Raw genomic sequence first — 57,671 nt, 5'->3', positions numbered from 1 at the left:
CAGCAAAAGTGTGAAACGGTTTTGCGTTCGGAAATGCGGCAAACAAATAGATAGGCGGTTCCAGCGATCTGTTAAGACGGCAACCGCTCTGACTTGAAATAACAGATGGCGGCGACGAGACGGGTTTTCGCGCCGCCTTTCTCTTCCATTCCGGAGAGCGCCGTCATGGCCGCAGACACGACAATGGGGCCGATGGTCCCGGCAGATGACCGCATAGACCCGAAGAAGGCCATCGGCTTTCTGGCCATGGTGTTCGGCATGTTCATGGCGATCCTGGACATCCAGATCGTCTCGGCGTCGCTAGCGGAAATCCAGGCGGGCCTGAGCGCCAGTTCCGATGAAATCTCATGGGTCCAGACGTCCTACCTGATCGCGGAAGTCATCATGATTCCGCTGTCGGGCTTCCTGGGACGCCTGTTGTCGACGCGCGTGCTCTTCACCATCTCCGCGGCGGGCTTCACGCTGGCCAGCATGCTCTGCGCGACGGCGACGAACATCGAGCAGATGATCGTCTACCGCGCCATTCAGGGTTTTATCGGCGGCGGCATGATCCCGAGCGTGTTCGCGGCCGCTTTCACCATCTTCCCGCCCTCCAAGCGCTCGATCGTTTCGCCTATGATCGGCCTGGTCGCGACGCTTGCGCCCACCATCGGCCCGACGGTCGGCGGTTATCTCAGCCACGCCTTTTCCTGGCACTGGCTGTTTCTGGTCAATGTCGGTCCCGGCATTCTCGTCACCATCGCTGCATGGAACCTCATCGACTTTGACGAAGGCGACAGCTCGCTTTTGAGCAAGTTCGACTGGTGGGGTCTTGTCGGCATGGCCGCGTTCCTCGGTTCCATGGAATATGTGCTGGAAGAAGGCCCGCGCAACGACTGGCTGCAGGACGATGCGATCTTCTTCCTTTCAATCGTCATGACGGTCGGTGGCATCGTCTTCTTCTACCGGGCATTTACGGCGGAACAGCCCATCGTGGATTTGCGTGCCTTCAAGAACGTCAATTTCGCATTCGGCTCGCTATTCTCCTTCGTGATGGGCGTCGGACTTTATGGCCTCACCTATCTCTATCCGCTCTATCTGAGCAGTGTCCGGGGCTATGATGCCCTCATGATCGGCGAGGCGCTGTTCGTCAGTGGTCTCGCCATGTTCTTCACCGCACCGGTTGCGGGATTCCTGTCCAACAGGATGGACCCGCGCCTGATGATGATGATCGGTTTTCTCGGCTTTGCGGCCGGCACCTGGATGGTAACCGGCCTCACCGCCGATTGGGATTTCTACGAATTGCTGTTGCCGCAGATCCTGCGCGGCTGTTCGCTCATGCTTTGCATGGTGCCGATCAACAATCTGGCGCTTGGTACGCTTCCGCCATCGCTGCTTAAGAATGCATCGGGCCTCTTCAATCTGACGCGCAATCTGGGCGGCGCGGTCGGTCTTGCCGTCATCAATACGATCCTGACCCGGCGCGGCGACATGCACTATGAGCGGCTGGCCGAACATGTTCGCTGGGGCAATGCCGAAGCGGAGAAGATGCTCGCCAATCTGACCGCCAAGTATAATGCCGCCGGCATGGACGGCGCGACCATCGCCATTTCCAAGCTTTCCGGCATGGTGCGCCAGCAGGCCACGCTCCTCTCCTTCATCGACGTGTTTTTCATCCTCACGATGATGTTCTGCTCGCTTGCCGTCTGCGCCATCATGCTGCGCAAACCCAAGCAGGTCGGCGGTGGCGGTGGAGGGCATTAGCTCTCCGCCTCCCAATTTCATACGAAACCTATTAGGGTTCGATCATCTTTCAGAAATTTTCGTTTATCGCAGATATTCGACCGTGATGCCGCGCGAAGACAAACCCTTGTCGCGCAGGGAAAAGCCTCTCGCAAAATTATGACAACGACGAATTTGCTGTCACATTTCCTGTCATAAAAATGCAGCTCCCGCGAATGGATGAATTGCTAAGTCCCTGAAAACGTGTTTCACTTTCCACCGATGACAGTTTGTGACAAGACACAAACTGTCATCCAACCGTCATGTAGGGCGGGTATCGGGAATGCGCGAGCACCGGAATCGACCGGGGGCGTTCGCCGGACCTTAAACAGGGGAGTCAAACAATGCTTAGCTACACAGCGCGTCTGCTGTCGCTTTCGACGGCAATCGCCGTTGCCGGGGTTTCCATCGCCGCTGCAGAACCGTCAGCCGAACTGATTGCCGCTGCCAAGGCAGAAGGCGAACTGACCACCATCGCACTTCCGCACGACTGGTGCGGCTATGGCGAAATCATCAAGAGCTTCAAGGACAAGTATGGCCTCAAGGTCAACGAACTGAACCCTGACGCCGGCTCGGGTGATGAAGTCGAAGCCATCAAGGCCAACAAGGACAACAAGGGCCCTCAGGCTCCCGACGTCATCGACGTGGGCTTTGCCTTCGGCGCTTCGGCAAAGAAGGACGGCCTGATCCAGCCTTACAAGGTCGCGACGTGGGACGAAATCCCGGATAGCGCCAAGGACCCTGAAGGCCACTGGTACGGCGACTATTACGGCGTCCTCGCCTTCGAAGTGAACAAGGACATCGTCAAGGACATCCCACAGGATTGGGAAGACCTCCTCAAGAGCGACTACGCCAATTCCGTTGCGCTTGCGGGCGACCCGCGCGTTTCGGCACAGGCCATTCTCGGCGTTCACGCAGCCGGTATCGCCCGTGGCGGCGAGCCGGGCGAAGCAGCCGGCAAGAAAGGCCTCGAATTCTACAAGGAACTGAATGCCAACGGCAATTTCGTTCCGGTCATCGGCAAGGCCGCTTCGCTGGCGCAGGGCTCTACCCCGATCGTCATCCGCTGGGACTATAACGCTCTTGCCGATCGCGACACGCTCAAGGGCAATCCCGAAATCGAAACCGTCATTCCGAAGACGGGCGTCATTGCGGGTGTCTATGTCCAGGCGATCAGCGCCTACGCACCGCATCCGAACGCTGCGAAGCTGTGGATGGAACACATCTACTCCGATGAAGGCCAGCTCGGCTACCTGAAGGGCTACTGCCACCCGATCCGCTTCAACGCGATGGCGAAGGCTGGCAAGATCCCGCAGGAACTGCTCGACAAGCTGCCGCCGGCAGCAGCCTATGAAAAGGCAATCTTCCCGACATTGGAACAGATCGAGGCCGCACAGACCACGATCACCAAGGAATGGGACAGCGTCGTGGGCGCAAACGTCCAGTAAGCGCTCTGTCGCATCGAACACATGTCGCGTCGGCCCCAAACGGTCGGCGCGATATCAAACTGGCTTTCATTCGGCTTGCCGGTCCTGTTTGCCAAGCAGCGCAGTGCTCTTTGGCAAACAGGATGCGCAGACAGCAAAAATGCAAATTCCGCCAGGGCGAATGACGGCCCCGCTGATTGCAAGACATAAACAAGAAGTCGGAATGGTTCTGTCAGTTCCGTTCTGCCGGGAACCGGTCCAAAGAAAGAACGCATGAGTTCAATAGCCGAAACATCAGCCCCCAGCGGAGTGCGCAAGCGCCGGCTCCCGTTGTCCTGGCTTGGCGTGACACCGTTTTTCCTCTTCGCCATCCTCTTCCTGATCTGGCCAACGATGTATCTCATCATCGGCGCCTTTCAGGACCCGGCGGGAAACTTCACGCTCCAGAACATCCATGATCTGTTTCAGCCGCAGATCATGAGCGCCTACTGGATATCGATCAAGGTCAGCCTGGCCTCTGCCATCGGCGGCGCGATCATCGGCTTCTTTCTGGCCTGGGCAGTCGTTCTCGGCAACCTGCCATCGTGGCTGCGCCCGACTGTACTGACCTTTTCGGGCGTTGCCTCGAACTTCGCAGGCGTGCCGCTTGCCTTTGCCTTTCTCGCCACCTTGGGTCGAACCGGCTTCGTGACGATCCTCCTCAGGGAATGGTTCGGCTTCAACCTCTATGCGACAGGTTTCAACCTGCTCTCGTTCTTCGGCCTGACGCTGACCTATCTGTTCTTCCAGATACCGCTGATGGTGCTGATCCTGACGCCTGCGCTCGACGGGCTGAAAAAGGAATGGCGCGAGGCATCTTCCATTCTGGGTGCGACCACCGCGCAATACTGGCGCATGGTGGCCTTCCCGATCCTGTGGCCGAGCCTGCTCGGCACGACGCTTCTGCTGTTCGCCAATGCCTTCGGCGCCATCGCCACCGCCTACGCCTTGACGGGTTCCTCGCTCAACATCGTACCGATCCTGCTCTTTGCCCAGATCCGCGGCGATGTTCTGCATAACCAGAACCTCGGCTACGCACTGGCGCTCGGCATGATCGTCATTACGGGTATTTCGAACCTCATCTATATCTGGCTGCGCATTCGCGCCGAGAGGTGGCAGCGATGAAAAAGAAAGGCATCAACGCCCAAAAGATCGGTGCCTGGATCGCCTTCCTGATTGGCGCGATCTACTTCCTCGTGCCGCTGATCGGCACATTCGAATTCTCGCTGCGCATGCGACGCGGCGAATATTCCTTCGATGCCTATCGCGTCGTGTTCTCCGATCCGAATTTCCAGGCGACCTTCGGCTATTCGATCCTGCTCGGCCTGCTGACCATCGTTTTCGGTGTGCTTCTGGTGGTGCCGACCGCCTATTGGGTGCGGCTGCGCCTGCCGCAACTGCGCCCGGTGATGGAATTCATCACGCTGTTGCCGCTGGTCATTCCGGCCATCGTCATCGTGTTCGGATATTTGCGCATCTACAACTCGTCGTCATGGCTGCCGTTCACGGCGTCGACACGGGCAACCGACGTCCTGCTGATGTTCGGTTATATGACGCTTTCGCTGCCCTATATGTATCGTGCCGTCGATACGGCAATGCGCACCATCGACGTCAATACGCTGACGGAAGCCGCCCAAAGCCTTGGCGCTGGCTGGGGCCGCATCATGTTCAAGGTCATATTCCCGAATGTGATCTCCGGCGTGATGAGCGGCGCATTCATCACCTTCGCCATCGTCATCGGCGAATTCACGCTGGCCTCGCTTCTGAACCGCCCGGCCTTCGGCCCCTATCTGCAGTTGGTCGGCGCAAACCGCGCCTACGAACCGTCGGCGCTGGCGATCATTTCGTTTGGCATAACGTGGCTTAGCATCATCATGCTGCAGCTCGTGTCGCGCCTCAATAAATTCAAGACAACCGCCGGGTAAGATTCATGGCTTTTCTCAATATCAAGCACCTGAAAAAGAGCTTCGGCGCCAATACCGTCGTCCACGATTTCAACCTCGCCGTCGAGAAGGGCGAATTCGTTTCCTTCCTCGGCCCATCGGGCTGCGGCAAGACCACCGTTCTGCGCATGATCGCCGGTTTCGAGATGCCCGACAGCGGCGCCATCGAAATCAACGGCAAGGATGTGGTGGACCTCAAGCCCAACCAGCGCAATATCGGCATGGTGTTTCAGGCCTATGCGCTGTTTCCCAATATGACGGTCGCGCAGAACGTATCGTTCGGCCTGCGCGTCGCGGGAAAGCCAAAGGCGGAAATCGACGCCACGGTGAAGGAAATGCTCGGCCTCATCCGCCTCGACCATCTGGCAGACCGTTATCCCTATCAGATGTCCGGCGGCCAGCAGCAGCGCGTCGCGCTTGCCCGCGCGCTCGCCACCAAGCCGCAGGTTCTCCTGCTCGACGAGCCGCTATCCGCACTTGATGCGAAAATCCGTATCAGCTTGCGCGAGGAAATCCGCGCCATCCAGCAGAAGCTTGGCATCACAACCGTCTTCGTCACCCATGATCAGGAAGAAGCGCTGTCGATTTCCGACCGAATCGTGGTCATGCATGAGGGCCGCGCCGACCAGATCGGCTCGCCTTTCGACATCTATAACCGCCCTGCCTCGCGCTTTGTGGCGTCGTTCGTCGGCACGCTCAACATGCTGGAAGCCTCGGTCAGCGAACCGGGGCAGAACAGCATAGAGCTCGACGGACGCACCATCACCGTGCAGGAAAAGCTCGACCATCATCCGAAGGGCAAGCAGCTGACGCTTGCGCTACGCCCGGAAGCCGTCAGCCTCGAGGCGCGCAAGAGCCACGATACCTCGCTGGATGCGACCATTGAGGACGTACATTTCCTCGGCTCCGTCATCCGCACACGCGTGGCGCTTGGCAAGAACCGCCTGTCTTTCGACACGTTCAACGATCCGACTCATCCGCCGCCGCAGCGCGGCGACAAGGTGACCGTGCATTTCGCCTCACGCGATCTTCTGGTCCTGGCGGATTAGAATCTCTTGCTGCCCTTTTCGAATGAAAATGAAATGGAACATCAACATTCAGCTAGCGCTAAGCTCAATGAATGTAAGTATCTATATCTTGATAAAGCGGAAACAGGCCCTGACCACAGTCTTCTTATCCATGTCGTAGAAGCCAAAGCACAATCCACACCGATTGCTACCGGGTTGCCCGAGATTGATAGCGGCGATATTCCGGTTTTCCCAATCTCTGTCGATGAAACCTGCAACGCTTTCAAAATAACATTTGAGGGATATATTCTTTATTCTGTAACGGATGAAACACACGCTCTTGTCGAGGAGACTGAAGATTACTCCTCCTTGCTACGCACATACAAATCATCCCGGTTTCTCGAATTTGTGGACAAGAAAACTTGGGATTTCGAAGATGGTCCAAGCATCAAACATTATGCGATTGTTTGCTTGAACCATGTTATCGATGTGGCTTGCAAATCGGAACCGATAATAGAAATTGGACCCTGATACTCTATGGAGAATGCAAGACTGATAGTAGACTATATCTCAGAATCTCAAAAAGCCGCCCGAGGGCGGCTTTGTTGTTGATGACGCGCGTGATGGGCTGATGAGATTTCGGTTCATGACGTGCCGAAAATGGTGGCTTTCGAGAACCGGAGCGCAGCGTACATTAAGTACGTGAGCACCGGATCGCAGAAAGACGCCATTTGCAGGCGGGTCAGGGACCGAAAGATCTCAGCCCCAGGGACCGTGGAAATCCCCGTCCTTGTCGATGCGCTTGAAGCCGTGCGAACCGAAGAAATCGCGCTGGCCCTGAATGAGATTGGCGGTGCCGAGCGCCTGCGTGAAGCTGTCGAAATAGCTGAGCGCCGAGCCAAGTGCTGGCAAAGGCAGTCCGGCGAGCGCTGCCTTGGCAACGATCTGGCGAAGACCCTTGGAAGCCTTGCTCATGCGCTCGACAAAGGCGGGAGCAAGCAAGAGGTTGCGGCTTTCGCTATCTTCGAAAGCATGAGCAATATCATCCAGAAGCTGCGAACGAATGATGCAGCCTGCGCGCCAGATGCGGGCGGTTTCGGCAAGAGGAATGTTCCAGCCGTGCTCCTGCGAGGCGGCTTCCATCACCGCGAATCCTTGTGCGTAAGCGGCGATCTTGCCCGCCAGCAGCCCCTGCTCCAGATCGGCCAGGAATTTCGCCTGATCGGCAATATCGAGGCTGCGCTGGCCCGGATTGTAGGCTTTTGCGGCAAGCGCACGCGCCGCCTTCAGCGACGACAGGGAGCGCGCCGCGACCGCTGCTTCGATTGCCGTTGCCGGAACGCCCAGCATCTGAGCCTCGATCGCCGCCCAGCGTCCCGTGCCCTTCTGACCGGCTTCATCGAGGATCATGTCGACCATCGCCTTGCCGGTTTCCGGATCGGTTGCCTTCAGTACCTTGGCGGTGATTTCGATCAGATAGGAGTTGAGCGGGCCTTGATTCCACTTCTCAAACACGTCGCCGATGGCCGGGGCCGAAAGCCCGAGGCCGTCGCGCAGGATGCCGTAAATTTCGGCGATCATCTGCATGTCGGCATATTCAATGCCGTTATGGATCGTCTTGACGAAATGACCGGCGCCATCCGGCCCGACCAGTGCACAGCAAGGCTCGTCCTTGTATTTGGCGGCAGCGGCAAGCAGGATCGGCGCGATGCGCTCATAGGCTTCCTCGGTGCCGCCAACCATCATCGACGGACCGTGGCGCGCGCCTTCCGCACCGCCGGAAACGCCCATGCCGACAAAGGTCGGATCGTTGGGACCAAGGGCCTTCAGGCGGCGCACCGTATCGCGATAATCGGAATTGCCGGCGTCGATCATGATGTCGCCCTTCTCAAGATAGGCCTTGAGGCGGGTGGTCTCAGCATCGACGGGCGCGCCTGCCTTGATGAGGAAGATGATCGGGCGCGGCTTGCGGATATTGGCCGCCAGATCCTCGAAAGTGGGGCAAGGGATGATCTTGTCGCGCAGCGGGCCAGCCTTCTCGATGAAGGCTTTCAGCACAGGCTCATCACGGTCGTAGACGGCTACCGTGTAGCCTTTCTCGGCTATGTTCAGCGCCAGGTTGGAGCCCATGACGCCAAGGCCGACCATTCCGATATCTGCTTTTTCCATTTTGTGCCCTTTAGAAATGCAACCGACCGGCCGTCGTCCAGACACATGCAGAACATCGAACGCCGACAAGCCGAACCGATAAGAATAGGCTGCAGCCGGATTTCGGCAGCAGCGCATGTCAATCTGTATCCTATTGTGGGATGATCTAGGGCATATGACGCAAAGTTGATAGACCTTCCGTCACGAAAATCACCGGTTTTGCCCGTGCAATCGCCTTGTTAAATCGGTTAGCCCACGCCAAAAGCCCGTCTTTTGCGATTTTCACACCCGTTCCAGCTTGCGGTGCGGCAGCGGCGGCAATTCGATGGCGATCGCGTCATTCGCCTTCACCGTGCCACCTGCAAGAACGATGGTCATGATGCCGGACTTGCGGACCAGTTCGCCATCGGGCGTGCGGTCCAGCACAGCACCAAGAAGCCCGGTCTGGAAATTCTCTATCTGAGCGCAAGGGTTGCGCAGCCCCGTCGTTTCCAGAACAACCTCGTCGCCGACCCTGATCAAAGCGCCTTGCGGCAAACCCAGAAGATCGACACCGCGCGTGGTGATGTTCTCGCCAAGATCGGCGGGCGCGACATCAAACCCCTTTTCGGCAAGCTCGTCAAAAAGCTCGGCATGGATGAGATGCACCTGCCGCAGATTGGGTTGCGTGGGGTCTGCCCGCACCCGTGAACGGTGCTTGACCGTTACGCCCTGATGCGCATCGCCTTCGACGCCGAGCCCTGTGACGATGCGGATTTCCGGCACGAGCTGTTTGGAGAAACGATGCTTCCCATCCCGCGCCACAGCCACGACAAATCCGCTCATCAAACCCACCTCCCGATCTTTATGAAAGACATCCTGACAGGACAAAGAAACTTCGTTAGCCGCATTACATGAGCTATATAGCACCTGTATGAAGCTGCGGGGCAAGCACGTGAATCAGGACAGGCAGGCAAAGAAGGACTTTCGCTGGGGCATATGGGGCACGGGCACGATAGCCGCCGCCTTTGCCGAAGATATTCAGGCGAGCACCGGGATGCGCGTCACCGCCGTCTGCTCGCGGGCGGCGGAGACCGCGGAAACATTCCGCCGGCGCATCGGCGCTGACAAAGCGTTCAGCGATTCAGGCGAGTTTCTGGTCCATCCGGATATCGATGCCGTCTATATCGCGTCCCCCAGCGCCATGCATGTGCTGCAGGCCATGCAGGCAATCGCGGCAGGCAGACCATGCCTGATCGAAAAGCCTCTATCGCTGGATGCCGCTGGCGCAAGGCAGGTCGAAGCGGCTGCAAAGACAAGGAACGTCTTCGCCATGGAGGCGATGTGGAGCCGTTTTCTGCCCGCGATCCGGGCGGCCAAGCAGCATATCGACAGCGGTCGCATCGGCGCTGTGACGCGCATCGAAGCCGATCTTTCCTATATCCGTGCCTATGACCCGCAAAGCCGCTTTTTCAACCCGGAGCTTGGCGGCGGCGCGGCGTTCGATCTCGGCGTCTATCCGGTTTCGCTGGCATTGTATTTCCTGGGCTTGCCGGATCATGTCGATGGTCGCTGGCAGCGCGCCAGAAGCGGTGTCGACATGCGCACGGATTTTCAGCTCGGCTGGCCGCGCGCGACAGCCAGCCTCTCATGCGGCTTCGACCGTGACGGCGAGAACAGCATGCTGATCAAGGGCACCAAGGGCACGATCCTGATCCACGCACCATTTCTGAAAGCCCAGAGGCTGACCTTGTTTTCTGCCTTTGCTGCCCGGTCGTCGCTCGGACCGAATGGCGGCAAGGGTGTTTTCGGCAAGGTCATGAACCGCCTGCCCCTGCCGGGCCGCACAATCGAATCTTACACCTTTTCCGGCAACGGATTGCTCTTTCAGGCCGAAGCGGTCCGCGATGCGGTGCGCGACGGGCAGATATCCAGTGCCATCATGCCACTCGACCATAGTGCAGCCGTTGCCGATATCGTTCGCAAGGTGCTGTCGAAAGGTTAGGTCGGTTTCCGCTCTAACTATTTGTTTTATCGCATTGTCCTGCGCAAAACCGTTTCGCACTTTTGCTGGAAATGCTCTAGAAACTGCTTCTCATCCTGTAAGGCTGTGCATATTCGCCGGCATTGTTCAGGGCAAGCGCGATTTCGGTGATATGCAGCGCCACATCACCGGAGAAGAACGCCTTGTCGCCCGTCTGGATCGCACGGGCCTGATCGGCGATGCCGCGCACGAAATCGATCTGCGAGGGATACATCGGCAGCGACCGCTTGTCGGCCTTCGGATAGGAGAGCTTCGTGCCGACCGTGGGTTTCCATGACAGAAACTTGCCGATGCGCATTTCCAGAATACCGAACAGGCGCGCCAGAAAACGGCGCTTTTCCTCCGTGCGCTCAAGGCGGACAGCCGAGCGATTATCCCAAAGATCGTCCACCACGATCGAGCCCTTGTCGGCAACGATCGTCAGGCTGCGATCCTTCGGCATCGCAAGCCCCGATGTGAGGCGCGCCACCAGTCCCGACTTGAAAACGAGACAGCCGACCGAAAAATCAGGCGCCATGTGCAGATGTTCGGTTCCCGGCCCCTTGTTGGGAAAGGTTATGGCGGAAAACGCCGAAACAGTCTCAACCGGACCGAACAGCGACACCAGCCATGACAGCGCATAGCCTGCATGTTCCAGCGTGCAACCGATCTCGAACTCGTGCAGGCCCGGCCAGGGCGCACCCGATTGCGAGCGCCAGGTTGACCATTTGTCACGAAACACCGGTCCGTCTTCCATTTCTGCATAGACGAGACGCGGCACGCCAATGCCGTTGATCACGCTTGCTACCAGCCGATATGCTTCGCTAAGGCCGTTTGCCGGAGCCGCTGCGAGCGTGAGGCCCGCTTGCCGGGCAAAAGCGACCAGCGCTTCCGCATCGTCATAATTCATCGCCAGCGGCTTTTCGGAATAGACATGCTTTCCAGCCGAAAGCGCTGCATGGGAGATTTCAAAATGGCTTTCGGGCGTGGTTAGGTTGACGACGATCTCTACGTCTGGATCGGTGAGGACTGCCTCGAAACTCTCATAAGCGCTGACCGAATAATGCGCGCAAAACGCTTTCAGCCGTTCAGGCGAGCGATCATAGACCCCGCGCAGCTTCAGTTCGGGATAATTGCGCAGCGTGGTCATGTAATAGTCGGCCACAAATCCGGTCCCGACGATTGCGATATTCATGAAGTGGCTCCGGCTAAAAGCATTTCCAGCAAAAGTGCGAGGCGGTTTTGCGTTGGATAATGCGTGTAAACAATGAGATAGAGCGGTTCTACGATTCTGTTTTAACTGGAACCGCTCTATCGTTTCGGGATGATAATTTTCGCGGTCAGCCTGAGGCCGAAGATCGCAAAGACGAGCGTGAGCCAGACCGGATCCATGCGGCGAAAGAAAAAGCTTTCCAGCATGGCGTTCAACGTTCCAAAGAACACGATCATCAGGAAGAAATCGGCAAGCAGGAGGTTTTCCCGCACCGGGCGGCACCGCACGTAATTGACCAGCGGCATGACGATAATCACGAAGACGGCGCAGATCAGCGCCGGAATCCCCATCGATACCGCGATATCGAGATAACCATTATGCCCGTGCACGATGCCGCGCACATCCCAATCGAGATAGTAGGGGTTCGCCGCCTCTTTCACGAGCGGCGTCCCCCAGAAGCTTTCATAACCAAAGCCGGTCCAAGGACGATGGGAAAGCGCCTCCACGGCAAAGGCCCAGATGGAAGTGCGGCCGGTAAAGGTCGGATCGACGTCGAGTTGCAGAACGAGTTGACGCATCGGCTCGAACAGGACGGTGCCGAAGGTAAACAGCGCGAGCAGAAACTGGATCGTGAAGACTGCCACCGGCGCGAGGAAGCGGAGGCCGAAAAGACCGGGACCTATCACGAGCAGCATGGCAAGCGGCACGAGCGCCGCCGTCGTTTTCGATCCGGTCTGCGAAACGAAGATCAACGCGGAGACGGTTATCAGGAACCCGCTCACCCGCCAGCCGCGCCGCCACAGATAGACACCGGCAAAGGCAAAGGCAGCCATGACCGGCCCGGCAATGTTCTTGTGCGTGAAGACGCCGCGCCAGAGATAGGCGTTTTGCGGTTCCAGCGCGTCGGCGCCGTGGGTGCCGAGATTTGGCAGAAGCACGACGCCCGCGTAGGAAACGACGATCACGATCGATGCCACCGTGACCAGCATCGCGGAATAGGCGTCGCCGTCCTGCGGCAGGCTCAAGACGGCGATAACCGTCACAATGCCGATCATCGTCAACAAGACGCCGCGTATCGCCGTCGTCGGATCGGGGCTTGCGAAAACCGATGCGAACAGGAAGGCGAACATCAGCAGCCAGCCGGGGCTGACGATTTTGACCACCTTTTTCGGATCGGCAAACATCGCGAGCGACAAAAGCGCCACGGCACCGAGGCAGCCGAAACCGAGCTGATTGATGGTGTCGCCGCCGCCTGACGTATCCCCGCTCGCCGCTGCGCTCAGTGGATTGAAGGGGCGGAAGGAAATCAGCAGAACGCAGAATGTTATCGTGGCGATAACAAGCGCAATCGTGCGGACTGTCGCCCGCACGTTCGTTTGCGCCGCAACATCGGAACGCGCGTCAGTTCTTGTCCGGGTTGCGATACTGCTCATTCAGATATCCAAAATGGGCCATGACGCGACCCAGCCCGATATGGATGAAATAGGTCCCCACCGGCACGAAGCGCGCCGCGATGCCGCGCCGCAGCGCCTTGATCGGAGAATAAGCCAAAAGAGCGAGACTTTTCAAAAAAACGCGCACCTGACCGAAAGGCTCGTCCTTGCGCTGGCGTTGCTCGATCAGCGTCGACAGAACACCGTTGCGCAGGCCGCGCGCGGTAATCCAGTCGCTCTCCAGCCGCCGGGCCGGTATGGTTTCGCGCACGATCCCCTCGTTGCACCAGGCGATGGAAAAGCCCTTCGCCCGCGAGCGATTGATGAAATCGGAATCGCCGCCGCCGGTAAAATTGAACTTCAGGTCCATGAACGGGTAGCCAATGGCTTCCAGAACCGGGCGCGCAATCAGCAGATTGCCGGACGAATATATGATCGGAACCGGCCCAGTCTTGCTGTAATGCGGCAGGAAAACCGGATGCCTTGCCCATTTTTCCGAACCCGGCTTTTCAAAGATCGGATACTGAGGACCGCCAACGAGGCTGGCGTTATAGCGCTCGGCAGTTGCCACCATGTTTTCGATCCATGCCGGATCGGCGAGTTCGTCATCATCGATGACGATGACATATTTGAAGTTCGGGAAATAGGTCATCGCCGTCAGCCAGCCCGCATTATAGGCGTTGCAGTTGCCGCGATGGGATTCGACGATCAGCATGCCGTTATATTTCCCGGCCTCGAACTGCGGTGCCGCTACCTTGGCGCCTTCCCGGTCCTCCGCCTCGTTCTCGATCACCACGACCGCGAAGCGGCGGCTCGTAACCTGAGCATTGAGCGTGTCCAGCGTCCGAATGACGTGCTCCGGACGGCGAAAGGTTGGCAGTGTCACCACCACCTCGACCTCATCGAAACGAAGTCCCGGTGTTTTAGCAATTACTTGTATATGATGCGGTAATACAGACATAACGCCACCCAATATTAATCGCTCATGTTTTCATTGGCCCTATTGAAAAACAATTAAAGAAAAGTTCACCGCACGGTTGTAAGCACTGCTTAAAACTATCATAGAGAATACCGGTCAGTAACGTTCAGGAGTTGCTTTGCAGTCCCCTCACCTTGTTTTCGTAACGTCGATTGTCCCAGACGGAATCCCGACCACCGGCTACGAAGTGGCGAATTCGGCTGTAGTCGATGGCCTGCGCCGCTCGGGCGCGAAGGTAACGGTCCTTGGTTTCACATGGCCGGGCGTAAAGGCCGATTCTGCGGATACGGTTGTGCTGGGCGAGGTCGAGGTGCGAACCGAGGGCGCCGGCATCAGGCGCAAGATCGGCTGGGTGCTTAAATCCTTCCTGACCGGCCTTACCGTTTCCTCGGCGAAGTTGCGGGTAATTCCCGCGCAGAAACTGCGCGAAGCCATTGCACAGATCGGCCCTTTCGACGCCTATGTGCTGAACGGCGTGACCCTGCCCGGCGCGTTTGAGGATATTTTCCGGGACAAGCCGTCGCTGTTCGTGGCGCATAATGTGGAATATCGCTCGGCGGAGGAAAACGCCGCCGACGCGGGAAGCCTCATTCAGAAATTCCTGTTCGCTCGCGAGGCCCGTATTTTGAAAGGACTGGAAAGCCGTCTCAGCGGAAAGGCGCGTTTCGTATTCACTTTCGCCGAAGAGGACGGCCCGGCGCTGGGACTTGGCCCCGACCGATACGCAACGATGCCGCTCGTCACGCCGGGCGGAACACGGGCAGCGCAGCAACGCCCGATAAAACATGACCTTGCCCTGATCGGCACATGGACATGGCACCCCAACCGCATCGGACTCGAATGGTTTCTGCGTGAGATAAAGCCGCATCTTCCCGACGATATTTCCATCGCAATTGCAGGCAATGCGCCTGCCGATCTTGTCTCTGCCTGGCCAGGGGTCAGTTTCGCCGGCAAGGTGCCGGATGCGACTGAATTTGTGGAAAGCGGGGCACTCGTGCCGCTAATCAGCCGGGCGGGAACCGGTGTGCAACTGAAAACCATTGAAACATTCGAACTGGGCATGCCAAGTGTCGCTACGACGCATTCCGTGCGCGGTATCGGCAATATTCCCGCTAACTGCACCATTGCCGATGACCCGCGGGCCTTCGCAGCGGCAATCGTCGAAAAGATCGCAAAAACAAGATCGGGGGATCGCCAGAGGCTGGACGGCAAGACCTTCACGCGGTCACAAATCGAAGGCATGGACCGCGCGGTTGCCCGCGGTCTGCAAGCACTCCACGGCAAAAAAAGAACTATGGACCACGCATGATGCATACCGAAAATGTAACCTACCGGAATATCCTTGGCGTGAAGGTCGCCTGTTTCGATTGGGACAGCGCCTTCGCATTCTTCGAGAACCGCATCAATGAAGGCCAGTTCATGAAACAGGGCTGGCTCAACGCCAACAATTCCAACATCACGGAGGAGAACCCGGATTACCGCGCTGCGTTGCAGGATTTCCTCATCCTGCCTGACGGAGTTGGTGTGGATATTGCCAGCAAGGTTGCCTATGGCAGCAAATTTCCGGCCAATCTCAACGGAACGGACTTCATTCCGGGGCTTCTGCAGCATATGAAGCGCCCGCTGAAGGTCGCACTTCTTGGCGGCGGGCCGGGCGTCGCTGCCGACGCCGCAGAGCTTTTCAAGCAGCAGATACCCCACCATGAATATCGCGTCATTTCGGACGGCTTCTTCAAGCCTGCGGACCTCGACGGCATTCTGGCGCAGCTGAAGGATTTCCATCCCGATATATTGCTCGTCGCGATGGGCGTTCCACGTCAGGAACTCTTCATCGACAAGCATATCACGGCCGAGCATTGCACGGTGGCGAGCGCGGTCGGCGCGCTGTTCGACCTGCATACGGGGCGCGTGCAGCGCGCACCGCAATGGGTGCGTGAAATCCAGATGGAATGGGCACACCGGCTGTTGCAGGAACCGCGACGGCTCGCAAAGCGCTATCTGATCGGCAATCCGGTGTTTCTGTGCCGCGTCGCCAAAGGCTGGATGAAGGGAGCTTCCCGGTGAAAACCGCAATCGTCACAGCCAGCTGGGATCAGGATTTCGAGCGCTGCAAACTGCTTTGTGAGACAGTCGACAAATATGTCAGTGGCTTCACCAAGCACTATATCCTTGTCGACAGCAAGGATGTTGCCCTGTTTCGCAGGCTTGAAAGCGCGCATCGCGTCATCATCGACGAACGCGATCTTCTGCCTTCCTGGCTGCATGCTTTCTGGGACCCGACCTATCTGTGGCGCCGGCGGGTCTGGCTTTCGCTCCGGACAAAGCCGCTGCGCGGCTGGCATGTGCAGCAATTGCGCCGCATCGCACTTGCAGCCGCCGTACAGGAAGACGGATTTCTCTATACGGATTCCGACACGGCCTTTCTGCGCCCCTTCGATTGCGGCACGCTCTGGCATGGCGAGAAGCTCCGGCTTTTCGTGCGTCCCAATGCGCTTGCCAATCCCGAATGGCCGGAGCATCCCGTATGGGCTGCCAATGCGGCGAAACTGCTTGGCATCAAGAACGGAAAAAGCGGGCTTAACGACTATATCGGCCAGCTTGTTTCATGGCGGCGCGACAGCGTGATTTCGATGTGCGAGCGGATTGAGGCCCATACCGGGCACCATTGGGTTGCGGCTCTTGGCAACATACGGCGCTTTTCAGAATGCTTCATCTATGGCCGCTACGTCGATGACGTGCTGCAAGGCTCCGGCCACTATAGCGACACTCATGATCTCTGCCGGATGCAATGGTTCGCGCCGCCACCGAGCGAAGAGGAATTCCGCACCTTCATTGCCGAAATGGAACCGCATCAGGTTGCCATCGGCATGCAATCCTTTCTTGGCCTTTCGGTCGACGATATCCGGCGCATTATCGGCGCCTGAATCTCAAATTCGTTTAGCTGGCAAACGGATGCTCGTATAGGTGAAGACCAGCGACAGCAGATAGAGGCCGCCAAACACGACATTCAATCCCAGAATCCAGTCGTTGCTATCGACATAATTCACGAGCAGCAGCCAGACGAAAAATGCCTTGGCGGCGGTCATCAGCACCATGCTCAAAGTCCTCAGACCGGACTGTCCGCGCGCATAGAGGATCTCGGTCTGGTACTCGATCAGGTTGCGGAAACCCGGCACGAGCAGCACCAGCGGCAACAGCCCGACGATAGGGGCAACGCTTGAACCAAGTGCATTCGGGAAGATTTGCAGGAACACGACCATCGCGCCGAGACCCACCACCGAGACGGCGAAGACCGCGAACTCAAGCCCTGCGCGGATGCGTAACGAGGACAGCATGTCCGGCATGCGCATGAGCTTTTGCACCAGCATCATGTTGAAGGACCGCACCGGCAGCGCGGTAAGGTCCACCAGCCGCATGATGATCGCGTAAAGCCCTGCCGTCGCAGGCCCGCCGACGGTCAGGACGAGAAGCTTGTCGAGCTCGGCCTGAATATAGAACAGGAGTTCGGCCCCCATCACCGCAATCGCATCGGAAAGCCGCCGCATATAAAGCGCCGGCTTGAAACGAAGCCGGAGCGACGGGTAAAATTTCAGCGCAGTCAACAGCGCGACGCCATTGGCCGCTGTATACCACCACGCCCAATGGGCCATGTCATGAACGCTTGCCAGCCACATGAACAGCACAGCCGCGACCGCGCGCGTGGCCGTGCCGAAGATCACCAGCCCCGCCGATATTCCAAAGCGGCGCAAGCCATTGTTGACGATGATGACGATTTCCGTTGAACGCCACAACAGGGCTTCGGCAAACACTACCACTGCAAAAGGCAGGAAGGAAATATCGCGGCTGAAAAAGACGAAATAGACCAGCCAGGATGCCAGCGCAAACAGTGGCAGGGAGACCAGAATGGCAACGAGGAAACCCGCCGTATAAATGCCGAGCAGGCGCGGCTTCACTGTCGCTATGCGGTAAAGCGGCGAACTGAAGCCCAGGGAAACAATGCGCGACAGCACCACGCCCGTGCCCGATGCAGTGGCAAATATACCGAAATCTCCGGTCGGCAGCGTGTTTGCAAGCGCGATGAAATAGACGAGGGAAACCACCAGCCTGCCCGCAGAGCCGGAAAACAGGGACAGGTAATCACGCACTATTCCGGCATTATTGCCCGGCAGTTTCCGCAGCGCTTTCGCTATCAACAGGGAAGCCTCATCTATCATGGTCTGGAGCGCCAGCCGTTCCACTGGAACAGGAGCGCAATAAAGAGATTTAGCTAAAAAGACTTAAACTCTTCTTTGCAAGTTCAAAGAGTAGACAAGCAAAAGCTAAAATAATGTGGGTCGAGCATTTCGCGATACGCGCCAGCGTTATTTTAACGTTTTGTTTTCTATAAAAAATTACATTCGGCCATCAGGTTTGGGGCGAGCGGATTCCGGTTTGGCATCCGCAGGCCCTGGTTTATGGATTTCATAGCGGCGGTTGGCACCGAAAAGGTCGAGACGCCTACAGATACGGACGAATTCGACAATGAGCGATCATGAGGGGCGCAGAAAGGCGGGAGTTGAGAAACCTCTTCTCGCATTTTCCGACGCGCGCCCAATCGATCGCCCGACTGCTCCCCGTGAGAGCGAAGCCGCACCGCCTTGGACACCACCGGCGACACCGGATGAACGTGCTGCGTTCTTTCATGAACACGACCATGATACGCAAGAAACGCCGGAACCCGTCATCGAGGAAGAACTGGACGATGCGGATGTAGCCGAGCTGCAAAAACGGGTCGCACTGATCGAAGCGGAGCTGGAACGCAAGGTTCTGGAACGCGAACGCCGCAAAGTCGCAATCGAGGCTACCACTCCCACGCTTGAGCAAATACCGGAACCGGTCCAGCGCGAGCGCCCTGTCATTGACGGATCCGGACCGGATGCCGAATGGAAACCGCTGATCGATCCGCGCATCGCCATCGATGTGGTGCGGGGATCGCGAAGGCTTCTGCTGGTCAGCACACTGTTGGGCGGGGTGGTCGCTGCACTCTATGCATTGTCGCTACCGCAGATGTATGTCGCTTCGACCGATATTCTGGTCGATCCGCGCAACATCAAAACAGCGGGGGACGAACTGACGCCAAGCCAGCTACCGACCGATGCGTCGCTCGCCGTTGCCGAAAGCCAGGCGCGCATCATCGATTCCAGCAGCGTGCTGCTCAAGGTAATCGACAAGACGGAGCTGACAAAAGACCCCGAATTCAACGGCACTCTGGTTCCGACCGGCATTGCCGGCCTGTTTGCGCAGATCAGGGATATGCTGTCGCCCAAGAAGGCGAGCGACAGCCAGACGCTGCAAACCCGCGTTCTCTATAACCTGCACAAGAGCATCGCCATTGGCCGTGATGCCAAGACCTTCATCTATTCCATCTCGGTGAAAACCCGCGACCCGCAGAAATCGGCCTCGCTTGCAAACACGATCAGTTCCGTTTTCCAGAGCGAGCTTGCTTCGCTGCAATCCGATGCCGCACGGCGTACCTCGGACGAACTGTCGAACCGGCTTGCCGACATGCGCGCCAATGTCGAACAGGCGGAGCGCGCAGCCGCGGATTTTCGCGCCTCCCACGATCTCGTCAATGTCGACGGCAAGCTGATCAGCGACAACGACCTGACCCGGCTCAACGACCAGCTGACCAACCAGCGCGCCGAAACCATGCGGCTTCAGGCCCGGGTGCAGGTGCTGAGCAGCGCGACATCCGACAGCGTCGTGACCGGAACCTTGCCGGAAGATCTGCGCTCCAACACGCTGACGGCGCTGCGCGCGCAATATGCGCAAGCCCGCCAGACTGCAAGCGGCTTGTCCACACAGCTTGGTCCCCGCCATCCAGCACTCATTCAGGCGCAGTCGCAGGCCGGCACTGTTTTGAACGATATCGATGCCGAACTGCGGCGTATCCGTTCCTCGCTGCAAGTCGAGGTCGCCCGGTCCGCTCAGCAGGAAAAGGACCTTACCGCCCGTCTGGCGCAGCTCAAGTCGCAGCAGGCGAACAATAGCGGCGATCTGGTGAAACTGCGTGAGCTTGAGCGCGAAGCCACGGCGCGTCGCTCGGTCTATGAAGCATTCCTCCTCCGCTCACGGGAGACGAACGAACAGGAAGGGCTCAACACGGCCAATGTCAGGGTTCTTTCGGAAGCCCGCCCGCCGCTTGATCCGGCTGGCACATCCCGCAAGCTGATCGTCATCGCCGGGCTGATTGCAGGCTTCCTCGCAGGGCTTGCGATCACAGCCGTCCGCAACTTCGGACGGCTGCTGCGCTTCACCTAATTCACGCGGATTGTCGCAAGGACGCCTCGATGCGCGGCACTTTGCGTCCGCTGGCGCGCAAGACGCCATGCGCCCCGTCGAGATGGCCGGGCTTCAGCTCAAGCCCCAGAAAGCGCCGCTTCTCATAGGGGCCAGGCATGGCAAGCTCGCCGGTCTTTTCAGCGGTAAAGCCAAAGCGCTCATAATATTCCGGATCGCCCACCAGCAGGATCGCACCGTGGCCGAGCCGCCGCGCTTCATTGATCGCATGACGCATCAGCGCCGAACCGATACCGCAACCGGCAGCGGAAGGATCGACGGCCAGCGGACCAAGCAGCAAGGCGGACACCGGAAAGCCGAAAGCATCAATACCGGCGTGGACGTTCCAAAGCCGCACGGTGCCTGCGAGCAAGCCATCTTCGCCAAGCGCAGCAAAAGCCAGACCTTCGGCGGGCAGGCGGCCACGACGCAGCTTTTCCGAAGATTTGCGGCGACGGCCTTCACCCATCGCGCGATCAAGCAATGCTTCGCGCGCCAGCACGTGCTCCAGCGCTTCGCCGGCGATTGTAAAAGCCGGAGCGATGAAGGTTTCGGTATTTTCCTGAATGTCCAAAGTTGCGTTCATGACATCTATCCCCGCAAAGCGGCAGCAGCACACTCCGCCCAGCACTTTGCAGCACTGGGCGAGTTGAGAGGATCAATCGGGAATTTTAAAGTTTAATCCCGAGCGATCAGATGACGTAGGATCGGAGCGGTTCGAAGCCGTTGAAAGCCACCGCCGAATAGGTGGTGGTGTAAGCGCCCGTGCCTTCGATGAGGATTTCGTCACCGATGGTCAGCGAGACCGGCAGCGGATAGGGCGTCTTTTCGTAAAGAACGTCCGCACTGTCGCAGGTCGGGCCAGCCAGCACGCAAGGCTCGGTTTCGCTACCGTCATGCGGGGTCACGATCTGGTAGCGGATCGCCTCGTCCATGGTTTCGGCGAGACCGCCGAACTTGCCAATGTCGAGATAGACCCAGCGCACATTGTCGTTGTCCGCCTTGCGGGAGACCAGAACCACCTCGGTCTTGATCACGCCTGCATTGCCGACCATGCCGCGGCCCGGTTCAATGATGGTTTCCGGGATGCGGTTGCCGAAATGCTTGGACAGCGCGTCGAAGATCGCCATGCCGTAGGCCTGCGCGGTCGGCACGTCCTTGAGGTAACGGGTCGGGAAACCGCCGCCCATATTGACCATGCGCAGAACGATGCCTTCATCGGCAAGGGTGCGGAAAACCGAAGCCGCATCGCCGAGCGCGCGATCCCATGCGGTGAGGTCCGTCTGCTGAGAGCCGACGTGGAACGACACACCGTAGGAATCGAGGCCGAGCGATTTTGCATGGCGCAGAACGTCGATGGCCATGGCAGGCACGCAACCGAACTTGCGCGACAGCGGCCATTCGGCGCCTTCACCGTCCGTCAGCACGCGGCAGAATACGCGGCTGCCGGGAGCTGCGCGCGCAACCTTCTCGACTTCTTCAACGCAATCGACCGCATAAAGGCGGATGCCCAGCTCGAAAGCGCGCGCAATATCGCGCTCCTTCTTGATGGTGTTGCCATAGGAGATACGGTTTGGCGTAGCGCCAGCTTCGAGCGCCATTTCGATTTCAGCAACCGAAGCGGTGTCGAAGCACGAGCCGAGCGAAGCGAGCAGGCGCAGGATTTCCGGCGCAGGATTTGCCTTCACCGCATAGAAGATGCGCGAATAGGGCAAAGCCTTCTCGAAGCTCAGATAGTTGTCGCGCACGACGTCGGTGTCGACGACGAGGCAAGGACCGTCCGGACGGCGGGTGTTGAGGAAGTCGATGATACGCTGCGTTGCCATGGTCGTTCTCCCGCGCGGTTGTCTTCACCGCTTGCAAAGGGACAAAGTGTGCATGAACGCATCCGCCGTGAGGCCAGCCTTTGGAGGTGCTGATGTCACGCGAAAACTCATGCGGCGATGGAACAACGCTCAATTCGCGTTACTCCGCTTTGTCTGCCTTGGATTGGAATTGGAGAACCGCATCCGCACTTCTGGCAATGAAGGTGTGCCTCTTCAGTAATTTCGGCTTTTGGACAGCCGAAAGACACTAGAAAGGCCCGCACCGTCGTTGCTTCAAGATGTCCTCGATCTGGCGGTTGGCCATCAGATCGACTGGAGCGGTTAGGTCCAGGTACCGTACCGAATTCCTCACCATTCGAGGATCGGCGGACACCCACAGGCACGTGCGACTTTGGGCAAGCGCGATATAAGCGCAAAGTCGTGTCCATTCAATGACAAAAATTCCCCCGGACAAATTTATTTTTGGCCGCATCGCATCAAGCTGCGCGCTTGCCATTGTTCAATATTAGTGAAACATTCTCAGCTCAGATCCGCCTCGAAAGAGCGTAAACGTCCCGTTAATTGTTGCATGTTGTGAACAATGGCCAGTTTCGACCCCTTCAACGCCATCATTGCAAAAGCCGAAAAGCCCCCCGTTCATGCATCGGAAGGGCCGCTCAAGGGCGAACGACTGGCAGTAAAAGACATTTATGACGTCGCCGGGATGGTAACCGGATGCGGCAATCCGCAGATCAAGGCCGAATCACTCGCCGCCGAAAGATCGGCACCAGTGGTAGAACAGCTTCTCAAAGCCGGTGCGGAGTTTACCGGCAAGGCACAGACCGACGAGCTTGCATTCTCCCTGATGGGGCAGAATTCGCATTTCCCCTATCCGATCAATCCGGCTGCGCCGGATCGCGTTACCGGCGGTTCGTCTTCCGGCTCGGCTGCGGCCGTTGCGGGCAAGCTCGCCGACATTGCGCTCGGCTCGGATACCGGAGGCTCCATTCGTGCGCCAGCCAGCTTCTGCGGTCTCGTCGGCCTGCGCACCACCCATGGCCGCATTCCGCTCGAAGGCATCATGCCGCTTGCGCCCTCGCTCGATACGATCGGATGGTTTGCGCGCGACATAGAGCTTTACGACCGGGTCGGGTCTATCCTGCTTGGCGACGACGCCCGGGAATTCAGGCTGACGCAGCTTCTTTATATGCCGGTTCTGGAACAGCTTCTGCTCGGTCAGCAGGAAACGGATGCCTATCGCACCATGTTCGCAGAAGTGCGGCCGCACTTCGCGGGTCTCAAGGCGGCAAGCCAGCCGACACTTTCGATAGACGAACTCTATCTGGTCTTCCGTCATATACAGGGTGCGGAAGCCTGGGCGACGCATGGTGGCTGGATTTCATCGGGCGATCGCAAGCTCGGCCCCGGCGTTGCGGACCGTTTTGCCTTCGGCGCGGAAATCGCCGCTGATCTCGTTGCCAGCCAGCGTATGCGCCGGGAGCAGTTCACACAGGAACTTGAACAGATCATCGGCAGTAACGCCGTGCTGGCGCTGCCGACTGTACCGGGTGCGGCTCCGCTCGCGAAAGAACCTTTCGAAACCTTGCAGGCCTATCGCGAGCAGGCATTGCGCCTGCTCTGCCTTTCGGTGCTTTCCGGCCTGCCGCAGATCACATTGCCGTTGGGAGAGGTGCAGGGCGCACCTTTCGGCATTTCGTTCATAGGACCACGCGACAGCGACCGGGCGCTGATCGCGCTGGCCAGAAACATCATCGGGAAGCGGGGCTAGACCATGGACACCCTCACACGCATGCGCGCCTTCATCGACGTGGTCGAAGCGGAAGGATTTTCCGCCGCAGCGCGAAAAATCGGGCGTTCCAAGGCACTTCTTTCCAAATATGTGCGCGAACTGGAGGACGAGCTTGGCGCGCGCCTTCTCAACCGCACCACGCGGCAATTCTCGCTGACCGAAGCGGGGCACACCTATTATCACCGCGCGGTCGAGATCATTCGCGAGATCGACGCCCTGCAGGATGCTGTCAGCGAAACCAGTTCCGATGCGCGGGGCCGCATCAAACTGTCGGCGCCGCGCACTTTTGCCGATGCCGTCATCGGCCAGTCGCTGATCGATTTCTGCCTTGCCCATCCGGAAATCGTGCTCGATGTGCGGCTCGATGACCGTTTTGTCGATCTGGTGGAAGAAGGCTTCGATCTCGCCATCCGCATCACGCGCTTGCAGGACTCTTCCCTCATTGCAAAGCGTCTGTCGCCGTTCCATTCCGTGCTGTGCGGCGCGCCGGAACTGATCAGCCGCGTCGGCAAGCCGGAGCGTCCCGAGGATCTGGCCGACCGGCCCTGCATCATCGACACCAATGCGCGTTCACGCAACAACTGGCATTTCCGCAATACCGACGGCTCCATGATGACCGTGCCCGTCAACGGTCCCATCGAGGTCAACAGCCCTGTCGCCACCAAGAATGCGGCTCTTGCCGGTCTCGGCTTCTGTATGTTGCCCGCCTTTATCGCGGAAGAGGAAATCGAACGCGGCAGGCTCGTCACCTGTCTGGACGAATTCATCGTCAAGGACGGGGGTATTTATGCCGTCTACCCGCACCGGCGCTATCTGCCGGCCAAAATCCGCGCACTCGTGGATTTTCTGACCCAATGGTTCAAGGACAGGGAAACCGGCTCGAAAGAAGGACGCTGAATTTGCGGGCGACGTCCCACTTTCGCCGCCTTGCCGATTAAACTTCAGGCAATATTCACGGAAACCCACATGCTGAATCCATCGTCATGGCTTAAAGGCGGTTTGCGCCGGTCCGCCGCAGCTGCAATGCTGATTGCAAGCCTTTTGCCTGCGCCCGCGCACGCGCATCCGCATGTGTTCGCCGAAGCCCGCTTGGAACTCACCATCGCACCGGATGGCACCGTCCAGAAACTGGCGCATGTCTGGCGTTTCGATGACGTATTTTCCTCAACCGTTCTGATGGAGTTTGACAAGAATGGCGATCTCCAGCTCGACAAAAACGAGTTGGTCGAGCTCGGCCACGTCATCAATGGATCGATTGCCGAATTCAAATATTTCCAGACCGTACTGGATGACGGCAAGGATGTGAAAATGGCAAGGCCAACCGATCTTGCGGCCGATTTCGCCGACAATCGTCTGCTCATCATCTTTACGAGCAAGCCCGAAAAGCCGTTGAAGCTGGCACCCGGTCACAAGATCAGCTTCGGCGTCTATGACCCCACCTTCTATACCGCCATCGATTACATGAATGACAGCGATCTGGTTGTGAAGGGTCTGCCCGCAGGCTGCACATCGAAGGTTGTCCGCCCCGATCCGGATGAAGCGCTCGCCCAGAACCAGGCGACCCTGACCGATGCCTTCTTCAACGACCCGACGGGCACCGACATGTCGAAAATATTCGCAACCCGTCTCGAAATTGATTGCGCAGCAAAAGGAACCACTGGCTGATGAGAAAACCGGCGACCCTCATTCTGACCCTCTGTCTCACGGTGATCGTTGCGCAAGCCTATGCGCAGTCATCGCTCGGCATTGGCGCGAATGAGGTGGCGATGAAGCCGTCCGGGCCTTTCGCGCATATCATCCTCTGGATGAACGAGCAGCAGCGCTCGTTTTATCTCGCCATGACCAACGCGCTGAAAGCGATGCGTGAGGACCCATGGCAGGCTTCGGTGTTGGTCGGGCTTTCCTTCATCTACGGGATTTTTCATGCAGCAGGGCCGGGCCACGGCAAGGCCGTCATCTCGTCCTATATGATCGCCAATGAAACGGCGCTACGGCGCGGTATCTTCCTGTCGTTCATTTCATCGCTTTTGCAGGCGATCATGGCGATTGCCGTCGTCGGCCTCGCATGGTTCCTGCTGCGCGGCACTGGCATCTCCATGAACCAGACCGCACGCTATATGGAAATTGCGAGCTTTGCGCTTGTGCTGTTTTTCGGCCTCTGGCTTCTGGTACGCAAGCTGCCGCTGCTTTTCAGGAAGCAGGACAGTTCAAACCCCGGACCCGCCGCGTCGCTCTTTGCCGCAGCACCCGAACCGGCAATGGCTTCCGGTCCAGCCTGGCAGGGGAGTATTTCGCAATCCACGCGCGCGGCAGCAGCCGGCAGCACGGTCAAGCTCAACTACAAACCCGCAACCGCCGCGGCATCGGATCATGTCTTCATCGGCGAAGGCGATGTGTGCGCCGCATGCGGCAACGCCCATATTGCCGATCCGTCGACGCTGGGCGAAGATTTCAACTGGAAAACGGCCTGGTCGGCGATTTTCTCCGTGGGCCTGCGTCCCTGCTCCGGCGCGCTGATCGTGCTGACTTTCGCTTTGTTGAATGGCCTGATGGTGGGCGGACTGCTCTCGGTCTTCGCGATGGCCTTCGGGACGTTCATCACGGTAGCGATCCTCGCTACGCTGGCCGTGACCGCCAAAAACACGGCGCTGCGCTTTGCGGGCAGCAAGGCCATGTCGGGTCGCCTGAAGGCGGCAATCGAAGTCGCTGCCGCCCTTTTCATCGCATTGACGGGCGCATTGCTTCTCAGCGCCTCACTGGTCGGGTGATCGATCCTTGTTCTGCCGCTTCGAGCGTAGCCAGAAAATGGCGAAGAAACCCAGAACAAAGACAATCGGAAAGATGATCGCCGCGATTTGCGAACGCTCGCCCAGTGCCAGCATGATGCTCGGCACGAAATAGGCAAGCACCCCGAAGCCGATCAGGATAATGGCGGCGGCGATTGCCGGGTTGCTCTTCTTACGCTCAGCCAAGATCACGAAACTCCTCCAGCTTCTTCTTCTGCTGGCCGTCACTATCAAAGTTTTCCGGCGCAAGCCATGCCTGATAGGCTTGTCTCAAGGCAGGCCATTCGCTGTCGAGAATGGAGAACCACGCCGTATCGCGGTTCTTGCCTTTCGCTACCATATGCTGGCGGAAAACTCCCTCGAACGAAAAGCCGAAACGCTCTGCAGCCCGCTTGGAAGGTCCGTTTTCATTGTGGCACTTCCATTCATAGCGGCGATAGCCAAGCTCGTCGAAAATATACTGCATGAACAGGAACTGCGCTTCGGTTGCTGCCGGTTGGCGCGAAATCAGCGGACCCCAGTAAATGCTGCCTATCTCGATCACGCCATGGACGGAGTCGATGCGCATCAACGCCTGCCGTCCGGCAACCTTACCGCTCGCCTTGTCGATGACGGCGAAAAACAGCGGGTCGTCGCTCTTTGCCGCTTTCTCCAGCCATGGCTCGAATTCTTCACGGGTCGCAGGCGGAAACTCGAACAGCCAGGTAAAGCGCCGGTCTGCATCTGGCACGGAAGAGGCGTCGAAAAGCTCGTCACCATGCTTCTTCGGGTCCAGCGGCTCCAACCGCACATAGCGGCCTTCGAGTACCTTGCGTTCCGGCTTTGGGCGCGGCGTCCAGTTCTGCAAATCAGTCATGCATATTCTCCCATTCGACAGAGACAGGAGCATAAAAGAGGCGGGGCGAAAACCGGATTATTGTTCCCGCGTCATTTTTCCCGAATTGCCGCCCGGTCCACCGAAACCGCCTTCACCAGCGCCACCACACGGTCACCCGATTGCAGCGCAAGTTCGTCGACTGAGCGTCGCGTCAGCCGTGCGCCAAGACGACGCCCTTGAAAGTCCAGCGAAACATAGGCGTTGGGGCCGTCATCGGTCGTGATGGCCGTCACTGTAACCGGCAGAACATTGCGGATGCTGATCGCTTCCGGCGCCTTGCGCGCAATGGAGACGTCACGCGCGCGCACGCGCAGCCGCACATGCATACCCTGTTTCAGCCCTGCATCGCTGAGCTGGAACGATGCGCCGCCAAGATCGATTTCCGCCAGCTTGTAGCGCTCGTCGTAGGACGAAACCAGCCCTTCCAGCAGCACACCGCCGCCCTCGCCCTCGGCGTCGATCAGCGGAAACACATCCGTCGCCGCCCCGCTCGCCGTCACCCGGCCAGCGGATAGAAGCACGATCTGGTCGGCAAGCCGGGCGACTTCATCGATTTCATGGCTCACATAGACGATCGGCACATGACTTTCATCGCGAAGACGTTCGATAAAGGGTAATATTTCCTGCCTGCGTGCATGGTCGAGTGAGGAAAGCGGTTCGTCCAGCAAAAGCAGCGCGGGATCGGACAGAAGCGCGCGCCCGATGGCGACACGCTGGCGCTCGCCACCCGAAAGCGTCGATGGCCGCCTGTCAAGAAGATGATCGATGCCGAGCAGCGCCACCACCTCATCAAAGCTGCGGGTAGCCTGTCTATGTCCTGCCCAGCGCGCATAAGTCAGGTTGCGCTTGACGTTCATATGCGGGAAAAGCCGTGCTTCCTGAAAAACATAGCCGATCCGGCGCTTTTCCGGCGGCAGGTTTATGCCTTTTTCCGCATCGAACAGCGTGAAATTGCCCACAGCAATGCGTCCGCTCTCCGGGCGGAGCGTTCCGGCAATCATTTTCAACAAAGTCGTCTTGCCCGCGCCTGAATGGCCGAACAAAGCGGTCACGCCCCAGTCGGCGGCAAAATCGGCCTCGACAGCGAATTTGCCATTGCGTCCTTCAATCGAAACGGAAAGTCCGCTCATTTTGCCGCTCCTGCAAGCCTGCGCTGTAGCCATTCGGAGAGCACCACGGCAATAATTGAGATGGCTGCGGATATGGCAATGAGCCGGAAGGCTTCCGCGTCACCGGATGGGGTCTGCATCAGGGCATAGATGGCAAGCGAAAGCGTCTGCGTTTCGCCCGGAATGTTGGACACGAAGGTGATCGTGGCGCCGAACTCGCCCAGCGCCTTGGCAAAGCCCAGCACCCCGCCCGCAAGCACGCCCGGCAGCAGCGGCGGCAGGATGACAGTGAAAAAGGCCGTGAGCCGGTTGGCTCCAAGCGTTCGCGCCGCTTCCTCCAACCCGCGATCCAGTCCCTCTATTGAAAGCCTGATCGGGCGAACGAGCAGCGGAAAAGCCATCACGCCGGCAGCAAGGGCAGCGCCCGTCCATCGAAAGGAAAAGGAAATGCCGAACCACTCCTGCAACGGAGCACCAAACGCTCCACGCGCACCAAACAGGATCAGAAGCAGATAGCCCGTCACCACCGGGGGCAGAACCAGCGGCATGGTGACGATGGCCTGCGCCAGCGACTTGCCCGGAAAGTTGAACCGGGCAAGAAGCCATGCAACGACAAAAGCAACCGGCAGAGCGACGATGATGGCTATTCCGGCAACCCGGAGCGACAGCAGGACGATATACCAGAGATTGCCTTCGATCATTTTACTGAGCCGCCTCCGCAGCGCCCACAAAGCCCTTGTCCTTGATGATCGCCTGACCGGCATCGCTTTCAAGGAAAGCGAGGAAAGCCTTGGCGGCATCGGTTTCGTTCTTTGCAACGAGCGCTGCCGGATAGAGGATCGGTGCGTGGCTCGATGCCGGGAAGCGATAGGCTTCGATCAGTTCCGGCGCTGCGGCACGGTCCGATGCATAGACGATAGCCGCCTTCACCTCGGCGCGACTGACATATTGCAGCGCAACGCGCACATTCTCGGCAAAGACCGCGTTCTTTTCGACATCTTTCCAGATACCGAGCTTTTCAAGCGCTGCCTTGCCATACTTGCCTGCCGGAACATTGGACGGATCGCCCATGGCGAAACGGCCGGCGCTCAAAAGCTCCTTGGCCTCGCCTTTCGGCGTCTCCTTCTGGGTTGCGATCACCAGCGCATTGCCGGCGATCACCTTGCGCGAAGCCTTGTCGATGGCCTCGGCCTTTTCGACATAATCCATCCAGTCGAGATCGGCGGAAATGAAAATCTGCGCCGGTGCGCCCTGCTCGATCTGCTTGGCCAGAACCGACGAGGACGCGAAGGAAGCCACGATCTCCGTGCCATCCTTGGCCTTCATCTGCCTGGCGGCTTCTTCGATAACATCCTTCATGCTGGCGGCGGCAAAGACCGTTACCTTCTCGGCAGCATGAGCGACCGAGGCAGCGCCCGCAGCAACGGTGATGAGAAATGCGGCGATAAGTTTCTTCATGAATATCCTCCATATCGCCTGCAACAGCAGGCAAACCATCATCCGCCGGAAAACCGGCGCTGTTTCTGCTCGGGCATCGGAGATTTCCCATGCCCTGACTTGCGATGATGGGTGTGATGGAGGCAAACGCGACCCGGATGCCGTCAGACCCTTGATACACGGGCGTCCATGCAAAAGCCGCCCAAAATTCCACAACGAATTCAGATCGTTCCAGAATCGAGCTTACCATAGTGCGAGTAGATTTGTTTGGCTAGCCCACGGGCCTGCGGCAAAGGAACTGTTCCGCTCAACTGCCGATATGCTTATGCGCCCCGCGCTTCTCGGCAAGCTTCACCTGCTTCTGGCGCTCCGCATAACGGGCGCGATCTTCCGGCGAACGTTCGTCATAGCAACCGGCACAGGAAACGCCCTCCTCGAAAAACTGCGAAAGCTTGTCTTCCGGCGAAATCGGACGGCGGCAGGCGCGGCAAAGTTCCACATCGCTTTCAGCAAGGCCATGGCCAACCGCCACGCGCTCATCGAACACGAAGCATTCGCCATTCCACATGCTTTCCTCGCGCGGCACTTCCTCCAGATATTTCAGGATGCCTCCCTTGAGATGGAAGACGTCCTCGAAGCCCAGTCCCTTGACGAAGGCCGTTGCCTTTTCGCAGCGAATGCCACCCGTGCAGAACATGGCAATCTTCTTGCCTTCCAACCTGTCGCGGTTCTGCTCGACCCATTCGGGAAATTCACGAAAAGTCTTGGTTTGCGGATCGATCGCCCCCTCGAAAGTGCCGATGGCATATTCATAATCGTTGCGCGTGTCGACCACGACGGTGTTCTCATCGGCAATGAGCGCGTTCCAATCCTGCGGCGCGACATAGGTGCCGACGCTTTTCAGCGGATCGATACCCTCGACACCCATGGTGACGATCTCGCGCTTCAGACGCACCTTCATGCGGTGGAACGGCATTTCGCTCGCATGGGAATATTTGAGTTCGGGCTGCGCCAGACCGGGGATGGCCGTGATGTGCTGCACGAGCTTTTCAATCGCCTCGGCAGTGCCTGCGACCGTCCCGTTAATGCCTTCCGCCGCCAGAAGCAACGTTCCCTTGATGCCATTCGAGCAGCAAAGCTGAGCCAGCGGCTCGCGCAGGCTCTCATATTGCGGTAGCGGCGCAAAGCAATAAAGGGCGGCAACGGTGAAAGGCAAATTGCTCATCGGTCCAGTCTTCTTTGAAAATTCATCCCGCAACTAATCCCCGCAAACGGCGAATTCAAGTCAACTTTATCCTCATGCGGCGAAGTCACCTCAAAATCAGGCTTGAAGTCCAATTTTTGAGGAGCAGTACATGTTCGACAGCCAGACGATTGCAGCCCTGACAGTGATGGCGAATGAAGCAAACATTGATCCGGCGGCTTTGCTGGCGATTGCGGAGGTGGAGAGCGGCGGTCGCGCGCTCTATGACGTTAACGGCGGCAAGGAACCGGCCATCCGGTTCGAGGGGCATTATTTCGACCGCAGGCTTTCCGGACGCTTGCGCGATTATGCGAGGAGCAACGGCCTGTCGGCGCCGGTTGCAGGCCGCATACGCAATCCGAAATCGCAAGGCGAACGCTGGCTCCTGCTTGAGCGAGCGATGGGGTTGAACAAGAAGGCGGCGCTTGAATCCACCTCCTGGGGGCTGGGGCAGGTCATGGGTGCGCATTGGGAATGGCTTGGCTACCCAACCATCGAGGACTTTGTCGCGGAAGCACGCCAATCGGTAGCCGGACAAGCGCGGCTGATGCTACGCTTTATCGAAAAAGCAGAGCTTCTTGAGGTTCTCAAAACCCGCAACTGGCGGGAATTCGCCCGACGCTATAATGGCCCTGCATTTGCCCGCAACGAATATGACAAGCGCATGGCCGATGCCTATCAGCGCTGGCAAAAACAGCTCGACACTCTTAAAAGAGCCGCATGAACAAGTACCTTTCGGCGGTGGACAAACCGCCGACAGGGATTTAAATCGATTTATCCACTCAAACAGCCGAGCAAGCCGATGACCCAGAAAACCGATCTTCTCGTTCCCATCATGACAGGCCAGCCGGTCATTCCGGTTCTGTTGATCGACAAGGTGGAACATGCTGTTCCCCTGGCGCGTGCGCTTGCCAAGGGTGGATTGCCCGCCATCGAGATCACCTTGCGCACCGCAGCTGCGCTCGACGCTATCCGTGCCGTCGCGTCTGAAGTGCCGGAAGCAATCGTCGGCGCCGGTACGATCCTCAACGCCAAGCAGTATGAGGATGCGGCGAAGGCGGGTTCGCGCTTCATCGTAAGCCCCGGCGCTACGAAATATATCGTTGCCGCCGCCAACGACAGCGACGTGCCGCTTTTGCCCGCCGCGATTACGCCGAGCGAGATGCTGGCGCTGCGCGAGGAAGATTACACCCACCTGAAATTCTTCCCGGCTGAACAGGCAGGCGGCGCATCGTTCCTGAAGGCGCTCTCCTCGCCGCTTGCCGGAACGTTCTTCTGCCCGACGGGCGGCATCAGCCTTGCCAATGCCAAAAATTACCTCTCGCTGCCGAATGTTGTTTGCGTCGGCGGCTCTTGGGTTGCGCCGAAGGAACTGGTTGAGGCAGGTGATTGGGACGCTATCACGAAGCTTGCGAGCGAAGCAGCCGGACTGAAAGGCTGAGCGAGCCCAAATGGGAATATAAAAAGGGGCCTTCGGGGCCCCTTTTCTTTTGATTTATTTTGATCTGACCGGCGATCAGTTGGTTTCCGTGAACTTGGCCACGGTCAGGAAGGTCACGGCATTGCCGCTGAACTGGTTGGCGCGTTCGGTCGGCAGATTGCCGCGCTGGAAACCTGCCGTGTAGACCATGGCTGGCGCGGAACGCAGGGCGTCGTTGCGGAGAACCGGGTTTGTGACTGGCACAGTGCTGGAAACGGATTCCGTCGACAGCGCGACTTCCGAAGTCGGCATTACAGCGGGCTGGACGACCGCGCGCGGCTTGGATTGGGTCTTGGCAATGTAGCGTCCGCCCTTTGCAGTGGTGCGAACGCCTGTTTCCGCCGCCATGCCGATCGCTGCAACCTGCTTATGGGCGGCGGCTGAAGCCCTGGCCGTCGGCTTGGCTGGCGCCGTGCGGGCCACCGAAGCCGTCTGCACGGCTGCCGGAGCCTGTTTCGGCGCAGCGTCTGCCACAGGCTTGTTGTCATAATAATCGTCGGAAGGCGGTGCAATCAGCTCGCCGATCTCGTCCTTCTTGGAAAGCAGGGCAAGCTGTGTATTGGCGCGCGGTGCTTCCTTCGGCAGCGGGAAAGCTGCCGTTTCACCCGGCTGCGGCACGTCAACATTGCCAGCCTCGGCGACTTGTGTCGGCTCGGCCTGCTCGCTGTTGACCAGCGCGGCAATCGCATCCTGGCCGCTTGCGGCAGGTTTTTCGCCTGGACGCGTCGGACGTGCTGACGGGATCACTGCGGCGGCAAGCTGCATATTATCCGTTTCAAGCTGCGGGCGAGCCGATGGCACCGGCACAAAACCGTTCATCAGCGGCGAAGGCGTGCCGGCATCGGCAACCTGAACCGTGTTTGCATCCACCGCAGCGCGGGCGGCGGCGGCAGCATCGGCGGCAGGTGCGGCTGCGGCGAGCGCCAGGGCATCCTGCGGCGCCATTGCCGGTTTGCGGGCCGGAATCGGAACATTGAGCGCGGCCACCGGAACTTCCGTGGCGGCCTGCGCCTGGGCATCAAGCCCGGCTTCCGGACGAGGCGCCTGCATCGGCACCGGAGCCTCGCGGGCAGGCAAGGCGGCAACCATCGTTTCACGCGGCTGCTGGACCGGCTCTTCCGGAACCGCCGGAGCCTGACGCGCAGGCACTGCGCGGGCAGGACGTGCGGACGCCGGTGGAGCGCTCACCTCACCGCCGCTTTCTTCTTCTTCGTCGGCGCCACCACCGCCAAACAACGCGCCGAACAGACTCTTGCTGCGACGAGGCGAGGAATTGCTGGCCACCATGATCTCGCCGCCACCAGCCTTGCGCTTTTCGATCATGGCCAGTGCCTGCTCATAACCGGGCAATGGCTTGCCGTCCGCCGGAAGGTGAGCGGTTTTGCCGTCCGGGAACAGCGCGAGCAGCTCGCGGCGGCTCATGCGCGGCCAGGAGCGGACATTGCCGACATCCATATGGACGAAAGGCGAGCCGGAACGCGGATAATAGCCGACGCCGCCGATCTGATAGCGCATGCCGATGCCGCGCAGCTTGGCCAGGGGAACGCCGGGAATGTAGAAGTCCATCGCGCGGCCAAGCATGTGCTGGCTCTTCTTGGCAACGCCGGTGTTGGCGGAACGCGAACGCAGCATGGCATTGGTTGCCGGGGAACGATAAGCGGAGACAACGGTGATATACTGGCTCGAACCGGTGGAGCGATAAACCTGCCAGATCAGATCGAACAGGCGCGGGTCCATCTTGGTCGGCTCGTTGCGGCGCCAGTCACGCAGAAAAACGTTGAGCTTCTTCAAACCCTGCGCATCGAAGCGACCGTTTCTCTTGAAGACGATTTCCGCCTTTTCGCCGGTATGAACGTAATAAAGCTTGAGAGAGCGGGTTTCAGCCGAAGCCTGCGAAGGAGACAGCGCCAGGACAACCGCAGCGACGGCAAGGGCAGACGGAACGGACGCAGATACCTTCATCCTGGCCTTTATTCCGGTCCAAACCTTCGCAAAGCGCGCTTTAATGGTCGATATGCTGTTCATCGAATCGTATCGCCTTACCGTTTTCCGCCCCCAGAGGCATTCTCCAGGCTTCCCTCGGGGCTTTCTTTGTGGTGCCACAAAAAGCCTGCGTCCCAGTTCCGCTCGAACTCCGATTGTCGGATTTAATGGTTAATGGACGCTTAGTGAACAACAAATGAGGAAACACCATGGCAAAAAAGCCACACACGTGCATCTATTTTCGCCATGGTTAAAAAATTATTAACAGTCTTTAATTCGCAACAGTACCTGCGAGGACCGACAGCATATCTATTATAAATGACTAAAATTCAATATGTTAGGTGGAATTTGTCAGCCCGCGATACGGTTGAAAGGGGTGATATCCGCCTCTTCATCGACACCCGATCCCTTGCCGGAAATCGACGCCACATCGATGCCATATTCCTTCAGCTTGCGGTAAAGCGTGGTTCTTCCGATACCCAGACGCCGGGCAACTTCGCTGATCTGTCCGTCGTAATGAGCGATCGCGAACCGGATCATTTCCTCCTCGGCTGCGGCAAGCGTGCGAACCTCGCCCGTCCCGTCTATTCCACTGAACAGACCGGTCGAAGTCACGCCTGAATCCTGATCGACAAGGTTGAACCGGGCGGATTGCTGTGCGGACCTGATAGCCTCGCTGCCCGCACCTATCTGCGCGAAATCACCCGCTGTCAGCTCGCCAGTGTCGCAGAGGATCACAGCACGGTAAACTGCATTTTTCAGTTCCCGCACATTGCCGGGCCAATGATACGCCTTCAGCTTTTCCAGCGCGTGGGTGGTGATACCGGCGATATGTCCCATCCGCTCCTCGCTGACATAGCGCATCATGAACTGATGCAGAAGGATCGGGATATCTTCCGGACGATTGCGCAAGGGCGGCATGGCTATGGCAAAGGAACCAAGCAGATGGTAAAGCCCGGCATGAAAGCGCCCCATGTCGACGAGATCGGCCAGCGGACGGCTGTTCGACGCCATGATGCGCGCATTGGAAAGCGTGCGCTCGCCCCCGGTTTCGAACTGACCGGACTGCATCGCGGCAAAGAGCTTGATCTGTGTGTGGCGCGGCAGCGCACCGACTTCGTCAAGGAAAAGCGTACCGCCATCGGCTTCCGCAAGCTTTCCTAGGCTGCGTAGAGTATCGCCATCGCGACGGTCGCGGCGCGCTGTCGAAACGCCGAAAAAAACTTCGTCGGCATTATCCACCGTCAGGGTGCGACAATCGACTGTCACGAACGGGCCACGCCAACGGACGCTGCCGCTGCAAATGGCGCGCGCCAGTGTCTCCTTGCCGCTACCGGGTTCTCCTTCGATCAGAAGCGGCGCATCCAGCGCCGAAGCCCGGCGTGCCAGAATGCTGACCCGCTCCATTTCCGAACTCTTGATCGCCATATCGGAAAGCGTCAGATGGGCCTTCAACGAGGAACGCGCGCGGCGGATTTCCTGCGTGAGCGCATCGATCTTCAGCACATTGGAAACGGAAACCTGCACGCGCTCGAAGGCGACCGGCTTGGTCACGAAATCGACCGCACCCATTTTCATGGCCTGCAAAACCGGCTGGAGATCATCGTTTTGAACGAGGACGATAACCGGGACGCTGTTTCCGGCTTCACGCATGCGCCGCAACACGGTCAGACCATCCATATCCGGCATGGACAGATCGAGCAGCATGAGGACAATATCCTTACGCTGGCTGACGAAGCTGAGTGCGCTGGCCCCGCCATCCGCCAGGATGGTCCGATAGCCCATGCGCATGACTATCGCTTCCAGATTGCGTCGATGGATCGGATCGTCATCCGCTATGAGTATGCGCGTGGCCATTAACAGCTATCATTACCTATGAAGTTCCCACGCCCGAAATACCTAAACAGTTTAAATGTCTCATATTCCAGGCGCGTTATTTGGTGCCAAGCTCTCAACGAATGCAAGGTACTAAAATGTGCCCCGGTGTCCCATTTCACAAAATTTGTATCCTGAATCCACTTTTTGCTTCAGACTATCTGCTTATCCGCCACCCGACGCCGGACAAGCCATCACAAATGATCGAAGCCCTTTTCCCACCTCTTGGCGATCATGACAAGACGTGCGAGAAGGAACTTAATAGAGCGGTTTCGGGTAACGCGGAATCGTGGAGCCGCTCTATCTCTTTGTTTGTACGCATTATCCGACGCATCGAAGCGGGATAAGAAATCAGTCCAGTGAACTGATTTCCCCGCGTAGGCGCTTCGCACTTTTGCTGGAAATGCTCTTGGAGAATGTTCATGACCCGCTTTTCAGAATCCGTTTCCTTCAACAAAGCCTTGCATGCGCCCGGCGGCGATGCGGCGGCTGCTGAAAAGGGGGATCTCGGCAATCTGCCGGAATGGAATCTGGGCGATCTTTATCCATCAGCCGACGGCCCGGAACTGAAAAGCGACATTGAAAAGGCCATGAAGGATGCGGCGGCCTTCGAAGAACGCTGGAAAGGCAAGCTGGGCGACGAAGCGGCCAAAGCCAATGGCGGCACTTTTGCCGATGCTATCAAGGAATTCGAGGCTCTGGACGAACTGATGGGCCGTATCGGCTCTTTCGCTGGCCTCTATTATTACGGCGACACGACCGACCCGAAGCGCATGAAGCTTTTCGGCGATATGCAGCAAAAGCTGACAGACGCCAGCACGCATCTCATTTTTTTCGGCCTTGAACTGAACCGCATTGATGATGCAGTTCTCGAAAAGGCAATGAACGACAATGCGGACATCGGCCATTACCGCCCGTGGCTGACCGATCTGCGGCTGGACAAGCCGTACCAGCTCGACGACAAGCTGGAGCAGCTCTTCCACGAAAAGTCGATCACCGGCTATAGCGCCTGGAACCGGCTTTTCGATGAAACCATGTCGGGACTTCGCTTTGAAATTGACGGCGAGGAGCTCAGCATCGAGCCGACCCTGAACATGCTTCAGGACGCCGATGGCGCTGTGCGCAAGAAGGCATCGGAAGCGCTGGCCAAAACTTTTGCAGCCAATCTGCGCACATTCACGCTGATCACCAACACGCTCGCCAAGGACAAGGAAATCTCCGACCGCTGGCGCGGATTTCAGGACATCGCCGATAGCCGCCACCTCGCCAATCGCGTCGAACGGGATGTGGTGGATGCGCTGGCGAAGGCCGTGGAAGAGGCATATCCACGCCTTTCGCACCGCTATTATGCCTTGAAAGCCAAGTGGCTCGGCCTCGAGAAGCTTGAAAACTGGGACCGCAACGCACCGCTGCCGGAAACGCCGCAGGCGCTGATCCCGTGGGACGAAGCACGCGAAACCGTGCTCTCCGCCTACGGCAATTTTGCGCCGGAAATGGCGGAGATCGCCAAGAAGTTCTTCGACAGGAACTGGATCGATGCGCCGGTTCGTCCCGGCAAGGCGCCGGGCGCATTTGCGCATCCGACCGTGCCGTCAGTGCATCCATATGTGCTGCTCAACTATATGGGCAAGCCCCGCGATGTGATGACGCTGGCTCATGAGCTGGGTCATGGTGTGCATCAGGTTCTTGCAGGCGGTCAGGGCGCGCTGATGGCTTCGACGCCGCTGACGCTTGCCGAAACCGCATCCGTGTTCGGCGAAATGCTGACCTTCCGTTCGCTCCTGGAGCGCACGAAGGACAAGCGCGAACGCAAGGCCATGCTGGCGCAGAAGGCCGAAGACATGATCAACACGGTCGTGCGCCAGATCGCCTTCTACCAGTTCGAGCGTCGTGTCCATACCGAACGGCGCGAGGGGGAACTGACTGCCGAACGCATCGGCGAAATCTGGTTGGATGTGCAGCGCGAAAGCCTTGGCGATGCCGTCAATCTCAATCCGGGCTACGAGATCTTCTGGACCTATATCCCGCATTTCATCCACTCGCCGTTCTATGTCTATGCCTATGCTTTCGGCGACTGCCTGGTAAACTCGCTCTATGCGGTCTACCAGAACTCGGAAAAGGGCTTCCAGCAGAAGTATTTCGATATGCTCAAGGCTGGCGGCACCAAGCATCACAAGGAATTGCTGGCGCCATTCGGCCTTGATGCGAGCGATCCGGATTTCTGGAGCAAGGGCCTGTCGGTGATCGAAGGCATTATCGACGAACTTGAAGCCATGGAAGACTGAGCAAACCTGTGACCCAGCCGGGTAACAAACCGCTTATTCTCTTTCGAGACGACAAGGCGGGCCGCGATGTGCTTTTCGCGGCCCCTTCATCGATCATCCGCGCCGAAACGCCGGACGAGTTCGAACCCGCATGGGATGCGTTGCAAGAGGCCCACAATGCCGGAAAGTGGCTTGCGGGCTATCTTTCCTATGAAGCTGGCTATCTTCTCGAACCCAAGCTGAAAACGCTCCTGCCCGAGGGGCGCAATGCGCCGCTTCTCTGCTTCGGCGTTTTCGACGGCCCTTCCGATGAGCAGATGCACGGTCGCAGCGAAGACAATGCCACCTTTCTGCGCGACCCGCTCGCGCAATGGTCGTTCGATGACTATGCGCCACGCTTCGAGCGGCTTCACCAGCATTTACGCGAGGGCGATTGCTATCAGGGCAACCTCACCTTTCCGGTCCACGCGGAATGGGGCGGCGATCCGCTGGTCTTGTTCAACATGCTCGCGAAACGTCAGCCGGTTCGCTATGCGACCTATTGCAATCTGGGCGGGCCGGTCATCCTGTCGCGCTCGCCGGAACTTTTCTTCGAGGTCGATGGCGATGGATGGATCGAAACCCACCCGATGAAGGGCACAATGCAGCGTGGCGCGACGCCTGAAGAAGACGAGCAAAACCGCCAGTTCCTGCTGAACGATCCGAAGAACCAGGCCGAAAACCGCATGATCGTCGACCTGCTGCGCAACGACATTTCGCTCGTCAGTGAAGTAGGTTCGCTCGACGTGCCGGAACTCTTCCGCGTCGAAACCTATCCCACCGTCCATCAGATGATCAGCCGCGTGCGGGCCAGACTGAAGGAAAACCTATCCCTGCGCTCAATTTTTGCCGCCCTTTTTCCTTGCGGCTCGATCACAGGCGCGCCGAAGATCAGCGCCATGGAAATCTTGCGTAGACTGGAGACCGGGCCGCGCGACATCTATTGCGGCTCGCTCGGCTGGATCGAGCCAAGCGGACGGATGCGTTTCAACGTTGCCATCCGCACGATCTCGCTTCTGGATGAAAATCGTGCGATCTTCAATGTCGGGGGCGGTGTGGTCTTCGATTCCACAGCGCAAGCGGAGTACGAGGAATGTCTTCTGAAAGCACGGTTCGCGGCACTGTCGAGCCACACGGGGCGCAAGCCGTGACGATGGAACCCGATTATCAACTCATCGAAACGATGCGCTCAGAACCGCTCTCCGGCATTCTGCGCTTCGATCTGCACATGGCGCGCCTTGAGAATTCCGCCCGTGAACTGGGCTTTGCCTGCAATATGGAAGCCATTCGGCAGAAGGTTGCGGAAATCGGGTCCGGTGAACAGGCTTTGAAACTGCGGCTGACGCTCGCTCCGGATGGGGTCGTCAATGTCTCGAGCGTTCCCTACGAACCCTTGCCAGCCCAAACGGTTTGGCGGATCGCGATTGCCCGCACGCATCTCGATCACAACGATCCCCTGCTACGCCACAAGACGACGCGGCGGCAAGCCTATATCGCGGCTCGCGAGGAGTACTCACCGGCAGAGATAGACGAAGTCATCCTGCTCAATGACCGGGGCGAGGTCTGCGAAGGAACCATTACCTCGATATTTCTGGATGTCGGCGGCGCGGCCTGCATGACCCCATCGCTTTCGTGTGGCCTTCTTGACGGTGTGCTGCGACGCGAGCTGCTGAACGACAATGTCGTTGAAGAGGGTATCGTTACCGTTGAAACGTTGAAAAACGCGCGCAACATCCTTGTCGGCAATTCGCTGCGCGGCATGATCCGGGCAAAGCTGGTCGAGGCGTAAATGCTAATTCGCATTAAACATGTATTGATGTCATAGGCTTGTGACGTTTCTTTCTTTCTATGAAGTTGTGTTATCGTTCCCGCGCATAAGCTAAACCGGGACATGAATAGCCCGACACCGCAATTCTGCGGCATCCAAGAGGAAGAAAATGGCGAAAGCGAAATGGCAAGTCTATGGCGAGATAACCGGCCCCGTCATCATGATCGGCTTCGGGTCGATCGGGCGCGGTACCCTGCCGCTGATTGAACGTCATTTCAAATTCGACAAATCGCGCATGGTCGTGATCGATCCCAGCGAAGCCAACCGCAAGATCCTCGACGACAAGGGCATCCGCTTTCTCAAGGAAGCGATCACGAAGGATAATTACAAGAAGGTTCTCGGCCCCCTGCTGAAAGGAACGGAGGGCCAGCCCTTCATCGTCAATCTTTCGGTCGATACCGGATCGCTCGATCTGATGCGTTACGCCCGGGAGCATGGCGCGCTTTACATCGACACGGTGGTGGAACCCTGGCTCGGCTTTTATTTCGATGAACAAGCCGACAATGCCTCGCGCACCAATTATGCGCTGCGCGAAACGGTCCGCGCTGAAAAGCGCAAGAACCCCGGTGGCACGACTGCGGTTTCCTGCTGCGGCGCCAATCCCGGCATGGTCTCATGGTTCGTCAAGAAAGCGCTGGTGAACCTTGCGACCGAACTGAAGCTCGATTTCACCGAACCGCCGGCGGATGACCGTCACGGCTGGGCGAAACTGATGAAAAAGGCTGGTGTCAAAGGCATCCACATCGCCGAACGCGACACCCAGCGCGCCAAGGAGCCGAAGCCTTTCAACACTTTCTGGAACACGTGGTCTGTCGAAGGCTTTATCGCCGAAGGCCTGCAACCGGCGGAACTTGGCTGGGGCAGCCATGAGAAATGGATGCCCAAGAACGCCCGCAAGCAGAAGAAGGGCAACAAGGCCGCGATTTTCCTTGAACAGCCCGGCGGCAATACCCGCATCCGTACCTGGTGCCCGACGCTGGGCGCGCAATATGGCCTGCTGGTCACGCACAATGAAGCGATTTCCATCGCCGACTTTTTCACGCTGCGTGACAAGAAGGGCAAGCTCGACTTCCGCCCAACCTGCCATTACGCGTACCACCCGAGCAACGACGCCATTCTGGCGCTTGACGAAATGTTTGGCGCCGCTGGCCGGGCCCAGCCAGTACAGCACGTTCTGGAAGAGCATGAAATTCTGGATGGCAGCGATGAGCTCGGCGTGCTGCTTTATGGACACGACAGGAATGCCTATTGGTACGGCTCGCAACTGACCGTCGAGGAAGCCCGCAAGCTCGCGCCCTATCAGAACGCAACCGGCCTGCAGGTTTCCTCGGCAGTGCTGGCGGGCATGGTGTGGGCCTTGGAAAATCCGCAGAGCGGCATCGTCGAGACCGATGAAATGGATTACCGCCGCTGCCTCGAAGTCCAGATGCAGTATCTCGGCCCTGTGAACGGTTATTATACCGACTGGACGCCACTGGAAGGTCGCGGCCATCTGTTCAAGGAAGACCTCGATACCAAGGACCCATGGCAGTTCCGCAATATTCTGGTGCGTTGATTGAACCGGCCCGGTTTCGACCGGGCCATTCCATGAGGATATGCGTCTGTCCCTCTCTGCCCGCAACATGATAAGGCTGGCTGCAAGCCGGTTTCCCGATCTGATGGCTCTGATCTGCGGACTTCTGGTTTTGCCCTGGATTCTGGGCGTCCCGGGTCACCCTGACCCGATGGTACGGCTTGGATGGACGATCGGACTTGTGTCGCTTGTCTTCTATCTCGTTCTCTACCAGATAACGAAATCCATTGCTTCCAACGGATCGCTCAAGAACCGTGTTACGGTTCAGCGCTATCTCCGCCGCGTGCTTGCGGCGTCGTCAGGCATTGTAACCGTTATGATGGTAATATCCGCCATGCTGGTGTTCAGGTCCTGAGAGCGAACGGAAGGAACCGGCCTGCGCTCTGTCCTGCGCGGCGATCTTGCATCATTGCTAACAAATCGACAGAGCGGACAACTATTCCTCGCAATGAGGGCTTGTTTTCGTGAAAGTTTCAATACATCAAACTAATCATCCCCGAGCGGTTCCCATCAGCACGGAATCGTTGATACCGCTCTAAATATCTGGTTTACGCATTTCAGATGCCAGCTAAGCTACAGTTCTGGCTCGGAAATGCTCTAATGGAGAGCATGGATATGAAACGCTTCCGCATCATTGCCCCCCTTGCAGTCATGTCGCTGGCGTTGGCCGCGTGTGAAACGACTGGTCCAGTCGGCGGCAATGTCCCGGTCGTCTCCCGCGCCCCGGCCGGTATTGAAGGCAGCTGGGTCGATCCTAACGGCATCGTTTCGTCCTTCAATGGCGGCATTTTTGAAACGCGCGCGACCGACACCAACGAAAAGCTCGCCGAAGGCAACTATCGTTACCAGTCGCCACAGCTTGTTGAAATCGACATGCGTTCCATCGTACGCGGCACATCGTCGAAGGTGAACTGCGCGCTCGTCTCCCCGACGCAGCTCAACTGCACGTCGTCGTCGGGCTCGCGCTTCTCCCTGACACGTCGCGCAGCTGGTTAAGCAGCGGATATTTCGCGTAAATCTCGAATATTGACGGCTCGGGGAACACCCGCGCCGATAGAATTTTGCCAGCGGCAATTGTCAGGATTGTAATTTGTCTTTTTTTCTCTAGTTTTCCGGCTGAACAGGAGTCGGAAGATGAGTGAGATGGACAAAGTGCAGGAGAAGACCAACCAGACAACCAGACCGGAGGCGCAGGGAATGCTGCCGAAAGTCGGTGTTCTGCTGGTCAATCTCGGCACACCGGATGGCACGAGTTATGGCCCGATGCGCCGCTATCTGGCCGAGTTTCTCTCGGATCGCCGCGTCATCGAATGGCCCCGGCTGATCTGGTATCCGATCCTTTACGGCATCGTTCTAAACACCCGCCCGAAACGGTCTGGCAGGCTTTACGACCGCATCTGGAACCGCGAGAAAAACGAATCTCCGCTGCGAACCTACACTCGCGCGCAAGGCGAAAAGCTTGCCAAGGCGCTTGCCGAATATCCCAATGTGGTCGTGGACTGGGCGATGCGTTATGGCCAGCCCTCCATCGAAAGCGTCACCGAACGCCTGCTGCAGCAAGGTTGCGAGCGGATCGTCATGTTCCCGCTCTATCCGCAATATTCGGCGACGACCACCGCGACGGTAAACGACAAGTTCTTCGAAGCGCTCATGAAGAAGCGTTTTCAGCCGGCGGTGCGCATCGTGCCATCCTATGAAGCGGAGCCTGTCTATATCGAGGCGCTAGCGCGTTCCATCGAGAAGCATCTGGAAACGCTTTCCTTCAAGCCGGAAGTGATCCTGGCTTCCTATCACGGCATTCCGAAAAGCTATTCGGACAAGGGCGACCCTTACCGCCAGCAATGTCTTGAAACATCACGCTTGCTACAGGCACGGCTGGGGCTGGATGACAGCCAGTTTCGTTCCACGTTCCAGTCGCGTTTCGGGCCTGAAGAGTGGCTTCAGCCCTATACGGATGAAACGGTGGAGGAACTGGCCAGGCACGGGGTCAAGTCCATGGCCGTCCTCAATCCGGGTTTCGTTGCAGACTGCCTGGAAACGGTGGATGAAATCGGCAACGAAGCCGCCGAAGCGTTTCTTGAAAATGGCGGCGAGAATTTCAGCCACATTCCTTGTCTCAATGACGGCGAAGACGGCATGAACGTCATTGAGACGATGGTGCGCCGCGAATTGCAGGGATGGGTTTAGATTGAAGGGAGTATGGCAATAGGGCAGTAAGGCAGAATGTTCCGATCTGTGCTAGATTCCGCCTACTGCTTTATTGCCCTACTGCCTATTGCCTTAAGGAAAAACAATGACCGGTTTCGATATCACGCTGCTCATTCTGGCCGCACTGGTTCTGGCGACACTATTTGCCGGCATAAAGACCGTGCCGCAGGGGTTTAATTATACTGTCGAGCGGTTCGGCCGCTATACGCGTACCCTCAATCCCGGCCTCAATCTGATCGTGCCGTTTTTCGATCGCATCGGCGCTCGCCTCAACATGATGGAGCAGGTGCTAGACGTTCCGACGCAGGAAGTCATCACCCGCGACAATGCCATTGTCGGTGTTGACGGCGTGGCTTTCTATCAGGTGCTGAATGCGGCGGAGGCGGCCTATCAGGTCGCGAACCTGCAATATGCCATCCTCAATCTGACCATGACGAACATTCGTACCGTCATGGGGTCGATGGACCTCGATGAATTGCTGTCGAACCGCGATGCGATCAATGACCGTCTGCTGCGGGTCGTCGATGAGGCTGCCCATCCATGGGGCATCAAGATGACGCGCGTGGAAATCAAGGATATCAACCCACCGGAGGACATCGTCGCTTCAATGGCGCGCCAGATGAAGGCCGAGCGCGACAAGCGCGCGCAGGTTCTGGAAGCGGAAGGCGACCGCAACGCGCAGATTCTGCGTGCTGAAGGCCAGAAGCAGTCGCAGATTCTGGAAGCCGAAGGCAAGCTGGAAGCGGCCAAGCGCGAGGCGGAAGCACGCGAACGTCTGGCCGAAGCCGAAGCAAAGGCCACGACCATGGTTTCCGAAGCGGTCGCCAACGGCAATGTGCAGGCGCTAAACTACTTCGTCGCGCAAAAATATACGGAAGCCTTGAGCAATATAGCCAGCGCCAAGAACCAGAAGGTCGTACTGATGCCGCTTGAGGCAAGCTCTCTCATCGGCTCGCTTGGCGGCATTGGCGCTATTGCAAGGGAAGTCTTTGGCGACAGCCGCGGGCCTGCCGATCCGGCGCCACAACCGCCGGCCCCTTCCCGCCCACGCAGCGTTCCGCCCGCAGGGCGCTAGGGCTACGATCCTGAAAAACGTGAACGTTTTCAGGATGCGGGTCAAAAAAGAGAGGGCGTCATGATTATCGAATTTCTATCCGGTCTCGGCATCTGGAACTGGCTCGTTTTCGGGCTGGTCCTGCTCATTCTGGAAATATCGGCGCCCGGCTTCTTCTTCATCTGGTTCGGGCTGGCGGCCCTTGTGACGGGTGCGCTCGCGTTTCTCCTGTCTTCAACGACCGGGTTTAGCTGGCAGTTTCAGACCATCGTGTTCCTTGTTCTGGCAGTCATTTTCGTATTGACGGGGCGTCGTTTGTTCGGTTCGCGCAGCACAGATGCCGACGAGGTTTTTCTCAATCGTCGCGGCGAGCAGATGATCGGCCAGCGCGCCACACTGACAGAGCCCATTATCAACGGGCGCGGACGCATCCGCATCAACGATACGATGTGGCGGGTGAAAGGGCCCGATCTGCCCGCCGGAACGGAAGTCCGTGTGATCGCCTTCGACCCGCTTTCGCTGGAGATTGAAGTCACTGAATAGGGTGGCGACAGTGTGTATCTGCTGGCCGAAATACCCTACGACTTAACAGTCCGGTCATGAATCTCCGCGAAATAGCCATGGAGATTATTATGCGCCTGCCTTTCCAGCTGAAGACGCTCCCGTTCGAGTTGGGCTTCACGCGGGGTCATGTCGAAACGCGCCCGGAAGCCACGCAATAGCTGATTAGCGCTCGAAAACCCCAAATTATACGCGATCTGGCTGACCGAGCGGGATTGCTTCGATGCTTTGGTCAATTCCCTGAATGCTTCATCGAGGCGCCGGTCGCGAATGATTTTCGCCACACCGCCATCCTCCGCAAATGCACGATAAAGATGAGAACGCGAAACCCTGAGCTTGTGCTGGATGAGTTCAGGAGACAGGTCCGATGCACCGATATTCTGATCGATGAAGGCCAGAACTCTCTGGCGAAGCGCTATACTCATGGAAGGGTAATCTTCCACAGATTCGAACACGTCCCCTTTCAGGGCTCCGGCCAACAGCGCGATCAGCGCTTCCTCCGACGCGAGAACCTCCACCGGGGAAAGGGAGCGTTCAAGAGACAATATTCCCTTGAGATAGGTTGCGATCAGTCGGGTCATCGGCTTGTCCCCCCGCAGGACAACCCCATGGAGGCTGCGCGGTCCGACTGCCCTTTCAAGATCGCGCCAGGAGACCGCAAGCGAAAGTCTGGAGCCCGCACCGACCTCGCTCTTGAAGGCTTTCGCCAGGTCAAGAAAACAGATATCGCCAACATCGGCTTGCACGTCGCTACCGCTGAAATCGCCCCTCATCTTTCCCGATGTAAAGAGCTGAATAAGATAATAATCCAGATCGCTGTGCACGATAGTGCGGTGATCGCGGGTATATCTCTGACTGTTGAACGACGCTGATCCGATGACCATCGAACCCAGCGGACGAGAACTTATCGTTCCCTCCAGAGGTTCCTTGCTGTCTGGTGAAAAGGGGGCGGTCTGGAATACTGGCCGAGTCGCCTCCCGCCAGAAATCACTGCGCGCGTCTACCTCTACCATAGCGGTCGAGATAAAAATCTCGTTATTCTTCGCCCCTGCCATCATGCAACCCGCCGTCAAGACACCGATAACAGACCGTAACGTCAGCCAATGCTCATTCCCGGCCAGGGATGTGGCCCTCGTTCGCTTGCATGACCGCCAAAATCAAAAATAGCGGGCATTTATTGTGCAAGACCGGGCATGTTAAAGCACGTTCATGGGATAAAATGAAGAATAAAATGGGACGGTAGGCCGTGCTATCTTCGTATAGCAGATAATATCGCCTGTTTTGGTATGGGATTGAACAACGGAATAAATGCCCCAGCGAAGCGCATCCGCTCGATCCGGATCGGGTTGAAACCGGCTATAATGACGGTTCCGCACGGCTTTTCGCGCACCGGCCGTCTCGGAGGATGGCCTGGACGAAAAAGGGCGCGGCAGCAGAACAGCAAACGGCTTCAATCGCCAATCAGGCCGCACCTATCCGCAACAGATCGTGGAAATGCACGAGCCCTATCGGGCGTCCGGCCTCGATGACGATCAGCGCACCGATGTGATTTTCGTTTATGGTGTTGAGCGCCGCCGTCGCGAGCATGTTCTGGTCCACTGTCTTCGGCTTGCGGGTCATGATTTCATCAACCGTCAAAACCGCGAGATTACGGCTCAGATTGCGCGAAATATCGCCATCGGTGACTATGCCGGCCAGATCGCCGTTATCATCGACAACCACCACGCAGCCAAAGCTTTTCTGTGCCAGTACCTTCATCGCATCTGGCATGGACGTGCCCGTCTTTACCAGTGGCAGGCGGTCGCCACGATGCATGATATCGCGGATATGAATGAGACTTGCGCCCAGCGAACCGCCGGGATGAAAAGTCTTGAAGTCGCTCGGAGTAAAGCCGCGCGCTTCCAGAAGCGCGATTGCCAGCGCATCGCCTATGGCGAGCTGCATCAAGGTCGAGGTCGTGGGCGCCAGGCCATGCGGGCAGGCCTCGGCGGTTTTGGGCAGGAGCAACACCACATCCGCCGCACGCCCCAGTGCCGAATCCTCCCGCGAGGTAATCGCGATCAGCGGAATACGGAAACGCTGCGAATAATTGACGATCCCCTTCAGTTCCGCCGTTTCGCCTGACCACGAGATCGCCAGAATGACGTCATCGCGCCCGATCATGCCAAGATCGCCGTGATTGGCTTCAGCAGAGTGAACGAAGAATGCCGAAGTGCCGGTCGAGGCAAAAGTGGCAGCGAGCTTGGAGCCGATATGGCCGCTCTTGCCGACACCGGTGACGACCAGACGTCCGCGCGAGACCACGATACGCTTCACGGCTTCCACGAACGGACCGGAAAGACCGTCATTCAGCGCTTCTTCCAGCGCGGTAAGGCCCGCATTTTCGGTTTTTATGGTGCGCAACGCTGAAGCGATGGCGGCTTCCGCATTTGCCGGAGGGATGATCTGGTCGAGCTTTTCCATGGCGGCAAGGGTTAACTTCTTCGCAGGCGCTTGTCCAAACATTTGTGCAATGGTTCATCCCCCGCGGCTTCAACAGCAACCAAGAATTAACCATGTGCCTTTACCGTTCATCCACCACGTTGCGACGGTTTGAAAACACGACATGCATTTTGCCAAGGCCATTTCCGGCGGTTCGACGCCCCTTGCCCGCAGGCTGCGAAGCCTGTTCCTGTCGGGCGTGGCGATGGCGATCTGTCATGGTTCTGCATTTGCACAGGAAGCCTATCTGCGCGGAAGCGTTGCCGAGGACGTGCTTTCCGCTTCCTCGCCGGAAACGCTGGCAAATCGCGGGCTCGCCGCGCCCGGATATGATAACCCCGCCGGCGAAACAACCGACGACAGTTATACCCCGCCTGAAAGCGCGTCAGCCGCAGATCCAGCCACTGCGACGCAAACCGCTCCGGCAGCTCCGTTGCCGCAGGACCGTCCGCCCCTGCAGCCCGATAATATTCGTGTCGGCTCGGTCGATACCGAGACAAGCGGCGATGCGGGCCGGGCAGAGCGGGAAAATCGGCGCCAGACGCCCGAGCAAGGGCGCAGCGTCGCACAGGAAGCCGATCCGTTCGCGCCGGTGGGCATTCGCACCGGTTCGTTTATCCTGAGACCCTCCCTCGAACAGGGTATTCGGGCCACGACCAATGGCGACAACAGCGCAACCGGTTCCAGCGCCGTTCTCAACGAAACCACGTTGCGGCTCAATGCACAATCGGACTGGGCACGCCATCAGGCAACGCTCGACGCATCGGGTACCTGGGCAAAGTCTATTTCGGGAGAAGATGTTTCCGAACCGCGGGTCGACATTCAGGGCAAGCTGCGGCTCGATCTTGGCGACCAGACTACGGTCAATACCGGTGCTGGCTATCAGCTACGCCGCGAAAGCGCGTCGAGCCCCAACGGAGTGGTCGGCGCCCTGCAACGCCCGCTGGTTCATACCCTGAACGGAAACCTCGGCATCGAACGCGACATGGGCCTGATCTTCGGCAGTGCCACCGCGCGAGTCGAACACAATATCTATGGCGATGCTGAACTGTCATCAGGCGGGACGGTCAGCCAGAAGGACCGCGATAACACCTATGCCAGCATTACGTTGCGCGGCGGCTTCAGCCTGTCACCGGCGATCAAACCCTTTACCGAAGTCGAACTGGGCAAGCGCATCTTCGACGAGAAAGTGGACAGCAACGGCTATGAGCGCAGCGGGTCCCAATTTGCACTGCGCGGCGGCATGATGCTGGACATGGGCGAAAAGCTCAACGGCGAATTCGCCGCCGGCTACATGCGGGCCAACAGCGATGATTCCCGGTTAGGCGACATCAGTGGCCCATCAATCAATGCTGCACTCAACTGGTCGCCGCTGCGCGGAACCGATGTGCGCCTTTACGCACAGACAATGGTCGATACCTCGACAACGCCGGGCGTTCCCGGATCGCTCCTGCATTTCGCAAGCCTTGACGTGACCCGTCGCATACGTTCCGACCTCAGCCTCAACGGCAGGCTCGACGCGAATATCCGGCAGAACAAGGATGGGACCGGAACCGACTACACCATCGGTGCGCAGATCGGTGCAACCTACTGGATCAATCGTTTTGTCGGGCTGGACGCGCGTCTTCGTCACGAATTCCTGACGAGCAGGATTTCCGACCGTGAATATAGAGCCGACAGCGTCTATCTTGGCGTGAAAGTTCAGCGCTAGAAAAGAGAGTGGAGAGAACGGCACCCCTTCCGGGATGCCGTGTCTTGTTGAGTTCAAGCGAGCCAGAACAGCAAACACGCAAAGCCAAATCCCAGAAGCCCGATAAGGGTTTCCAGAACTGTCCATGTTTTCAGCGTCGTCTTGACATCCATATTGAAGAAACGTCCGACGAGCCAGAAACCGGAATCGTTGACGTGGGACAGCATGACAGACCCCGCAGCAAGGGCGATCACCACCGCCGCAGTCTCGAGCCCATGATATCCGGCTGCCTGAACGGCAGGCTGGACAAGCCCGGCAGCAGTTATCAGCGCCACCGTTGCCGACCCCTGCGCTACACGCAAAATCGTTGCAAGCAGGAAGCCTGCCACGATGACGGGCAGTCCTGTATTCGCGAACGCAGTCGACAAGGCATCGCCAATGCCGGAAGCGCGCAACACGCCGCCAAACATGCCGCCCGCGCCCGTAATCAGGATGATGGAGCAGACCGGGCCCAACGCCGAATCGAGAATGCGTTCGACACTGGCGGCGTCTCTGCCGCGCCGCGGCCCCAGCACATAGGAGGCCACCAGCACCGAAACCAAGAGAGCAACCGGTGTCGATCCGATCATTCGTGCCAGCTGATACCAGTCGGCATCGGCGCTGACCCAGCCTTGCGCCCGGGCGAAGTCGAGCCCGGTATTGATGAAAATGAGTACCAACGGCAGCAGAAGAAGCAAAATGACCAGGCTGGAACTTGGAGGGTTCACGGCTTCATCCATTTTCTTCCCTGCATCGAAACTGTCAGGGACAGGAAGAATGATCCGCTTGCCGATCCACGCACCGAAAAGATGCCCGGCGATAAACCAGACGGGGATGACGGCCACGATCCCGACCAGAACAAGAAGCCCTACATCCGCGCCCAGCAGTTCCGATGCTGCCACCGGCCCCGGATGCGGAGGAACGAAAACATGCATCACCGAAAAGGCTGCGGCCACCGGAATGCCATAAAGAAGCAGGCTGCCCTTGAGACGCCGCGCGACGGTGAAGACCACAGGCAGCATCACGACCAGACCCGCATCGAAAAAAATGGGAAAGCCGAAGATGAGCGATGCAATGCCCAACGCCAAAGGCGCACGTTCTTCGCCGAACCGCCTGATGAGATCATCGGCGAGCGCCTGTGCGCCCCCCGATATTTCAAGCAACCGGCCCAGCATTGCACCAAGGCCGACCAGAAGAGCCACCCCGCCAAGGGTCGATCCGAAGGCAGATGTGATGGTCGACAGAATATTGCCCGCCGGAATGCCGGTCGCGAGCGCCGTTAACAGGCTGACGATCACAAGCGCCACGAAGGCATGAACACGAAACCGGATGATAAGCAAAAGCAATAATAGGACGGCGCCAACCGCTATGGAGATGAGCGGGCCTGCACCCATCGTTTGCTGGAATTCCTGCATGCTTTATTCCTTATTTGGAGGAACCCGTTCGATCCTTTGCGCCCCAAAGGTGTTTCACACTTTTTCGGGCTACATATTAGGCAAAATACCTATCATCCTCGCCGGGAAAAGCAAATTTCACGAAATTGTGCATCAGTCACAAAAAACGCCCCCTTTTCAGGGGGCGTGACCAGAGACCCAAACGGGTTTATCAAGCGGGTTTGATTGTGTTCAGCAAATTGCCGATAGAGCCTTCGACCGAAGGGCGAATATCGTTTCTCCACAGGGCAAAAGCAACGTTGGCTTCGATAAAGCCGGCCTTGGAGCCACAGTCGAACGTCAAGCCCTGATAGTTGAAGCCGAAGAACTTCTGGGCATCGGCGAGCTTCAGCATCGCATCGGTCAGCTGGATTTCATTGCCAGCACCTTTTTCCTGCTTGCTCAGAAGCTCGAAGATTTCCGGCTGCAGGATATAGCGGCCATTGATGTAAAGATTGGAAGGCGCGGTTCCCTTGGCGGGCTTTTCGACCATCTGTGTGATCTCGAAACCGCTGCCGATGGTTTCGCCCTTGCCGACGATACCGTATTTATGCGCCTCTTCCGGGTCGCATTCTTGCACGGCAATGACATTGCCGCCGGTCTTTTCGTAAAGCTCGACCATTTCCTTCAGGCAGCCCTTCTTGGACTGCATGACCATATCCGGCAACAGGAGAGCAAAGGGCTCGTCACCGACGAGCTCGCGCGCGCACCAGACCGCATGGCCCAGGCCGAGCGGCACCTGCTGCCGGGTGAAGCTGGTCGTTCCCGGCTGTGGCTGGATATCCTGAAGATGCTCCAGTTCCGCCGTTTTGCCGCGCTCGGCGAGCGTGGAATAGAGCTCCACCTGCGCATCGAAATAGTCTTCGATAACTGCTTTGTTGCGTCCCGTGACGAAAATCAGATGTTCGATACCAGCTTCGCGCGCCTCATCGACTACATATTGGATGACGGGCTTGTCCACGACCGTCAGCATTTCTTTCGGGATCGATTTGGTGGCGGGCAGGAAACGGGTGCCAAGACCTGCGACAGGGAACACGGCCTTGCGAATTTTTCGGATCGAACTCATTCCTCTCCTCGATTTCATTATGTCAGGTTTGCTATCAAAGCATTGAAACGACTGAATTTCAAATAAGGCGTATTCATTAAAGAACGACGAAATTGCGAGACCGGTCCCATCACATTCAATGACCGGACCTTAATGTTGCTTGATTCAAAAATTTCGGAAACTTGCGGCAAATTTTTATCCAGATTGGCGATGGTAAACCAATTGCTAACCCACAGGTTCTAATTTGAACGTTCAACGGTTCGGTCTGGAATTTTCTACTGGCTCAAATTCAACATAGGATGGTATTAATTGATGAATGCAATCCGCAACGAGCAGAAACCAGATCGAAGGGAAACACGCCGGTATCGGCTAAATTTGATTGCAGAGGGAAACACAGAATGCTGCGATTTCCATTCACGGTGAGCCCATCAATGAGGCTGAAAGCTGCAACGGTAGCGATAGCTGCGCTCGCCTCTGCGCTGACAACCGGTTCTGCGCTGGCTGACGCACAATTTCGCCAGTGGGTCGCCAGCTTCCGTCCTGTCGCCATAAAGGCGGGTGTTTCGCCTTCCACTTTCGACCGCGCATTTCGCGGTGTGGATGCGCCGGACCCGGTGGTGCTGCAGAAGGCACGCTATCAGCCTGAATTTACCGAGCCTGTCTGGAACTATATCGATAATCGCGTGAACGAGCATTCCGTCTCGGTAGGCCAGAGCATGGCACGCAAATGGGGACCCTGGCTCCAGCGCATCGAGCAGCGCTTCTCGGTCGACCGCAATATCCTGCTCGCCATCTGGTCGATGGAAAGCAATTACGGTGAAATCCTCAAGCGCGACGACGTCATGCGTGATGCCGTTCGCTCGCTGGCCACGCTTGCCTATGCCGACCAGCGCCGCGCCAAATATGGCCGCACACAGCTCATCGCCGCAATGAAGATCCTCCAGACCGGCGATATCGACCGCGGCCATCTTTCCGGTTCCTGGGCCGGTGCACTCGGCCACACGCAATTCATCCCGACCAGCTATCAGGCCTATGCCGTCGACGTGGACGGCAATGGCAAGCGTGACATCTGGAACTCGGTCCCCGATGCGCTTGGCACTGCGGCCAATTTGCTGCATCGCAATGGCTGGCAGCCGGGCCGCACCTGGGGCTACGAAGTCGCGCTGCCACAAGGACGTAAGTTCCCTACCGGCTCGCTCTCCGTCGCCGAGTGGCAGAAGATCGGGGTTGTCCGGGCCAATGGGCGCGCCTTCCCTGATCCTAACGAGAAAGCAACACTGAAAGTGCCGGATGGCCGTCAGGGGCCTGCCTTCCTGATGACGAAGAACTTCTTCGTGTTGAAGCGTTACAACAACGCCGACAAATATGCGCTCGCTGTCGGCCTCCTGGCCGATCGTATTGGCGGCTATCAGGGCCTGCGGCAGGACTGGAACCGTCCGTTCACCCCCATCTCCATGGACGAACGGCTGGAGTTGCAGACCCACCTGAAGGCGCTCGGCTATTATGACGGCAATATCGATGGCAAGATCGGCTCCACTTCGCGCGCGGCCATCGAAGCCTTCCAGCAGCGGAACGGACTTCAGCCGGACGGTCATCCGAGCAAGGAAGTTCTGTCGGTCCTGCGGCGCCGCTAAGCTATCGAATAAATCAAATGGGGCGCACTTTGCTCAAGTGCGCCCCATTTTGTTTTTCAACGCCGCCAAGCTAATATACTGGCATGAAGGCGAGACAGATGCACGAAAATCGGACGGTGCGGATGATGAGAGCTGTGGGCTTGGTGCTCGCTGTGGCAGCGCTGCTGTTTTCAGGCATTGCAACGGCCTCTGCACAGGAGCGCCCGCGCACGCTCTTCGATCTTTTGTTCGGTTCCCGGCAAGCACAGCCACAGCGGCAATATCAGCAACCTGCTCCACAACGTGCGCGGCCTAAACCGAAACGGCCCAAGCCTGCCTCCCCGACGTCACGTCCAGCATCACCACCAGCGGCGAGCCCCGCTGTCGAACTCGTCGAGAAAAAACCCGATGCCAAGAAGATTCTCGTCGTCGGCGACTTCATCGGCAATGGCCTCGCCGAAGGGCTCGACGTTGCCTTCGCTTCGGACCCCGACCTCAAGGTCGTGTCGCGCATCAACGGCTCTTCCGGCTTTGTGCGCAATGACCATTTTGACTGGCCCAACAATATCGGCAAGATACTGGACGAGGAGAAGCCGGCTGCCGTCGTCGTCATGATCGGCTCCAACGACAGGCAGGCGATCACCGAAAAGGGCATGAGCCTGCCGCCCCGGTCACCAGAATGGAATGAAGAATATCAAAAGCGCGTCGCAGCTTTTCTCAAGGTGATCAACGACAAACACTTTCCACTGGTCTGGATCGGACAGCCGCCTTTTCGTCCGAAAGGCATGTCGCAGGATATGCTGGCGCTCAATGAAATCCATCGCACGGCCACCGAGAAGGCGGGGGGCAAATTTGCCGATGTCTGGGATGGCTTCGTCGATGAAGAGGGCAACTTCACCCAGACCGGCTTCGATATTAACGGCCAGACCGCGCGTCTGCGCGGCAATGATGGCATCAATATAACTTCGGCAGGCAAGCGCAAGCTTGCCTTCTATGCGGAAAAGCCGCTTCGCGCCTATCTTGGCGGCGCGAAGGAAGAAGATCGCCCCTTGCCCGCAACAGGCACCCATGATCCGTCAAAACCGGTTGATCGCGTGGCGCCGGTCAGCATTCGCGACATCGACAAGGGTGAAAGTGGAGTCCTGCTTGGCGGCAACCTCGCAGCGCGTCCGCAACCCACGCGCCCCCCACGAACTGACAGCAAGCCGTCACCTGGGCGGGCCGATGATTTTTCGTGGCCGCAGAAAAGTGTAAATCCCTAATTTTGGATGCAATATAGTTACTGCCAAGCTACCACCTGATTGAAAGATAGCGCCTTTCTCTATCTCATATAGTTCTAATTGCTACATTCCGCGCTGTTCACAGAAGCCTTGGCATCGTCTATCACAAAGCACCGTCGGCCTGAAAAGGCTGTAGGGAGGGCGCCGTCACTCGCGCGAGCGGGGATCTGTTTTTGGCGTCCGCCAGAAAACAAGAGGCGTTTGAATGAATATTGCATCAAAGCCTTCTGTCGATCCACATCGGGAGGAGGAACCCCATCTTGCACGCAATCTGTCCAACCGGCACCTTCAGCTGATTGCCATTGGCGGTGCGATAGGCACCGGCCTTTTCATGGGCTCGGGCAAGACGATTTCGCTCGCAGGCCCTTCGATCCTGCTCGTCTATGCGGTGATTGGCTTCATGCTGTTCTTCGTCATGCGCGCTTTGGGCGAAATCCTGCTGTCCAATCTCGAATATCGCTCCTTTGCAGATTTCGCGGGCGATTATCTCGGACCATGGGCGCAATTCTTCACCGGCTGGACCTATTGGCTCTGCTGGATCGTGACAGGCGTGGCGGACGTGGTGGCCGTATCGGGCTACGTCTCTTTCTGGTTTCCCGAGCTCGCGCTTTGGATACCCGCACTCGGGCTGATTTTCACACTTCTCGCCCTCAATCTGCCCACCGTGCGCAATTTCGGTGAAATCGAATTCTGGTTCGCCCTCATCAAGATCGTCGCCATCGTCGGACTGATCATCGCCGGGGTTTATATGCTTTCAACCGGCTTTACCCTGCCGAACGGCAGCCAGGCGTCGGTCGCGCATTTGTGGAACCACGGCGGGTTCTTCCCCAACGGTTTCCTCGGCTTTGTCGCCGGTTTCCAGATTGCGGTTTTTGCTTTCGTCGGCATCGAACTCGTCGGCACTGCCGCTGCTGAAACCAAGGACCCGGTGCGCAATCTGCCGAAAGCAATCAACTCGATCCCGATCCGCGTGGTGCTGTTTTATCTCGGTGCCCTGTTCGTCATCATCACCGTCATTCCATGGGATCAAGTCGATCCAAGCTCCAGCCCATTCGTCGCCATGTTCTCGCTCGCCGGTCTCGGCATCGCGGCGCATGTCGTGAATTTCGTAGTGCTCACCTCGGCAACGTCCAGTGCAAATTCCGGCATCTATTCGACCTCGCGCATGATCTATGGCCTCGCAACTTCGAAGCTCGCGCCAAAGGCGCTTGGCAAGCTGAACAACCGCAAGGTGCCGGTCAACGCGCTGTTCTTCTCTTGCATCTTCCTGCTGACAGGCGTTGTTCTGCTCTATGCGGGCCAGAGCATCATTGAAGCCTTCACGATTGTCACGACAATCTCGGCCCTGCTCTTCATCTTCATCTGGTCGATCATTCTGGCGTCCTATCTGCAATATCGCCGCAAGCGCCCCGACCTGCATGAAAAATCCACGTTCAAGATGCCAGGCGGACGCGCAGCCGTGGTCATGGTCTTCGCCTTCTTCGCCTTCATTTTATGGGCGTTGACACAAGAGCCTGATACCGCCGCCGCCCTGAAGGTCACGCCATTCTGGTTCGTGTTCCTCGCCATCGCCTATCTGGTGATGAAGGCACGGCGCAGCCAAGGCTAGACTGCCAACAAACACAAAAAAGCCCGGAGGAAACTCCGGGCTTTTTCAGTTTTAATCTCTTATCTCTTAACGAGGGAGGACGGAACTACCCATCAAATCGGCGTCGATAGCGTGGGCGGCCTGACGTCCTTCGCGGATCGCCCAGACGACCAACGACTGGCCGCGGCGCACATCGCCTGCGGCATAGAGCTTGTCGACATTGGTGCGATAGTCGCGCTCATTGGCCTTGACCGACTTGGAGCCGCGACGGTCAGTCACGATGTCGAGCTTTTCGCCCAG

At 58.0% G+C, this 57,671-nt stretch carries 51 protein-coding genes (1 of these 51 only partly in view); 30 read left to right on the top strand and 21 right to left on the bottom strand.

Going from position 1 to position 57,671, the window contains the following annotated elements; translation table 11 throughout:
• Positions 1–165: 165 nt before the first annotated feature.
• The 6 genes from J9800_RS17550 (at position 166) to J9800_RS17525 (ending at position 6,708) form a co-directional block, all read left to right on the top strand.
• Positions 166–1,743 carry a DHA2 family efflux MFS transporter permease subunit gene (locus J9800_RS17550; protein WP_112592044.1) on the top strand — a complete coding sequence of 526 codons (1,578 nt, stop codon included), beginning with the start codon at positions 166–168 and terminating at the stop codon, positions 1,741–1,743.
• A gap of 362 nt (positions 1,744–2,105) precedes the next feature.
• On the top strand, positions 2,106–3,209 hold the full coding sequence (locus J9800_RS17545; protein WP_114216424.1) for an ABC transporter substrate-binding protein: 1,104 nt from the start codon (positions 2,106–2,108) through the stop codon (positions 3,207–3,209).
• Between the two features lie 252 nt (positions 3,210–3,461).
• Positions 3,462–4,352, top strand: a complete 891-nt coding sequence (locus J9800_RS17540; protein WP_112591955.1) for an ABC transporter permease — start codon at positions 3,462–3,464, stop codon at positions 4,350–4,352.
• A complete protein-coding gene (locus J9800_RS17535; RefSeq protein WP_112591953.1) occupies positions 4,349–5,152 on the top strand; it encodes an ABC transporter permease in 804 nt (267 codons plus the stop codon). Before J9800_RS17540 ends, J9800_RS17535 begins: the two co-directional genes overlap by 4 nt.
• Before the next feature lie 5 nt (positions 5,153–5,157).
• Positions 5,158–6,219 carry an ABC transporter ATP-binding protein gene (locus J9800_RS17530; RefSeq protein WP_114216425.1) on the top strand — a complete coding sequence of 354 codons (1,062 nt, stop codon included), beginning with the start codon at positions 5,158–5,160 and terminating at the stop codon, positions 6,217–6,219.
• A 33-nt stretch (positions 6,220–6,252) separates the two neighbouring features.
• On the top strand, positions 6,253–6,708 hold the full coding sequence (locus tag J9800_RS17525; RefSeq protein ID WP_114216426.1) for a hypothetical protein: 456 nt from the start codon (positions 6,253–6,255) through the stop codon (positions 6,706–6,708).
• A 228-nt stretch (positions 6,709–6,936) separates the two neighbouring features.
• Here the strand turns inward: J9800_RS17525 and gnd are convergent, their stop codons facing one another.
• Together gnd and J9800_RS17515 are read right to left on the bottom strand one after the other, a co-directional pair.
• Complete coding sequence (gnd, locus tag J9800_RS17520) at positions 6,937–8,346, bottom strand: NADP-dependent phosphogluconate dehydrogenase (protein ID WP_114216601.1); 1,410 nt, start codon at positions 8,344–8,346, stop codon at positions 6,937–6,939.
• Positions 8,347–8,607: 261 nt separating this feature from the next.
• The gene (locus J9800_RS17515; RefSeq protein WP_114216427.1) at positions 8,608–9,150 is read right to left on the bottom strand and encodes an MOSC domain-containing protein; all 543 of its coding nucleotides are present in this window, start codon (positions 9,148–9,150) and stop codon (positions 8,608–8,610) included.
• 109 nt (positions 9,151–9,259) lie between these two features.
• On the opposite strand from J9800_RS17515, the gene J9800_RS17510 reads away from it, so the two are divergent.
• The gene (locus J9800_RS17510) at positions 9,260–10,309 is read left to right on the top strand and encodes a Gfo/Idh/MocA family protein (RefSeq protein WP_114216602.1); all 1,050 of its coding nucleotides are present in this window, start codon (positions 9,260–9,262) and stop codon (positions 10,307–10,309) included.
• 76 nt (positions 10,310–10,385) lie between these two features.
• Here the strand turns inward: J9800_RS17510 and J9800_RS17505 are convergent, their stop codons facing one another.
• From J9800_RS17505 to J9800_RS17495, 3 genes are all read right to left on the bottom strand, one after another.
• Positions 10,386–11,522 (bottom strand): Gfo/Idh/MocA family protein, encoded by a 1,137-nt coding sequence (locus tag J9800_RS17505; RefSeq protein ID WP_114216428.1) that lies wholly within the window; start codon positions 11,520–11,522, stop codon positions 10,386–10,388.
• A gap of 116 nt (positions 11,523–11,638) precedes the next feature.
• Positions 11,639–12,973: an O-antigen ligase family protein gene (locus tag J9800_RS17500; RefSeq protein WP_114216429.1), complete on the bottom strand. Its 1,335-nt coding sequence runs from the start codon at positions 12,971–12,973 to the stop codon at positions 11,639–11,641.
• Positions 12,942–13,934, bottom strand: coding sequence for a glycosyltransferase family 2 protein (locus J9800_RS17495; RefSeq protein ID WP_114216430.1), 993 nt, complete (start codon positions 13,932–13,934; stop codon positions 12,942–12,944). The genes J9800_RS17500 and J9800_RS17495 overlap by 32 nt, the downstream gene beginning before the upstream one ends.
• 136 nt (positions 13,935–14,070) lie before the next feature.
• Between J9800_RS17495 and J9800_RS17490 the strand changes: the two genes are divergently transcribed.
• From J9800_RS17490 to J9800_RS17480, 3 genes are read left to right on the top strand one after another with little or no spacing between them, the layout of a single operon-like run.
• Positions 14,071–15,261 carry a glycosyltransferase family 4 protein gene (locus J9800_RS17490; protein WP_114216431.1) on the top strand — a complete coding sequence of 397 codons (1,191 nt, stop codon included), beginning with the start codon at positions 14,071–14,073 and terminating at the stop codon, positions 15,259–15,261.
• Positions 15,258–16,016, top strand: coding sequence for a WecB/TagA/CpsF family glycosyltransferase (locus tag J9800_RS17485; protein WP_114216432.1), 759 nt, complete (start codon positions 15,258–15,260; stop codon positions 16,014–16,016). Before J9800_RS17490 ends, J9800_RS17485 begins: the two co-directional genes overlap by 4 nt.
• Positions 16,013–16,876 carry a DUF6492 family protein gene (locus J9800_RS17480; RefSeq protein WP_205315958.1) on the top strand — a complete coding sequence of 288 codons (864 nt, stop codon included), beginning with the start codon at positions 16,013–16,015 and terminating at the stop codon, positions 16,874–16,876. The genes J9800_RS17485 and J9800_RS17480 overlap by 4 nt, the downstream gene beginning before the upstream one ends.
• 3 nt (positions 16,877–16,879) lie before the next feature.
• Here J9800_RS17480 and J9800_RS17475 read toward each other — a convergent pair whose 3' ends face one another.
• Positions 16,880–18,145 (bottom strand): lipopolysaccharide biosynthesis protein, encoded by a 1,266-nt coding sequence (locus tag J9800_RS17475; protein ID WP_114216603.1) that lies wholly within the window; start codon positions 18,143–18,145, stop codon positions 16,880–16,882.
• Positions 18,146–18,473: 328 nt separating this feature from the next.
• Here J9800_RS17475 and J9800_RS17470 point away from each other — a divergent pair, with 328 nt between their 5' ends.
• Positions 18,474–20,252 (top strand): GumC family protein, encoded by a 1,779-nt coding sequence (locus J9800_RS17470; RefSeq protein WP_114216433.1) that lies wholly within the window; start codon positions 18,474–18,476, stop codon positions 20,250–20,252.
• Position 20,253: 1 nt separating this feature from the next.
• On the opposite strand, the gene J9800_RS17465 is transcribed toward J9800_RS17470, so the two are convergent.
• Complete coding sequence (locus tag J9800_RS17465) at positions 20,254–20,856, bottom strand: GNAT family N-acetyltransferase (protein WP_114216434.1); 603 nt, start codon at positions 20,854–20,856, stop codon at positions 20,254–20,256.
• A gap of 106 nt (positions 20,857–20,962) precedes the next feature.
• Positions 20,963–22,096, bottom strand: coding sequence for an ornithine/lysine decarboxylase (odc2, locus tag J9800_RS17460; protein ID WP_112591933.1), 1,134 nt, complete (start codon positions 22,094–22,096; stop codon positions 20,963–20,965).
• Between the two features lie 580 nt (positions 22,097–22,676).
• Between odc2 and J9800_RS17455 the strand changes: the two genes are divergently transcribed.
• The 4 genes from J9800_RS17455 to J9800_RS17440 all read left to right on the top strand — a co-directional run bounded on the left by J9800_RS17455 (position 22,677) and on the right by J9800_RS17440 (position 26,653).
• Positions 22,677–23,864 (top strand): amidase, encoded by a 1,188-nt coding sequence (locus J9800_RS17455; protein ID WP_210845897.1) that lies wholly within the window; start codon positions 22,677–22,679, stop codon positions 23,862–23,864.
• A 3-nt stretch (positions 23,865–23,867) separates the two neighbouring features.
• A complete protein-coding gene (locus J9800_RS17450; protein ID WP_112591929.1) occupies positions 23,868–24,782 on the top strand; it encodes a LysR family transcriptional regulator in 915 nt (304 codons plus the stop codon).
• 69 nt (positions 24,783–24,851) lie between these two features.
• On the top strand, positions 24,852–25,550 hold the full coding sequence (locus tag J9800_RS17445) for a DUF1007 family protein (protein WP_114216437.1): 699 nt from the start codon (positions 24,852–24,854) through the stop codon (positions 25,548–25,550).
• Positions 25,550–26,653 carry a nickel/cobalt transporter gene (locus tag J9800_RS17440; RefSeq protein WP_114216438.1) on the top strand — a complete coding sequence of 368 codons (1,104 nt, stop codon included), beginning with the start codon at positions 25,550–25,552 and terminating at the stop codon, positions 26,651–26,653. The genes J9800_RS17445 and J9800_RS17440 overlap by 1 nt, the downstream gene beginning before the upstream one ends.
• Here J9800_RS17440 and J9800_RS17435 read toward each other — a convergent pair.
• The 6 genes from J9800_RS17435 to trhO all read right to left on the bottom strand — a co-directional run bounded on the left by J9800_RS17435 (position 26,639) and on the right by trhO (position 31,319).
• Positions 26,639–26,863, bottom strand: a complete 225-nt coding sequence (locus J9800_RS17435; RefSeq protein WP_114216439.1) for a hypothetical protein — start codon at positions 26,861–26,863, stop codon at positions 26,639–26,641. The two genes, J9800_RS17440 and J9800_RS17435, sit on opposite strands and share 15 nt — an antisense overlap.
• A complete protein-coding gene (locus J9800_RS17430; RefSeq protein WP_114216440.1) occupies positions 26,850–27,527 on the bottom strand; it encodes a GNAT family N-acetyltransferase in 678 nt (225 codons plus the stop codon). The genes J9800_RS17435 and J9800_RS17430 overlap by 14 nt, the downstream gene beginning before the upstream one ends.
• 71 nt (positions 27,528–27,598) lie before the next feature.
• Positions 27,599–28,678, bottom strand: coding sequence for a molybdenum ABC transporter ATP-binding protein (gene modC, locus J9800_RS17425; protein ID WP_114216441.1), 1,080 nt, complete (start codon positions 28,676–28,678; stop codon positions 27,599–27,601).
• The gene (gene modB / locus J9800_RS17420) at positions 28,675–29,358 is read right to left on the bottom strand and encodes a molybdate ABC transporter permease subunit (RefSeq protein WP_114216442.1); all 684 of its coding nucleotides are present in this window, start codon (positions 29,356–29,358) and stop codon (positions 28,675–28,677) included. Before modB ends, modC begins: the two co-directional genes overlap by 4 nt.
• A 1-nt stretch (position 29,359) precedes the next feature.
• A complete protein-coding gene (gene modA / locus J9800_RS17415; protein WP_114216443.1) occupies positions 29,360–30,115 on the bottom strand; it encodes a molybdate ABC transporter substrate-binding protein in 756 nt (251 codons plus the stop codon).
• A 286-nt stretch (positions 30,116–30,401) separates the two neighbouring features.
• On the bottom strand, positions 30,402–31,319 hold the full coding sequence (trhO, locus tag J9800_RS17410) for an oxygen-dependent tRNA uridine(34) hydroxylase TrhO (protein WP_114216444.1): 918 nt from the start codon (positions 31,317–31,319) through the stop codon (positions 30,402–30,404).
• A gap of 130 nt (positions 31,320–31,449) precedes the next feature.
• On the opposite strand from trhO, the gene J9800_RS17405 reads away from it, so the two are divergent.
• Positions 31,450–32,061 carry an N-acetylmuramidase family protein gene (locus J9800_RS17405; RefSeq protein ID WP_114216445.1) on the top strand — a complete coding sequence of 204 codons (612 nt, stop codon included), beginning with the start codon at positions 31,450–31,452 and terminating at the stop codon, positions 32,059–32,061.
• A 78-nt stretch (positions 32,062–32,139) separates the two neighbouring features.
• Positions 32,140–32,778 carry a 2-dehydro-3-deoxy-phosphogluconate aldolase gene (locus J9800_RS17400; protein WP_114216446.1) on the top strand — a complete coding sequence of 213 codons (639 nt, stop codon included), beginning with the start codon at positions 32,140–32,142 and terminating at the stop codon, positions 32,776–32,778.
• Between the two features lie 75 nt (positions 32,779–32,853).
• Here the strand turns inward: J9800_RS17400 and J9800_RS17395 are convergent, their stop codons facing one another.
• Positions 32,854–34,842 carry a peptidoglycan L,D-endopeptidase MepK gene (locus J9800_RS17395; RefSeq protein ID WP_114216447.1) on the bottom strand — a complete coding sequence of 663 codons (1,989 nt, stop codon included), beginning with the start codon at positions 34,840–34,842 and terminating at the stop codon, positions 32,854–32,856.
• Between the two features lie 309 nt (positions 34,843–35,151).
• Positions 35,152–36,657, bottom strand: coding sequence for a sigma-54-dependent transcriptional regulator (locus J9800_RS17390; protein WP_114216448.1), 1,506 nt, complete (start codon positions 36,655–36,657; stop codon positions 35,152–35,154).
• A gap of 440 nt (positions 36,658–37,097) precedes the next feature.
• Here J9800_RS17390 and J9800_RS17385 point away from each other — a divergent pair, with 440 nt between their 5' ends.
• From J9800_RS17385 to J9800_RS17345, 9 genes are all read left to right on the top strand, one after another.
• Entirely contained in the window at positions 37,098–38,960 is a 1,863-nt protein-coding gene (locus tag J9800_RS17385; protein ID WP_210845896.1) for a M3 family oligoendopeptidase, read from the top strand.
• Between the two features lie 8 nt (positions 38,961–38,968).
• Positions 38,969–40,129 carry an aminodeoxychorismate synthase component I gene (locus tag J9800_RS17380; protein ID WP_114216451.1) on the top strand — a complete coding sequence of 387 codons (1,161 nt, stop codon included), beginning with the start codon at positions 38,969–38,971 and terminating at the stop codon, positions 40,127–40,129.
• The gene (locus J9800_RS17375; RefSeq protein WP_114216604.1) at positions 40,072–40,767 is read left to right on the top strand and encodes an aminotransferase class IV family protein; all 696 of its coding nucleotides are present in this window, start codon (positions 40,072–40,074) and stop codon (positions 40,765–40,767) included. The genes J9800_RS17380 and J9800_RS17375 overlap by 58 nt, the downstream gene beginning before the upstream one ends.
• A gap of 148 nt (positions 40,768–40,915) precedes the next feature.
• A complete protein-coding gene (locus J9800_RS17370) occupies positions 40,916–42,361 on the top strand; it encodes a homospermidine synthase (protein ID WP_114216452.1) in 1,446 nt (481 codons plus the stop codon).
• A 40-nt stretch (positions 42,362–42,401) separates the two neighbouring features.
• A complete protein-coding gene (locus J9800_RS17365) occupies positions 42,402–42,734 on the top strand; it encodes a hypothetical protein (RefSeq protein WP_114216453.1) in 333 nt (110 codons plus the stop codon).
• 260 nt (positions 42,735–42,994) lie between these two features.
• Positions 42,995–43,375 (top strand): outer membrane lipoprotein Omp10, encoded by a 381-nt coding sequence (gene omp10 / locus J9800_RS17360; RefSeq protein ID WP_006473350.1) that lies wholly within the window; start codon positions 42,995–42,997, stop codon positions 43,373–43,375.
• Between the two features lie 138 nt (positions 43,376–43,513).
• Positions 43,514–44,566 carry a ferrochelatase gene (gene hemH / locus J9800_RS17355; RefSeq protein ID WP_114216454.1) on the top strand — a complete coding sequence of 351 codons (1,053 nt, stop codon included), beginning with the start codon at positions 43,514–43,516 and terminating at the stop codon, positions 44,564–44,566.
• Between the two features lie 106 nt (positions 44,567–44,672).
• Positions 44,673–45,662, top strand: a complete 990-nt coding sequence (locus J9800_RS17350; RefSeq protein WP_210845895.1) for an SPFH domain-containing protein — start codon at positions 44,673–44,675, stop codon at positions 45,660–45,662.
• A 60-nt stretch (positions 45,663–45,722) separates the two neighbouring features.
• Positions 45,723–46,184, top strand: a complete 462-nt coding sequence (locus tag J9800_RS17345; RefSeq protein ID WP_114216456.1) for an NfeD family protein — start codon at positions 45,723–45,725, stop codon at positions 46,182–46,184.
• Positions 46,185–46,219: 35 nt separating this feature from the next.
• Here J9800_RS17345 and J9800_RS17340 read toward each other — a convergent pair whose 3' ends face one another.
• Positions 46,220–47,260 carry a helix-turn-helix domain-containing protein gene (locus J9800_RS17340; protein ID WP_286167609.1) on the bottom strand — a complete coding sequence of 347 codons (1,041 nt, stop codon included), beginning with the start codon at positions 47,258–47,260 and terminating at the stop codon, positions 46,220–46,222.
• A 403-nt stretch (positions 47,261–47,663) separates the two neighbouring features.
• Entirely contained in the window at positions 47,664–48,665 is a 1,002-nt protein-coding gene (locus J9800_RS17335) for a KpsF/GutQ family sugar-phosphate isomerase (protein ID WP_112591896.1), read from the bottom strand.
• Between the two features lie 142 nt (positions 48,666–48,807).
• Between J9800_RS17335 and J9800_RS17330 the strand changes: the two genes are divergently transcribed.
• Positions 48,808–50,394: an outer membrane beta-barrel protein gene (locus J9800_RS17330; protein ID WP_114216458.1), complete on the top strand. Its 1,587-nt coding sequence runs from the start codon at positions 48,808–48,810 to the stop codon at positions 50,392–50,394.
• 53 nt (positions 50,395–50,447) lie between these two features.
• On the opposite strand, the gene J9800_RS17325 is transcribed toward J9800_RS17330, so the two are convergent.
• Complete coding sequence (locus J9800_RS17325) at positions 50,448–51,827, bottom strand: GntP family permease (protein WP_114216459.1); 1,380 nt, start codon at positions 51,825–51,827, stop codon at positions 50,448–50,450.
• Between the two features lie 190 nt (positions 51,828–52,017).
• Positions 52,018–52,911, bottom strand: a complete 894-nt coding sequence (gene galU, locus J9800_RS17320) for a UTP--glucose-1-phosphate uridylyltransferase GalU (RefSeq protein WP_112591891.1) — start codon at positions 52,909–52,911, stop codon at positions 52,018–52,020.
• Positions 52,912–53,288: 377 nt separating this feature from the next.
• Here galU and J9800_RS17315 point away from each other — a divergent pair, with 377 nt between their 5' ends.
• The 3 genes from J9800_RS17315 (at position 53,289) to J9800_RS17305 (ending at position 57,392) form a co-directional block, all read left to right on the top strand.
• Positions 53,289–54,524: a lytic murein transglycosylase gene (locus tag J9800_RS17315; RefSeq protein ID WP_112591890.1), complete on the top strand. Its 1,236-nt coding sequence runs from the start codon at positions 53,289–53,291 to the stop codon at positions 54,522–54,524.
• 98 nt (positions 54,525–54,622) lie between these two features.
• Positions 54,623–55,765: a DUF459 domain-containing protein gene (locus tag J9800_RS17310; protein WP_205315960.1), complete on the top strand. Its 1,143-nt coding sequence runs from the start codon at positions 54,623–54,625 to the stop codon at positions 55,763–55,765.
• Between the two features lie 223 nt (positions 55,766–55,988).
• Positions 55,989–57,392, top strand: a complete 1,404-nt coding sequence (locus J9800_RS17305) for an amino acid permease (RefSeq protein ID WP_114216460.1) — start codon at positions 55,989–55,991, stop codon at positions 57,390–57,392.
• A gap of 66 nt (positions 57,393–57,458) precedes the next feature.
• On the opposite strand, the gene J9800_RS17300 is transcribed toward J9800_RS17305, so the two are convergent.
• Positions 57,459–57,671, bottom strand: the 3' end of a protein-coding gene (locus tag J9800_RS17300; protein ID WP_114216461.1) for a glutamate synthase subunit beta. The gene runs 1,242 nt beyond the window's last position; only the last 213 of its 1,455 coding nucleotides appear in the window; its start codon lies beyond the right edge, outside the window — the gene reads right to left on this strand; the stop codon is at positions 57,459–57,461.

It is taken from the genome of Ochrobactrum sp. AP1BH01-1 (genome assembly GCF_018066705.1).
In the GTDB taxonomy this organism is placed as follows: Bacteria; Pseudomonadota; Alphaproteobacteria; order Rhizobiales; family Rhizobiaceae; genus Brucella.
The sequence above is the reverse complement of the archived record's forward strand: the minus strand, read 5'-3'. Positions and strand labels throughout refer to the sequence as shown.

Excerpts from the sequence above, each read along its gene's own strand:
- J9800_RS17550 (WP_112592044.1), top strand. The coding sequence starts at position 166 with ATGGCCGCAGACACGACAATGGGGCCGATGGTCCCGGCAGATGACCGC.
- J9800_RS17545 (WP_114216424.1), top strand. The coding sequence starts at position 2,106 with ATGCTTAGCTACACAGCGCGTCTGCTGTCGCTTTCGACGGCAATCGCC.
- J9800_RS17540 (WP_112591955.1), top strand. The coding sequence starts at position 3,462 with ATGAGTTCAATAGCCGAAACATCAGCCCCCAGCGGAGTGCGCAAGCGC.
- J9800_RS17535 (WP_112591953.1), top strand. The coding sequence starts at position 4,349 with ATGAAAAAGAAAGGCATCAACGCCCAAAAGATCGGTGCCTGGATCGCC.
- J9800_RS17530 (WP_114216425.1), top strand. The coding sequence starts at position 5,158 with ATGGCTTTTCTCAATATCAAGCACCTGAAAAAGAGCTTCGGCGCCAAT.
- J9800_RS17525 (WP_114216426.1), top strand. The coding sequence starts at position 6,253 with ATGGAACATCAACATTCAGCTAGCGCTAAGCTCAATGAATGTAAGTAT.
- gnd (WP_114216601.1), bottom strand. The coding sequence starts at position 8,346 with ATGGAAAAAGCAGATATCGGAATGGTCGGCCTTGGCGTCATGGGCTCC.
- J9800_RS17515 (WP_114216427.1), bottom strand. The coding sequence starts at position 9,150 with ATGAGCGGATTTGTCGTGGCTGTGGCGCGGGATGGGAAGCATCGTTTC.
- J9800_RS17505 (WP_114216428.1), bottom strand. The coding sequence starts at position 11,522 with ATGAATATCGCAATCGTCGGGACCGGATTTGTGGCCGACTATTACATG.
- J9800_RS17500 (WP_114216429.1), bottom strand. The coding sequence starts at position 12,973 with ATGAGCAGTATCGCAACCCGGACAAGAACTGACGCGCGTTCCGATGTT.
- J9800_RS17495 (WP_114216430.1), bottom strand. The coding sequence starts at position 13,934 with ATGTCTGTATTACCGCATCATATACAAGTAATTGCTAAAACACCGGGA.
- J9800_RS17485 (WP_114216432.1), top strand. The coding sequence starts at position 15,258 with ATGATGCATACCGAAAATGTAACCTACCGGAATATCCTTGGCGTGAAG.
- J9800_RS17470 (WP_114216433.1), top strand. The coding sequence starts at position 18,474 with ATGAGCGATCATGAGGGGCGCAGAAAGGCGGGAGTTGAGAAACCTCTT.
- J9800_RS17465 (WP_114216434.1), bottom strand. The coding sequence starts at position 20,856 with ATGAACGCAACTTTGGACATTCAGGAAAATACCGAAACCTTCATCGCT.
- odc2 (WP_112591933.1), bottom strand. The coding sequence starts at position 22,096 with ATGGCAACGCAGCGTATCATCGACTTCCTCAACACCCGCCGTCCGGAC.
- J9800_RS17455 (WP_210845897.1), top strand. The coding sequence starts at position 22,677 with ATGGCCAGTTTCGACCCCTTCAACGCCATCATTGCAAAAGCCGAAAAG.
- J9800_RS17450 (WP_112591929.1), top strand. The coding sequence starts at position 23,868 with ATGGACACCCTCACACGCATGCGCGCCTTCATCGACGTGGTCGAAGCG.
- J9800_RS17445 (WP_114216437.1), top strand. The coding sequence starts at position 24,852 with ATGCTGAATCCATCGTCATGGCTTAAAGGCGGTTTGCGCCGGTCCGCC.
- J9800_RS17440 (WP_114216438.1), top strand. The coding sequence starts at position 25,550 with ATGAGAAAACCGGCGACCCTCATTCTGACCCTCTGTCTCACGGTGATC.
- J9800_RS17430 (WP_114216440.1), bottom strand. The coding sequence starts at position 27,527 with ATGACTGATTTGCAGAACTGGACGCCGCGCCCAAAGCCGGAACGCAAG.
- modC (WP_114216441.1), bottom strand. The coding sequence starts at position 28,678 with ATGAGCGGACTTTCCGTTTCGATTGAAGGACGCAATGGCAAATTCGCT.
- modB (WP_114216442.1), bottom strand. The coding sequence starts at position 29,358 with ATGATCGAAGGCAATCTCTGGTATATCGTCCTGCTGTCGCTCCGGGTT.
- modA (WP_114216443.1), bottom strand. The coding sequence starts at position 30,115 with ATGAAGAAACTTATCGCCGCATTTCTCATCACCGTTGCTGCGGGCGCT.
- trhO (WP_114216444.1), bottom strand. The coding sequence starts at position 31,319 with ATGAGCAATTTGCCTTTCACCGTTGCCGCCCTTTATTGCTTTGCGCCG.
- J9800_RS17405 (WP_114216445.1), top strand. The coding sequence starts at position 31,450 with ATGTTCGACAGCCAGACGATTGCAGCCCTGACAGTGATGGCGAATGAA.
- J9800_RS17400 (WP_114216446.1), top strand. The coding sequence starts at position 32,140 with ATGACCCAGAAAACCGATCTTCTCGTTCCCATCATGACAGGCCAGCCG.
- J9800_RS17395 (WP_114216447.1), bottom strand. The coding sequence starts at position 34,842 with ATGAACAGCATATCGACCATTAAAGCGCGCTTTGCGAAGGTTTGGACC.
- J9800_RS17390 (WP_114216448.1), bottom strand. The coding sequence starts at position 36,657 with ATGGCCACGCGCATACTCATAGCGGATGACGATCCGATCCATCGACGC.
- J9800_RS17385 (WP_210845896.1), top strand. The coding sequence starts at position 37,098 with ATGACCCGCTTTTCAGAATCCGTTTCCTTCAACAAAGCCTTGCATGCG.
- J9800_RS17375 (WP_114216604.1), top strand. The coding sequence starts at position 40,072 with ATGTCTTCTGAAAGCACGGTTCGCGGCACTGTCGAGCCACACGGGGCG.
- J9800_RS17370 (WP_114216452.1), top strand. The coding sequence starts at position 40,916 with ATGGCGAAAGCGAAATGGCAAGTCTATGGCGAGATAACCGGCCCCGTC.
- J9800_RS17365 (WP_114216453.1), top strand. The coding sequence starts at position 42,402 with ATGCGTCTGTCCCTCTCTGCCCGCAACATGATAAGGCTGGCTGCAAGC.
- omp10 (WP_006473350.1), top strand. The coding sequence starts at position 42,995 with ATGAAACGCTTCCGCATCATTGCCCCCCTTGCAGTCATGTCGCTGGCG.
- hemH (WP_114216454.1), top strand. The coding sequence starts at position 43,514 with ATGAGTGAGATGGACAAAGTGCAGGAGAAGACCAACCAGACAACCAGA.
- J9800_RS17350 (WP_210845895.1), top strand. The coding sequence starts at position 44,673 with ATGACCGGTTTCGATATCACGCTGCTCATTCTGGCCGCACTGGTTCTG.
- J9800_RS17345 (WP_114216456.1), top strand. The coding sequence starts at position 45,723 with ATGATTATCGAATTTCTATCCGGTCTCGGCATCTGGAACTGGCTCGTT.
- J9800_RS17340 (WP_286167609.1), bottom strand. The coding sequence starts at position 47,260 with ATGATGGCAGGGGCGAAGAATAACGAGATTTTTATCTCGACCGCTATG.
- J9800_RS17335 (WP_112591896.1), bottom strand. The coding sequence starts at position 48,665 with ATGGAAAAGCTCGACCAGATCATCCCTCCGGCAAATGCGGAAGCCGCC.
- J9800_RS17330 (WP_114216458.1), top strand. The coding sequence starts at position 48,808 with ATGCATTTTGCCAAGGCCATTTCCGGCGGTTCGACGCCCCTTGCCCGC.
- J9800_RS17325 (WP_114216459.1), bottom strand. The coding sequence starts at position 51,827 with ATGCAGGAATTCCAGCAAACGATGGGTGCAGGCCCGCTCATCTCCATA.
- galU (WP_112591891.1), bottom strand. The coding sequence starts at position 52,911 with ATGAGTTCGATCCGAAAAATTCGCAAGGCCGTGTTCCCTGTCGCAGGT.
- J9800_RS17315 (WP_112591890.1), top strand. The coding sequence starts at position 53,289 with ATGCTGCGATTTCCATTCACGGTGAGCCCATCAATGAGGCTGAAAGCT.
- J9800_RS17310 (WP_205315960.1), top strand. The coding sequence starts at position 54,623 with ATGCACGAAAATCGGACGGTGCGGATGATGAGAGCTGTGGGCTTGGTG.
- J9800_RS17305 (WP_114216460.1), top strand. The coding sequence starts at position 55,989 with ATGAATATTGCATCAAAGCCTTCTGTCGATCCACATCGGGAGGAGGAA.